General features: G+C 55.6%; 46 protein-coding genes (2 of these 46 only partly in view). 24 read left to right on the forward strand and 22 right to left on the reverse strand.

All coding sequences use genetic code 11. The features are described 5' to 3' along the window. The 3 genes from NIM72_RS02180 to NIM72_RS02190 all read left to right on the forward strand — a co-directional run. A protein-coding gene (locus tag NIM72_RS02180) for a protein-disulfide reductase DsbD (RefSeq protein WP_253418226.1) crosses the window boundary here: on the forward strand, positions 1-893 show its 3' portion. It extends 349 nt beyond the left edge of the window; only the last 893 of its 1,242 coding nucleotides appear in the window; its start codon lies off the left edge, out of view; it ends in the stop codon at positions 891-893. 71 nt (positions 894-964) lie between these two features. Next, positions 965-1,519, forward strand: a complete 555-nt coding sequence (locus NIM72_RS02185; protein WP_253418385.1) for a sigma-70 family RNA polymerase sigma factor — start codon at positions 965-967, stop codon at positions 1,517-1,519. Then, the gene (locus NIM72_RS02190; protein ID WP_253418229.1) at positions 1,506-2,147 is read left to right on the forward strand and encodes a DUF1109 domain-containing protein; all 642 of its coding nucleotides are present in this window, start codon (positions 1,506-1,508) and stop codon (positions 2,145-2,147) included. The genes NIM72_RS02185 and NIM72_RS02190 overlap by 14 nt, the downstream gene beginning before the upstream one ends. 82 nt (positions 2,148-2,229) lie before the next feature. On the opposite strand, the gene NIM72_RS02195 is transcribed toward NIM72_RS02190, so the two are convergent. Beyond that, positions 2,230-3,381 (reverse strand): MFS transporter, encoded by a 1,152-nt coding sequence (locus tag NIM72_RS02195; protein ID WP_253418231.1) that lies wholly within the window; start codon positions 3,379-3,381, stop codon positions 2,230-2,232. A gap of 120 nt (positions 3,382-3,501) precedes the next feature. Here NIM72_RS02195 and NIM72_RS02200 point away from each other — a divergent pair, with 120 nt between their 5' ends. After that, complete coding sequence (locus NIM72_RS02200; protein WP_161734612.1) at positions 3,502-4,272, forward strand: DeoR/GlpR family DNA-binding transcription regulator; 771 nt, start codon at positions 3,502-3,504, stop codon at positions 4,270-4,272. 156 nt (positions 4,273-4,428) lie between these two features. Beyond that, positions 4,429-4,839: a GFA family protein gene (locus NIM72_RS02205; RefSeq protein ID WP_033769017.1), complete on the forward strand. Its 411-nt coding sequence runs from the start codon at positions 4,429-4,431 to the stop codon at positions 4,837-4,839. Between the two features lie 16 nt (positions 4,840-4,855). Here the strand turns inward: NIM72_RS02205 and NIM72_RS02210 are convergent, their stop codons facing one another. Continuing rightward, positions 4,856-5,341 (reverse strand): DUF1641 domain-containing protein, encoded by a 486-nt coding sequence (locus NIM72_RS02210; protein ID WP_253418234.1) that lies wholly within the window; start codon positions 5,339-5,341, stop codon positions 4,856-4,858. Further along, positions 5,341-8,313, reverse strand: coding sequence for a formate dehydrogenase subunit alpha (gene fdhF / locus NIM72_RS02215; RefSeq protein ID WP_253418237.1), 2,973 nt, complete (start codon positions 8,311-8,313; stop codon positions 5,341-5,343). The genes NIM72_RS02210 and fdhF overlap by 1 nt, the downstream gene beginning before the upstream one ends. A 799-nt stretch (positions 8,314-9,112) precedes the next feature. On the opposite strand from fdhF, the gene NIM72_RS02220 reads away from it, so the two are divergent. Beyond that, a complete protein-coding gene (locus tag NIM72_RS02220) occupies positions 9,113-9,733 on the forward strand; it encodes a response regulator transcription factor (RefSeq protein ID WP_161734604.1) in 621 nt (206 codons plus the stop codon). Between the two features lie 28 nt (positions 9,734-9,761). On the opposite strand, the gene NIM72_RS02225 is transcribed toward NIM72_RS02220, so the two are convergent. The 5 genes from NIM72_RS02225 to NIM72_RS02245 all read right to left on the reverse strand — a co-directional run bounded on the left by NIM72_RS02225 (position 9,762) and on the right by NIM72_RS02245 (position 16,962). Continuing rightward, a complete protein-coding gene (locus tag NIM72_RS02225) occupies positions 9,762-15,302 on the reverse strand; it encodes an AAA family ATPase (protein ID WP_253418239.1) in 5,541 nt (1,846 codons plus the stop codon). Beyond that, complete coding sequence (locus NIM72_RS02230; protein WP_161734598.1) at positions 15,302-15,685, reverse strand: response regulator transcription factor; 384 nt, start codon at positions 15,683-15,685, stop codon at positions 15,302-15,304. The genes NIM72_RS02225 and NIM72_RS02230 overlap by 1 nt, the downstream gene beginning before the upstream one ends. Before the next feature lie 43 nt (positions 15,686-15,728). Next, positions 15,729-15,983, reverse strand: a complete 255-nt coding sequence (locus tag NIM72_RS02235; RefSeq protein WP_161734595.1) for a XapX domain-containing protein — start codon at positions 15,981-15,983, stop codon at positions 15,729-15,731. Positions 15,984-15,985: 2 nt separating this feature from the next. Next, complete coding sequence (locus tag NIM72_RS02240; protein WP_253418241.1) at positions 15,986-16,207, reverse strand: DUF1427 family protein; 222 nt, start codon at positions 16,205-16,207, stop codon at positions 15,986-15,988. 62 nt (positions 16,208-16,269) lie between these two features. After that, complete coding sequence (locus tag NIM72_RS02245) at positions 16,270-16,962, reverse strand: hydrolase (RefSeq protein WP_253418244.1); 693 nt, start codon at positions 16,960-16,962, stop codon at positions 16,270-16,272. A 289-nt stretch (positions 16,963-17,251) separates the two neighbouring features. Here NIM72_RS02245 and NIM72_RS02250 point away from each other — a divergent pair, with 289 nt between their 5' ends. From NIM72_RS02250 to NIM72_RS02265, 4 genes are read left to right on the forward strand one after another with little or no spacing between them, the layout of a single operon-like run. Further along, positions 17,252-19,129: an amidohydrolase gene (locus tag NIM72_RS02250; RefSeq protein WP_161734589.1), complete on the forward strand. Its 1,878-nt coding sequence runs from the start codon at positions 17,252-17,254 to the stop codon at positions 19,127-19,129. 2 nt (positions 19,130-19,131) lie between these two features. Beyond that, positions 19,132-19,554 carry a DoxX family protein gene (locus tag NIM72_RS02255; RefSeq protein ID WP_161734587.1) on the forward strand — a complete coding sequence of 141 codons (423 nt, stop codon included), beginning with the start codon at positions 19,132-19,134 and terminating at the stop codon, positions 19,552-19,554. Continuing rightward, entirely contained in the window at positions 19,541-21,169 is a 1,629-nt protein-coding gene (locus tag NIM72_RS02260; protein ID WP_253418247.1) for an MFS transporter, read from the forward strand. Before NIM72_RS02255 ends, NIM72_RS02260 begins: the two co-directional genes overlap by 14 nt. Before the next feature lie 50 nt (positions 21,170-21,219). Next, the gene (locus NIM72_RS02265) at positions 21,220-22,041 is read left to right on the forward strand and encodes an alpha/beta fold hydrolase (protein WP_161734582.1); all 822 of its coding nucleotides are present in this window, start codon (positions 21,220-21,222) and stop codon (positions 22,039-22,041) included. 41 nt (positions 22,042-22,082) lie between these two features. On the opposite strand, the gene NIM72_RS02270 is transcribed toward NIM72_RS02265, so the two are convergent. The 5 genes from NIM72_RS02270 to NIM72_RS02290 all read right to left on the reverse strand — a co-directional run bounded on the left by NIM72_RS02270 (position 22,083) and on the right by NIM72_RS02290 (position 27,394). Further along, positions 22,083-22,808 carry a pirin family protein gene (locus NIM72_RS02270; protein WP_161734580.1) on the reverse strand — a complete coding sequence of 242 codons (726 nt, stop codon included), beginning with the start codon at positions 22,806-22,808 and terminating at the stop codon, positions 22,083-22,085. 163 nt (positions 22,809-22,971) lie between these two features. Continuing rightward, positions 22,972-23,952 (reverse strand): LacI family DNA-binding transcriptional regulator, encoded by a 981-nt coding sequence (locus NIM72_RS02275; RefSeq protein WP_161734578.1) that lies wholly within the window; start codon positions 23,950-23,952, stop codon positions 22,972-22,974. A 68-nt stretch (positions 23,953-24,020) separates the two neighbouring features. Next, positions 24,021-25,082, reverse strand: a complete 1,062-nt coding sequence (locus NIM72_RS02280; protein WP_253418250.1) for a sugar phosphate isomerase/epimerase — start codon at positions 25,080-25,082, stop codon at positions 24,021-24,023. Further along, complete coding sequence (locus tag NIM72_RS02285; RefSeq protein WP_253418252.1) at positions 25,069-26,337, reverse strand: MFS transporter; 1,269 nt, start codon at positions 26,335-26,337, stop codon at positions 25,069-25,071. The genes NIM72_RS02280 and NIM72_RS02285 overlap by 14 nt, the downstream gene beginning before the upstream one ends. A 145-nt stretch (positions 26,338-26,482) precedes the next feature. Further along, a complete protein-coding gene (locus NIM72_RS02290) occupies positions 26,483-27,394 on the reverse strand; it encodes a DMT family transporter (RefSeq protein WP_222925858.1) in 912 nt (303 codons plus the stop codon). A gap of 229 nt (positions 27,395-27,623) precedes the next feature. Here NIM72_RS02290 and NIM72_RS02295 point away from each other — a divergent pair, with 229 nt between their 5' ends. Beyond that, positions 27,624-28,640, forward strand: a complete 1,017-nt coding sequence (locus tag NIM72_RS02295) for a lipoate--protein ligase A (RefSeq protein WP_161734570.1) — start codon at positions 27,624-27,626, stop codon at positions 28,638-28,640. Between the two features lie 182 nt (positions 28,641-28,822). Here NIM72_RS02295 and cspA read toward each other — a convergent pair whose 3' ends face one another. Then, the gene (gene cspA / locus NIM72_RS02300; protein WP_003855207.1) at positions 28,823-29,035 is read right to left on the reverse strand and encodes an RNA chaperone/antiterminator CspA; all 213 of its coding nucleotides are present in this window, start codon (positions 29,033-29,035) and stop codon (positions 28,823-28,825) included. Between the two features lie 423 nt (positions 29,036-29,458). After that, positions 29,459-30,655: an MFS transporter gene (locus NIM72_RS02305; protein WP_161734568.1), complete on the reverse strand. Its 1,197-nt coding sequence runs from the start codon at positions 30,653-30,655 to the stop codon at positions 29,459-29,461. Between the two features lie 304 nt (positions 30,656-30,959). Between NIM72_RS02305 and NIM72_RS02310 the strand changes: the two genes are divergently transcribed. Next, positions 30,960-31,709, forward strand: a complete 750-nt coding sequence (locus NIM72_RS02310) for an NAD(P)-dependent oxidoreductase (RefSeq protein WP_161734566.1) — start codon at positions 30,960-30,962, stop codon at positions 31,707-31,709. 114 nt (positions 31,710-31,823) lie between these two features. Here the strand turns inward: NIM72_RS02310 and NIM72_RS02315 are convergent, their stop codons facing one another. Continuing rightward, positions 31,824-32,717 carry an ABC transporter six-transmembrane domain-containing protein gene (locus NIM72_RS02315; RefSeq protein ID WP_161734564.1) on the reverse strand — a complete coding sequence of 298 codons (894 nt, stop codon included), beginning with the start codon at positions 32,715-32,717 and terminating at the stop codon, positions 31,824-31,826. A gap of 104 nt (positions 32,718-32,821) precedes the next feature. On the opposite strand from NIM72_RS02315, the gene NIM72_RS02320 reads away from it, so the two are divergent. The 3 genes from NIM72_RS02320 to NIM72_RS02330 all read left to right on the forward strand — a co-directional run bounded on the left by NIM72_RS02320 (position 32,822) and on the right by NIM72_RS02330 (position 36,736). Further along, positions 32,822-33,406, forward strand: a complete 585-nt coding sequence (locus NIM72_RS02320) for a TetR/AcrR family transcriptional regulator (RefSeq protein ID WP_253418255.1) — start codon at positions 32,822-32,824, stop codon at positions 33,404-33,406. Positions 33,407-33,869: 463 nt separating this feature from the next. After that, complete coding sequence (locus tag NIM72_RS02325) at positions 33,870-35,255, forward strand: diaminobutyrate--2-oxoglutarate transaminase (protein WP_222925861.1); 1,386 nt, start codon at positions 33,870-33,872, stop codon at positions 35,253-35,255. A gap of 14 nt (positions 35,256-35,269) precedes the next feature. After that, positions 35,270-36,736, forward strand: a complete 1,467-nt coding sequence (locus tag NIM72_RS02330) for an aspartate aminotransferase family protein (RefSeq protein WP_253418258.1) — start codon at positions 35,270-35,272, stop codon at positions 36,734-36,736. Positions 36,737-37,700: 964 nt separating this feature from the next. Here the strand turns inward: NIM72_RS02330 and NIM72_RS02335 are convergent. Then, positions 37,701-39,014 carry an MFS transporter gene (locus NIM72_RS02335; protein WP_253418261.1) on the reverse strand — a complete coding sequence of 438 codons (1,314 nt, stop codon included), beginning with the start codon at positions 39,012-39,014 and terminating at the stop codon, positions 37,701-37,703. A gap of 207 nt (positions 39,015-39,221) precedes the next feature. Here NIM72_RS02335 and NIM72_RS02340 point away from each other — a divergent pair, with 207 nt between their 5' ends. Beyond that, positions 39,222-39,533, forward strand: coding sequence for a VF530 family DNA-binding protein (locus NIM72_RS02340; protein ID WP_222925870.1), 312 nt, complete (start codon positions 39,222-39,224; stop codon positions 39,531-39,533). Between the two features lie 71 nt (positions 39,534-39,604). Here NIM72_RS02340 and mqo read toward each other — a convergent pair whose 3' ends face one another. Beyond that, on the reverse strand, positions 39,605-41,254 hold the full coding sequence (mqo, locus tag NIM72_RS02345; RefSeq protein WP_222925863.1) for a malate dehydrogenase (quinone): 1,650 nt from the start codon (positions 41,252-41,254) through the stop codon (positions 39,605-39,607). A 351-nt stretch (positions 41,255-41,605) separates the two neighbouring features. On the opposite strand from mqo, the gene NIM72_RS02350 reads away from it, so the two are divergent. Together NIM72_RS02350 and dcuR are read left to right on the forward strand one after the other, a co-directional pair. Next, positions 41,606-43,195 (forward strand): sensor histidine kinase, encoded by a 1,590-nt coding sequence (locus NIM72_RS02350; RefSeq protein ID WP_253418264.1) that lies wholly within the window; start codon positions 41,606-41,608, stop codon positions 43,193-43,195. Next, a complete protein-coding gene (dcuR, locus tag NIM72_RS02355) occupies positions 43,192-43,911 on the forward strand; it encodes a two-component system response regulator DcuR (protein WP_033735650.1) in 720 nt (239 codons plus the stop codon). The genes NIM72_RS02350 and dcuR overlap by 4 nt, the downstream gene beginning before the upstream one ends. On the opposite strand, the gene NIM72_RS02360 is transcribed toward dcuR, so the two are convergent. Together NIM72_RS02360 and NIM72_RS02365 are read right to left on the reverse strand one after the other, a co-directional pair. After that, positions 43,905-44,867 carry an FAD:protein FMN transferase gene (locus NIM72_RS02360; protein ID WP_253418267.1) on the reverse strand — a complete coding sequence of 321 codons (963 nt, stop codon included), beginning with the start codon at positions 44,865-44,867 and terminating at the stop codon, positions 43,905-43,907. The genes dcuR and NIM72_RS02360 overlap by 7 nt on opposite strands. A 62-nt stretch (positions 44,868-44,929) precedes the next feature. Next, entirely contained in the window at positions 44,930-47,704 is a 2,775-nt protein-coding gene (locus NIM72_RS02365; RefSeq protein ID WP_253418270.1) for a flavocytochrome c, read from the reverse strand. Between the two features lie 590 nt (positions 47,705-48,294). On the opposite strand from NIM72_RS02365, the gene NIM72_RS02370 reads away from it, so the two are divergent. Both NIM72_RS02370 and fumA read left to right on the forward strand, forming a co-directional pair. Beyond that, complete coding sequence (locus NIM72_RS02370; RefSeq protein ID WP_161736158.1) at positions 48,295-49,803, forward strand: anion permease; 1,509 nt, start codon at positions 48,295-48,297, stop codon at positions 49,801-49,803. Between the two features lie 156 nt (positions 49,804-49,959). After that, positions 49,960-51,606, forward strand: coding sequence for a class I fumarate hydratase FumA (fumA, locus tag NIM72_RS02375; protein WP_222925866.1), 1,647 nt, complete (start codon positions 49,960-49,962; stop codon positions 51,604-51,606). Positions 51,607-51,990: 384 nt separating this feature from the next. Here the strand turns inward: fumA and NIM72_RS02380 are convergent, their stop codons facing one another. Then, positions 51,991-52,647 carry an SDR family oxidoreductase gene (locus NIM72_RS02380; RefSeq protein WP_253418273.1) on the reverse strand — a complete coding sequence of 219 codons (657 nt, stop codon included), beginning with the start codon at positions 52,645-52,647 and terminating at the stop codon, positions 51,991-51,993. 89 nt (positions 52,648-52,736) lie between these two features. After that, complete coding sequence (locus tag NIM72_RS02385; protein WP_222925802.1) at positions 52,737-53,804, reverse strand: SDR family oxidoreductase; 1,068 nt, start codon at positions 53,802-53,804, stop codon at positions 52,737-52,739. Between the two features lie 100 nt (positions 53,805-53,904). On the opposite strand from NIM72_RS02385, the gene NIM72_RS02390 reads away from it, so the two are divergent. The 4 genes from NIM72_RS02390 to NIM72_RS02405 all read left to right on the forward strand — a co-directional run. Next, positions 53,905-54,807 carry a LysR family transcriptional regulator gene (locus NIM72_RS02390; protein WP_253418276.1) on the forward strand — a complete coding sequence of 301 codons (903 nt, stop codon included), beginning with the start codon at positions 53,905-53,907 and terminating at the stop codon, positions 54,805-54,807. Positions 54,808-55,127: 320 nt separating this feature from the next. After that, complete coding sequence (locus tag NIM72_RS02395) at positions 55,128-56,570, forward strand: sugar porter family MFS transporter (RefSeq protein WP_161736163.1); 1,443 nt, start codon at positions 55,128-55,130, stop codon at positions 56,568-56,570. Between the two features lie 98 nt (positions 56,571-56,668). Continuing rightward, entirely contained in the window at positions 56,669-57,496 is an 828-nt protein-coding gene (locus NIM72_RS02400) for a TIM barrel protein (protein ID WP_305884798.1), read from the forward strand. Positions 57,497-57,505: 9 nt separating this feature from the next. Next, a protein-coding gene (locus NIM72_RS02405; protein ID WP_253418279.1) for a Gfo/Idh/MocA family protein crosses the window boundary here: on the forward strand, positions 57,506-57,671 show its beginning. The gene runs 845 nt beyond the window's last position; 166 of the gene's 1,011 nt are visible here — the first part of the coding sequence; the start codon lies at positions 57,506-57,508; the stop codon falls past the right edge of the window.

The raw sequence follows: 57,671 nt of genomic DNA on the forward strand, positions 1-57,671 counted from the left end.
GTGGCGATCGCGGAGGATTAGTGGGTTCAGCACTGACCGGCGCGCTGGCCATCATTGTCGCCACTCCCTGTAGCGCACCTTTCATGGCCAGCGCAGTGGGATATGCCCTGACTCAGCCTCCGCTGGTGAGTGTGGTGATCTTTATATCGCTGGCGCTGGGCTTTGCTGCGCCCTTTACCCTGATCTCATTCTTCCCGGTGCTGGCGAGAATATTGCCAAAACCGGGCGCCTGGATGATCACCTTAAAACAGGGTCTGGCGTTTCCAATGCTGGGTGCGGTGGGCTGGCTGATCTGGGTACTGGAACGTCAGGCGGGATCGGCTGCACTGGCCGCGATTCTGGCCTGCTGCTTACTGTTTAGTTTTGCTGCCTGGCTGTATGGCATGGCGCAGAAACGCCGTATGATGGGACAGCGTCATGTGGTAATGCATGTTGCCACCGCGTTCTTTCTGGCGCTGGTCGTGGTGCCGTTGTTGAATATCAACAGTTTTGCCACGGGACCAGCTGAGACGGAAACCACCTCACCGGCTGCTGCAGCGGTGGCCTGGTCGCCCCAGAATGTTGACGCAATCAAAGGCCAGGGCAAGCCCATCCTGGTGAACTTTACCGCGTCCTGGTGTATTACCTGCCAGGTCAACGATCGCACGTCGTTGTCGACGCAAGCGGTAAAAGCAGCCATGGCGCGTACCAGCACCATTTACATGGTCGCGGACTCGACTAAATACAATCCCGATGTTGAACAGGCGCTTAGCGATTTCGGACGCGGTGGATTACCCCTCTACGTGGTCTACCCGGCTGACGGTGGTAAACCCGTGGTACTCCCGCAGGTGCTGACGCCAGGCATCGTGATTTCAGCGCTGGATCAGGCAACGGAAAAAGGAAAGAAAACCTGAGACGATTGATGAAACGATGTTCTGCTCCGGTATCAGCACACGGCGACAGTGTGCTGACCTGCTGATAAATGATGTCAGACACTGATCAACGCGCACAGCACTGGCCAGCCTTAATGGCCCGGGCGCAGGCGGGCGACAAAGCAGCCTATAACCAGTTACTCAAAGCGATGGTTCCGGCCATCCGGGCACTGGTGCGCAAAAAAATGCGTGACGAGGGGCTGGTTGAGGATGTGATTCAGGAAACGCTGCTGGCAATCCATCGGGTGCGGCATACCTACGATCCGCAGCGCCCGATCTTGCCATGGGTAGCCGCTATCGCCTCTGCCCGAACGATTGATACGCTGCGCCAGCATGGTCGTCGTCAGGAGGTTCAGGATGATGAGGCGCTGCAGCAGCGGCCCGCTGAAAGTGCAGAAGCCTCAGCCGATGCCGATATTCTCTCAGGCTATCTCGATACCCTTCCGCTACGTCAGCGGGAGATCGTCGAATCCGTGCATCTGCGCGAGCAGAACCTGGCGCAGGCAGCCGCTGAAACCCATCAGTCTCTTTCTGCCGTTAAATCCCTGTTGCATCGCGCAATGGTCAACCTTCGTAAATATGGACGGGGTCATCATGAGAAATCATGACCAGTTAATTAATCAGCTCAGCGCCTCCGCGCAGCCGGTGCAGCGCGTCTGGCCCACCGCCTGGCGCGTTGCGGGCTGGATCGCGCTTGCTCTGCCTTTTGGCGCACTGACCAGCTGGGCGTTTCACAGCAGGTTTACTGACTGGAGTCAGCCTGGCGCATGGCTGGCATTTATCGCCGTACTGATCTCTCTTGTCATCGCGGGCAGCACGCTGGCGGCTGCGTTTACGCTGAGTATCGCCGGCAGAAAACCAGTCAGCCTGCGCTGGCCGCTGATGCTGGCAGTGATGTGGCTGGGGCTGAATCTGATCAACATGTCATCTGAAACCACGTCTGCGGGCGCAAGCCGCTTTGGTGAAGGGATACATTGCTATCTGTTTATGCTGTCGGCCAGCGCGCCGATGATGCTGATGTCCGTGATCGCCCTGAAGCGCACCCGTTCACTCTATCCCGCGCGCAGTCTGGCGCTGAGCGGCTGTGGCAGTGCGTTTACCTCATCGATGTTGCTGTCGCTGTGCCATGACACCCATCTGCATATGATCGATTTCTCCATGCATCTGGCAGCAGGCATCACCATTGTGGTGCTGACGGTGCTGGCGGGACGCCGCTGGGTCCGGCTGGGAGAGTAATGGCAGGCCACTTCCGTTCCTCCTGAAGATTAATCCGCGCCCCGTTCAATGAAAGTCTGTCAGGAGCGCGGACTGGGTAATTTTATGCATTCTTCCCCGCGCGGCTACGGCCAAGATCCAGGGTCAGAGAGACCGCACCGACGATCAGCATCAGCGCCATAATCAGTGAAAACGAAAAAGCGAGATGCGTGTAATGCGCCACGTAGCCAATCACGGCTGGCCCGCTCAGTACCCCCAGGTAACCCAGAGTAGTAATGGCAGGCACGGCGACCGCCTGCGGCATCACCGTCTGACGTCCGGCGGCGGTGAACATTACCGGCACGATATTGGCGCAGCCTGCGCCGACAAGGGTGTAGCCCAGCAACGCCAGCGGCCAGGAGGCGATAAAGGTCACCATCGCCATGCCAGCGGCGGCAATCAGTGCGCCACCCAGTACTACAGGCAGACGACCCAGCGACGAAATGATGCGATCGCCGGTCAGACGCGCCACGGTCATCGCAATGGCAAAGCAGGTATAGCCCAGTCCGCCCAGTGATGCCGGCATGGCCCGGACGTCGGTCAGATAGACAGCACTCCAGTCCAGCACGGTGCCTTCGGTCAGGAAGACGGCAAAGCAGATGATGCCGATAATCAGTACGCTGCCGCGCGGAACAGCAAATACCGGGCCTTCAGCGGGGTTCGCGTAGGTCAGTAAACCCGGTGCGCTGACCAGCGTCATGATAATCACCGCCGCTACCGCCAGCAAACAGCCGGTGAGCACGCTAAAACCCATCGCCAGCAGCAGCGTCATAAAGCCCGCCCCGGCAATGCCGCCCACACTGTACATGCCGTGAAAGCCAGACATCACAGGCTTCGCCGCCTGCTTCTCCACCAGGATCGCCTGGATGTTCATGCCGCAGTCGGTCACGCCGATGCCGATGCCAAAAACCAGCAACGCCAGCGCCAGCAATAGCGGGTCGCTGAGCACCGACAGCCATGGCGTACTGATGATGACCAGCGCGACAGCGACCAGAATCACCCGGCGGCAGCCAAAGCGGCTGGTCAGCCAGCCCGTCACCGGCATCGCAATCAACGCGCCGACGCCAAGACAAAGCAGCAAGGTGCCGAGTTGCGCCTCATTAACGCCGGTATTGCCGCGGGCGAAAGGCACAATCACCGCCCAGGTCGCGGTTATAAATCCAGCGATAAAAAAGATAATGCGTGTTGCCAGTGTGGAAGAGACGTTATTAGCCATTGCATTCCTTTGAGGGATGTCGTGAAGAGCTGACAGGACTGAGAGATCGCTATTGACTCCCTGCCCGGCAGTGAACGATTATGCTCACTATAGCTCGATTTTGAATTATTTGAGGTTTATATGCTCGATTATGCAGCTTTCCCGCAGCAGCGACAAGCGCTGATTCGTGAGATATTGAAGGACAAAGGACGTGTGGTCTGCGCTGACCTTGCAAGGCAACTGGCCGTGTCAGAGCACACTATCCGCCGCGATCTCCATGAACTCAGTAAAGAGGGTTTATGTAAAAAGGTCTATGGCGGTGCGGTGTTACAGCTGCAGGAGGCGGGCAGCTTTGTCAGCCGGAAAGCTCACGATCACGCAGCAAAAGCCCTGATTGCGCAGCGCTGTGCCAGCCTGGTGAAAGCCAATAGCTGCATCTTTGTTGATGCCGGTACGACCAATCTGGCGCTGGCACAGGCGCTATCACCAGATTTGAATATCACCGTCGTCACCAATGCGCCCGATATTGCTGCGCTACTGATCAACCATCCTGCTGCGGAGGTAATTATGCTGGGCGGGCAGATACAGAAGAGCACCGGCGGCGCGGTCGGGCAAACCGCGATCAACCAGATCCAGGGGATTCTGTTTGATCAGGCGTTTATTGGCGGCTGCGCCATGAGCCCGGAGGCCGGGCTGACCGGTTTTAACTATGCGGATTGCGAATTCAAGAAAGTCGCCATGGCGCAAAGCAATCAGGTCATTGTCGGGCTGACAGCGGATAAAATCCCCGCAGTAGCGCGATTCAGCGTGGCGAAATGCCGTGAAATCTCAACGCTCGTCGTGGAAGAGAAGCTCGATAAAGAACTGCTTGAGGCGTTTGAAGCGGAAGAGATGATGCTTATTACTGTCTGATACGGCGTGATGAAATAAATCATGTCGCAGGCGAACCCGATAAATGCACACTGCCCTGGCTATACTAATGGTCGACAAATCCGCACCCGATGCTGCCAAATCCCAGGCTTTGGCGTAGGCTGAAAGCTGGTTGGTTTCACTACACAGGAGATCAGGATGCAAAATGAAATGACAGCGCAATGCCACTGTGGCGCGGTGGCGTACCGGGTGACGCTGAAGGATGGATTTAATACGGTGCGCCGCTGCAACTGTTCGTTTTGCCGGATGCGCGGCGCGGTGGTGGTATTTGCGACAAAGGTGGAGCTGACCCGGGGTGAAGCGCAGCTCACCGAATATCGATTCAACAGCAAAGAGGTGGGCCACTACTTCTGTTCGGTTTGCGGCATTTACACCTTTCATCAGAGCCGCTCACAGCCCGATCAGTTCGGGGTGAATGTCGCCTGCCTTGAGGGGGTTTCGCCGTTTGATTTCACCGATGTCCCGGTCTCCGATGGTATCAATCATCCAAAAGATGGCGGCGCGGGCGGTGTAGCCGGTCATCTGATCTACACCCCCACGCAATCCTGAACGAACGCAGGCTGAACTACTCCCGTGTGGGCTTGCCACTGAAGCGGGTAATCGGCTTCTGCTCTTCACGGTCAATCTGCTGTGAGAAGACCTCCAGCGCGGCGAAGATCGGGCGCAGTCCACGCCACAGATCTTCATCATTGAGCAACCGGATGATGCCGCGGATGCCTGGCGCGGCTTTTTCCTGACGGGCCTCATCGCGCGCCGGTTTAACGGCCATCGCGGCATCGCGAACGGCCAACAGCAGATGATTAAAACTTTCTGGCGGCACACTGCCCAGCGTCATCATCAGTAGCGAGAGATTCTGTAGCGCGTTCTGCGTACCCGGCTGATTAAGGCCCGAAACCAGGATTTTCCCCACCTCGCTATTTGATTTAACCAGGTCGTTCGCCAGCCGCAGAAAACCGTGCTGGTGGAGATTTTCAATCAGCTCATCCATCGCTTCGCGTGCGGTTGGCTCAGTACGTGTCGGCGTGACCTGATATTTCATCCGTTCTGCCATTAAAATTTCTCCGGTTTGTCTACGTGTTCAGGCGGTTCACGGTAGCCTGCCTGCTGCCATTTTTGTTCAATCGGCAGGTGATCCAGCGGGGTCCGACTGCCGTAACGGAAGTTGTGTAACGGCAACGGATTGGGCTGCGTCCGCCGTTCGATTCGCTTCATGTTCACGGCAAGCTCTTTATAAGCCGGTGTGTTGACGTCGGGATCGTGATGTTCGCCGGTCAGCGCGTTGACGCCATCCTTACCATGATGAATTGGCATAAACATGACGTTGCCCGCCACGCGTTCGGTGATAACAACCGGCACATCCAGCGAGCCGCGCCTTGAGGTGATGCGCACCCATTCTCCTTCCGTCAGCGCGCGCGAGGCAGCCAGTTCCGGTGAGATCTCAACAAAGGCATTAGGTGACAGCGACATCATGCGGCCACCCTGACCGGTCTGGTTCATCGACTGAAAATGCTCCAGCATCCTGCCGTTATTCAGCAGGAGATTGTACTCTGCATCCTCCTGCTCGGCGGGTGGCTGCCAGCTCAGCGGATAAAGCCGGGCTTTGCCATCCGGGAAATTAAACCGTTCCGTGTAGAGACGCGGCGTGCTTTCACCTGCGGCATTGACCGGCCAGAGTTGCGACTGCCAGCCGACCAGTTGCTCATAGCTTACGCCGGCGAAAATATCTGCAATGCCCGCTGCTTCCGCCATGATCGCGCCCGGATTCGGGTAATGCCACGGGTGACCGAGGCGCGCGGCGAGTTCGGTGAAAATCTGCCAGTCGGGACGACAGTCGCCCAGGGGTTTCATGGCGGGCGAGAAGTGCTGGATGCGCCGCTCGGTGTTCACAAACGTCCCCTCTTTCTCTACGCTGGGCGCGCCGGGTAGCACCACATCGGCAAATTCAGCCGTGCGCGACATGAAAATGTCCTGAACCACCATAAATTCCAGTTTGGTGAAGGCGGCATGCACAGAATCTGAGTCAGCATCCGCAAAGGCGGTCTCTTCGCCGGTGATATACATCGCGCGGATTTTACCTTCACCCGCCTCCTGCACCATTTTGAAGTTATCCGCGCCGGGCTGGTCGGAGAGTGCCTCAGGCGCGACGCCCCATGCTCGCGCCCATTTCTCCCGCACCGCCGCGTCAGTGACTTTTTCATAGCCGGGATAGAGATTGCTCAGGCAGCCGAAGTCGCTGGCGCCCTGTACATTGTTGTGTCCGCGCATCGGGTATCCGCCGGTGCCAGACCGGCCATAGTTGCCGGTGACCAGCAGCAGGTTCGACAGCGCCGTGCTGGTGTCGGCACCGTGGCTGTGCTGGGTAATCCCCATCGCCCACAATATACAGGCGCTGCTCGCCTGGCCAATCATCTCCGCCGCCTCTGTAAGTTCGGCTTCGCTCAGGCCACAGATCTTGCTGGCATAGTCGAGCGTAAAGGCATCGAGCGAGGCGCGGTACTCTTCGACCTGATTAACCCGCTGTGACAGAAACGCGTCATCGGCATAACCGTGATCGAACATATATTTCGCCATCGCTGAGGCCCAGACGAGATCGCTACCTGGCCGGATGCGCAGATAGCAGTCAGCCCGTTCCGCCATTTCGTGACGACGCGGATCGACAACCAGCAGTTTCTGACCGCGATGTTTATGGCTCTGTTTGATGTGAGAAGCGATAACCGGATGGTTCTCGGAAAGGTTACTGCCGACCAGCACAATCAGATCGGTTTCCTGCAGATCTTTTATTGTTCCGGCATCGCCACCGTAGCCCACAGTCCGAAATAACCCTTCTGTGGCCGGGTTCTGACAATAGCGTGAAGAGTTATCGACATTGTTGGTGCCGAAGATTAAACGGGCGATTTTCTGGGTGAGATAGGCTTCTTCGTTACTCGCTTTACTGGAGCCAATAAAGCCTATTGCGTCACCGCCATAGTTCTGCGCAACACCACGTAATCCATCGGCAACCCGCTGTAATGCTTCATCCCAGCTGGCAGGCCGGAAGCGGCCATTCTCGCGAATCAGCGGCGTTGTCAGGCGTTCCGCGCTGTTGACGAAATCCCAGCCAAACTTGCCTTTAACACAGGTGGAAATACCATTGGCTGGCGCTTCGGCGACCGGCTGAATTTTCAGGATGTGACGATCGCGGGTCCAGATTTCGAAGCTGCAGCCCACGCCACAATATGTGCAGACTGTTTTGGTGCGTTTGATTTCTGACTGGCGCAGCGCCACGTCAATTTTTGACACACCGGTAATTGGCTCCATGCCGATACTGTTTTCCAGCGTTTTCACAAAGTCGATAAGCGGACGCTTCAGCCCTTCATCCATCGCGGTGAACGGGCCCGCATCGGGCTGCATCGTTTTTTCCAGCAGTGCATTGCACGGGCAGACCGTAACGCAGTGCCCACAGCTGACGCAACTGGAGCCGGCGATTTCCGTGCCGCCATCCCACAACACGCGTGGGTGCGCCTGGGTATAGTCAATCGAGAGCGTCTCGTTGACCTCTACATTCTGGCACGCCTCGACACAGCGACCACATAAGATGCACTGGTCAGGGTCGTAGGTGTAAAACGGATTGGAGTGATCTTTCGCGTAAGGCTTGGGCTGATGAGGATAGTACTGAATCGGAATGTGCATATCGGCTACTGCGTTATGCAGCGTACAGTCGCCGGTGTTGTGTTCGCAGACGGTGCAGTAAAGCTCATGACGATTAAGCAGCCTATCCATACCCTCCTGCTGCGCGGCTTTCAGCACACTGCCCTCACTCCGGACCGACAAACCCTCTTCAGTACGAAGCGTACAACCGCGAACACGCTCGCCATTAGCATCGACCCAGCAGACATCACAGCTTTGTAGCGGCGTTAACGCCGGGTGATAACAGACATGAGGCAGTTTTTTCCCGTGAGCATCCAGAAAATCGATAAGCGGTTGATCAGCAAATCCTTCTAATCGTTCACCATTGAAAAGAATGGTGCAGTAATTTTCACTCATATGAGCCTCATGACGACATGGCGGATAGCGCTGGGCTGGAAAATGTCCCCAAATTTAAAGGGTTACTTCACAAGCTTAGTGAGGATTATCAGCCGTGCCATGAATACCGCTACGCTTATTGAGGTTAATCGCTGACAGGTAAGGATTTTTTAAAATGTAATGACTTCTTACCGGATGAAATCAGGGGTTTTTTATGACAAAACCTTCGTGATAATGACAAAGGGAATCTGAATGCTGCTTAGCAATGATCACTCTGTTGCCTGACCCCTGATACATTTATCCGCCAAATGTATGTTGTAACTATAAACTGACTTTTTGTTGTGTATCGCGTGAATTGCGGCGCTGTTCAGTCTGAAGTGAGTTAACCACTGATTGTCAGTTACCGTGCCGCTTATTCCAGAGATGAATTACACACTGGCACGAACTTATTACGGCATTGAAAAAAGCGAGGCAGATTTAATCCGGTGAGCAATTTTATGGACTATTTCAGCGTATGGCGATCACTATTCTGCTGGTCGCAAGTGAGCGCTCTGTTGATTACACAAATATGGCGCTCAGCTTATAGTCCAATACCCAGCAGACCGGAATGACGGCACACAGCCCACAGTATAACGCTCACGTTTTAATCATATCTATCAGTAATTTATCTGATTCTTAACTTGCTGTTAATTATAAGATGATAATGATAACTGTTATGGTAATATCCTGTTAACCCTGCCGGAGGCTCACTGTTCAGGGCCTCTTTACGCGTCATGTTTAATTTAATTATCAGTAAAACTCTGGCTGGAATGAGGTCCCTATGAATCCCATCGTATATATTGTTGACGACGACGCTGCTGTGACTTCAGCATTACGTAATCTGCTCACCGCCGACGATTACACAGTTATCACGTTTTCATCGGCAGATGATTTTCTGGCTCATGCATTCACTCCCCTTCCCTGTTGCCTGATTCTGGATATTAATCTTCCCGGCGCAGATGGATTCGATGTCGCACAGGCTTTGCTCGATCGCGGTTACACGATCCCCACCATCTTTTTAACCGGTTTCGGGACCATTCCGGTCACAGTGCGGGCGATGAAAACCGGCGCTTATGAGTTTCTGACTAAACCGGTTGATCCCGATCATATGTTGCAGGCAGTAGCGGAAGCGTTGCGCATCGCTGAACAAAATATGGCCGCCTCTGAGGAGCGGCGAGAAATATTCCAGCGGCACCAGACCCTGACGCCGCGTGAAAGCGAGGTGATGCTGCTGGCGATTAGTGGCCTGCTCAATAAGCAGATTGCTGCCGAAATGGGCGTCAGTGAAATTACGGCTAAAGTCCACAAGCGGCGAGTGATGGAGAAGATGCATGCGCGCTCGCTGACCGATCTGGTGCGTGCGGCTGAGCGGCTCAATATTGATCATACCCGCCGTCGCTAAAGCCACGATGTAAAGCTGGCCCGCACGCTTATTCCAGTGGCAGTGTAAACCAGAAACGGCTGCCGCCTTCTGGCCGGTTCTCTGCGCCTAACTCTCCGCAGTGCTTTTTGATGATCCCTTTACTGATGGTTAATCCCATGCCCATGCCGCTTTTCTTGGTGGTGTAGAACGACTCAAAGATCCGGTCACGCACGCCATCAGGCAATCCGCAACCGCTATCCAGCACCTCAAATCGCAGCGTTTCAGCCGTGGGATTCTCTGAGGTGAGGCGCAGCAGGGCCGCGCGCGGTAAATCATCGGACATGGCATCGATAGCATTAATGACCAGATTGAGCAGCACCTGCTGAATCTGAACGCGGTCGCAGAAAATATCTGCCCTGGCCGCCTTGAGTTTCAGTTCCAGTGAAATGCCCCGCCGTTCCAGCTCGATCCGGGAGAGCGCCAGAATATCACGGGCAATCAGATGCAGGTTTTCTGGCGCAAAGCTCGGTTCATGATTGCGGGTCAGCGCCTGCAGACCGCGAATAATCTCTCCGGCACGTTTACCCTCTTTAATGATCTCGTTCAGACTGCTGCTGGCATTTTCCAGCATCAAGGGTTCACGCTTTAACCAGCGCAGGCTGGCACCCGCGTTAGCCACGATTGACATCAGAGGCTGGTTAATCTCATGGGCGATGGAAGCAGTAAGCTGCCCGACGGTGGTGGCGCGGCTAACCCGAGCCAGGTCCGCCTGCGCCATACGCGCGCTATCTTCTGCCTGACGCTGTAAAGTGATATCCGAAATGGTGCCGAAATACTCTTTCACCTCCGGGAAATTGTCCACCGGTTCTCCGATGCCTTTAATATAGCGGCATTCCCCGTCCGGCCTGAGTATACGGAACTCAGCCTGCATACTGCGCCCCTGGCTGACGCTAAGCGTGACCAGTTCACTGATGCACGCATGATCATCGGGATGAACGCGGGTGAGAAAGTCAGCCATCGACAGCCCTTTTTGTTCAGCTGGCAGGCCAAGAATGCGACCATATTCTTCAGAGACCATCATCATGTCCTCTGTCAATTCCCAGCGCCAGGTGCCGGTATGGCTGATCTTCTCGCCGAGCATCAGCGAGGTTTTACTGGCTCGCAACTGCTTCTCAACCCGCCGCCGATGAGTGTTCTCCTCCAGCAGCTCTGCGTAGAGCCGTGCGTTTTCCAGCGAAACGGCCGCCTGCGCACTCAGGGTTTTTACTATATGGGAGTGCTCAGCAGTAAACGCGTCGGGCATCAGGCGGTTCTCCAGATAGAGCACCCCGACCATGTTGGCCTGCCTGAACATCGGGACACACAACACCGCTGCGCCTGAAGCCACCAGATAGGGATCCTGGCTGAAGGGACTGAACGCCTCCGGTTTGCCGGTGCGTATCTCCTGGCCTGTTCGGATCACCGCTGACAGCACGGATAAAGGCAGGTCGGACGCGAGAGGTCGTTCTTTAACAATCTGCACACGCACCCCCTCTGCCATGCTCTCTGCCCAGGCCTGCGTCTCCGGCAGATTGCCATCCAGAATCCGGATGAGCCGACAGCGCTGAGCACCGGCCCGCTCCAGCAGCATGCGCATCAGGGTATGTATCAACCGATCAAGGTTGATCTCCTCCGTCAGGGCGCGCACGGCGGTCAGCACGCTCTCCATGTCATAGAATGCGGCATCCTGGGTAAACGGAATTGTCGCCAGTGCGCTGTTTTGCAGCGGCGCGGACAGATGCGGATAGCGCTGCTCCAGCTGGCGCACCATTGCCTGCGCGCCCCAGTTTTCCCAGCTTGCCATTGCCGCTTTAATCCAGGCATCTGCGGCGGTGTCCAGCTGTAAGGCTTTGCAGCAGCGACCCGCCAGCTGATTCGCCAGCGCATGGATGTGCAGATAGCCCGCCTGTCTGGAGAGACGAATGGCCTGTTCATACTGCTTCAGAGCGTCGCCCGTGTTGCCCGCCAGACGCGCGCACTCTGCCCTGAGCAGAGCATATTTGTCTGCAAACAGACCAGGATTGAGGTCAGCCCAGTCAGCAAACTTGTCGAGATGGCCACGCAGCACATTGCTGTCAGCCGCTTCAGGCTGGTGACTCAGTGATAATGCGCTGTAGAAATGAAAATCCATCAGATAGATATAAGCGGGCACTGCGCTAATCAGCGGACGAATATCCTCAAAACAGCGCAGCGCCTCCCGGTATTCAGCCGCAAAGAAATGCGCCATTCCCCGATAGAGACCGTCCCAGAACCGCACCATCGCTTTAGGGCCGGATATCGACCCCGGCTCACTGCCCGCTACCAGCGGCAAAGAGGCGACGCGATCCTCTGCCCTGAATCCATTGCTATTACGCAGTTGCATCACCAGTTGCTTCTGCATAACGAGCACGTTCTCGACGTCGGGATAATACGATTTGCGGGTAAACGCCAGTCCACGCTCAATGGAGGTCAGCACCGACTCAAGGTGGTCGCCGCGTGTCAGCGTGTTCATGATCTGATGACGCAGCGAGAGGCAGGCAAAAGAGCGGTCGCCATGCATTACCGCCACGCGAAAGCTTTCGCGGGCACACTCCACGGCGACATCCAGCGGCTGTGTCCAGATCCCTACCTGATCCAGTGGCAGCAGCGTGCGTGCTTTGTAGCGGATAAAGTTATGCTCTTCCACCAGCGCACGCGCCACCCGGCCACAGTCATAGCTAAACTGCCAGGCCTGATAGCGGTCGCCAGTCAGCACGCTGAACCAGGCAAGGCCAAACGCAGAAGCCCCTGTCATGCCCTGGTCCAGCGTCATCTTCAGCATCCGGCAGACCAGCATCAGATGCAGCTGCGGGCAGTCGTAGGCGGAAACAAAAATTGTGCTGGCCATCAGGTTCAGCACCGACTCCGTTTCGGCATTGTTGTTCAGCGGCAGCCGTGAAAAAGCGGTCTGCGGGGAGTCGCCAATCCGCGTTCTGAGCGACAGCCATTCGGCGTCGATCTCCGCGTCATTCGGATTACGGTTGAAATGCTCACCAAAAACCGCCAGCCAGGCGAGTGCGGTTTCCAGTGCCAGATGATTGTCAGACTGGCGCATATGAATTTCAGCAGAGAGACAGGCAGCCCTGGATTTTTCACTGAGCGTTCCCGGCTCACGCAGCAGTCGGGTGCAGAGCGATTGTGCGTTGCTGAGATTACCGTGCAGAAACTCGCACTCCGCCTCATCAAGACCCAGCATAAAGTCATTGCCGGTCACCATCCGCTGGCTAAGTCGCTGGGCGGTGCGCAGATAGCGCAGCGCCGAGAGATAGTCCCCCGCACGTTTCGCTCCCTGTGCAGCGCGCAGACAGAGCGGATAATACCGCTCACGCTCTGCGACACTCAGCGGCAGTTCAGCAATCATGCCAATGTGATAAACCGCGCGGAACAGTGTTTCACCGTTATCCGCCGTCACCACCGCGTCTGACAGCCATGCCGCCGCCTGCTGGTGAAGATGCTGTTGCTGCCGGCGGTCGGGCAGCGAAAATGCCGCGTTGTGAACCCGATCGTGGGTAAAGGCGTAGTTACCGCCCGTCAGGGTGATAAAACGACCACTGACTGCCGGTTCAAGCTGCTGCTGAAGCCGTTTAACAGGGGTTCTGCTGATATGACTTATCAGGGAGAGTTCGCCGCTGGCGCCCAGGCAGGCCAGATCGCCCAGCAGCTGCCGCGTTATCTCCGGCATCCGTACCAGCTGATTCAGCACCAGCGTTGCCACATTGTCGGTGTACTGACGCGTACTCAGTGTCTGGCTGTCGTAATGCCATTTCAGCGGGTTCTGACGAAAGTAAATGACCCCATCGTCCACCGCCTGACGAAAGAACTCCTGCACAGAGAGTGGATTGCCGCCGGTTTTGTCGAAAATAATCTGTGCCAGTTCGCGATGGCCGCCGGGACGGGTATGCAGCCTCCCCGCCAGCCAGCGACCGATGCTTTTCACGCTGAGCGGCTGTGGCGTCAGCGCCACGGCCCGCGCCGCGGATTCTCTGATCCGCTGTAGAAAACCGGCAATCATCGGACAGGGCATTGATTCACCCTCCCGGAAAGCGAGCACCAGCATAAAAGGCAGATGTTCACTACGAATAATCAGCGTTTCCAGCAGTTGCAGCGTGGCATTATCTGCCCAGTGAACATCATCAATCAGCATCACCAGCGGGCGACCCGGCGTGGCAAAAGCCTCAATCAGCGCACACGCCATCTGGTTAAACTGCTCGCGGGCGTCCGGAGCATGGCGCACCACGGGCGACAGTGTCCGGATATTCAGCAGCTGTTTTAATTCGGGTACCAGTTCAATGGCTAAATCGGTATACCCGCCCAGTAACCGTAACAGTCGCCCCCGCCATTTGCTGACTTCCGGGGCGGACAAACCCAGCAGATAGAGCGTGACCGTGCGAAAGGCGGAGGCGATTGAGGCATAGGGGGCGACTGGCGAATGCTGATCGGCCTTGCTGGCGGCCAGCAGAATCTGTCGGTGCTGCAGGTTTTTTAGTGCGGAGGCGATAATGGCAGACTTCCCGGAGCCGGGCGCACCGCTCAGCATCACCAGGCTCTGCGTGCCGCTGCGGTTGACCGCCTCAAGCGTGGTCAGTAACAGGCGCGCCTGCGGATGCTGCGTGAACAGCGTTTCGGGCCGGAAACTGCTGCTGAACCGCTCCTGCAAACCGGGCGTAAACGGCGCAATGGTGTTTTCCGCTGAGAGGGTTGCCTGACAACGGCGCAGATCGGCCATCAGTCCCTGCACGGTCTGATACCCCTCTGCGGGCGACTTTGCCAGCAGGCGCAACAGAATCACCGAGAGCATCGGCGGCACATCCTCTCTGACCTGTTCGGCGGGACGGGGGGCGGTAGCAATGTGATGATGAATCCACTCTGCTTCACCCGCTTCTGCTGATCCAAACGGCAGTCTGCCGGTCAGGTACTCATACAGCACCACACCCAGGCTGTAGAGATCGCTGAGGCTGCTGACGGGATGCGGTGTGCGACCGGTATGCTCAGGAGACATATAGGCCAGCGTACCGCCTGAGGCGCGCAGGCTGGTTTTGTCCGCCGACTGCGCTGCCAGCGAGGCCAGTCCAAATCCGCCCAGGCGGAAGCGCCCATCGTCAGTGACAAAAAAGTGACCCGGCTTGATATCCCCATGCACGATACCCTGATGATGCGCCTGACCGAGCGTGTGGCAGAGCTGCAATGCCACCTGCAGGAAGTCGGCGATGTTTTCAGGTGGAGTGGCGAGATTGTGAGCCAGAGTACGAAACGGAAAGCAAGGATAAATCAGGGCATACCGATTGTGATAACGGGTGGTGCCGGTGGCGGTGATTGCCCAGCGCGGTGAAAGATAGCCCGCCAGCGCACGCTCATTTTTAAGTCGCTGCGTCGCCTGAAAGGTGACCTCGTCACTTTGACCCGTAGCGACAATCAGGGATTCACCAGAGTGGCAGCGCGCCAGTATCCAGAGCAGGCAGCCATCCTGCGCCAGCGGTGTCAGCGTGTCGAAGTGGTCAATCGCGATCCCTGCGTCGTCACCTTCCTGGACATTAACCGAAAGCATGCTCATCAGCGGGCTTCTCCCCTGGATAACTCGCAACGGATCAGTGTCAGCAGCGTATCAACATCAATGGGCTTTCGCAAAAACGTGACCGCCCCCAGGGCGATGGCATACCACAGTGTTGTTTCTTCCAGATCTGCTGAGATAAAGATGACCGGGGGCAGCTCTGTCTGCTGTTTCAGGAGGACAAATAGCTCAAAACCGGACATGCCCTTGAGTCCGACATCAATAATCAGCAAGCCCGCCTCTGAAAGGGCATTGTCATCGCTCAGGAGCGCCTCACCGGACTCATATAAGCGCGTCGGGTAGCCGTCTGAGTGCAACAGATTGCTCAGTCCACTGCGGACCGCGCGTTCATCATCAACAATGATAATACGCTGTGACAGCGCCATGCAGTTATTCTCCGAAACGCCTCACTGTGCGGTACGCGAGGATTTAAGGGGTGTTATCGCCATCGGGTGGCGGTGTCCCACTGATTTTTGGCACACACTCATGGCGAAACCACTTCAGCGTCACCGGCTGACGGCGAAGCAGACGCTTAGCCAGCGGAATGATCTGTTCCCCCACCAGCATGCCGAACAGCCCCACCAGTGCAATAATCGGCGGAGCCGGAGAGTTGACGTTAATCAGCGCATAGATTACCCCGGCAAGCAGGCCCACCGCGAGAGAAATGATGTAGGATTTCAACATGTTCAGCTTGTCCGCAACAGGTATGTTTCAGGCTGAGCGCTGAGCGGCTGAAGGACGGTCGCATGCGCTGCTGGAATAACCGCCTGCATCAGCGCCCCGCCCAGTAACATTCCCAGCAGGCCCACCAGCGCAATCGCGGGCGGAGCGGGTGAACGTACTTTAAGCAGGCCATAAAACAGGCCAATCAACACCCCTGCTGCCAGGGAAAGAAGTAAAGGATTCATGACCGGACTCCTGTGCTGCCCGTCTGCTGACCGGCAGCGCGTGCCGATCAGCAGAGCGACCCTTAGCGGACCGGCGCGTGAACCGGTGCCAGAGTACGGTGTTCGCTTATCTGACGTGATGGCGCTTTATGCACCATGGTGTAGGCGTAATCCACACCAATGCCATAGGCACCTGAATGCTCTTTGGCAATATTCATCACCGCATCGTAAGTGTCACGGTTGGCCCAGTCACGCTGCCACTCCAGCATCACCTGTTGCCAGGTCACCGGCACGACACCCGCCTGAATCATGCGCTGCATTGCGTAGTCGTGCGCTTCTTTGGTGGTGCCGCCTGACGCGTCGGCCACCATATAGATTTCGTAGTCGCCTTCCAGCATCGCGCACAGGGCAAAGCTGTTGTTGCACACTTCCGTCCAGAGACCGGACACCACCACTTTTTTCTTGCCGTTCGCTGCCAGCGCATCACGCACTTTCTGGTCATCCCAGGAGTTCATTGAGCTGCGCTCCAGAATGTCCTGACCAGGAAAGACATCCAGCAGTTCCGGATAAGTGTGACCCGAGAAGCTTTCGGTTTCGACCGTGGTGATGATGGTCGGGATGTTGAAGACTTTTGCCGCCTTCGCCAGCGCAACGGTGTTGTTTTTCAGCACCTGGCGGTCAATCGACTGCACGCCAAAGGCCATCTGCGGCTGCTGGTCGATGAAGATAATCTGGCTGTTATGTGGCGTGAGGACTTCAAGCTTTGCGTTGGACATGCGTTCACCCATAGAGGTTAAGTAACGGAATTTCCGCCAACTGGCGCGGAGCAAAAAGACGGTCAGGACAGGTTTATTAATCCTGCTGCTGACTTGTCTGGTCGCAGTGTAGGGCGAGGTGACACGGCAAACTATTATCTCTGCGTATAACTATACGAAGGTATAGGTATCCCTCTGTATAACTAGACGACCCATCAGCCCGCTCACCATAATCCGGCTTATTCGTGCCCTGCTTATTGCGGCACTTCCTGTCCCGCGCTGAGTCGGACAACCCCGTTGAGGAGGATCTATGGTTACGCTGGGTAAAGCAGAACTGATACTGACCCATGGCAAATTTCATACTGTTGACCGCAGCAATCCGGTCGCAGAAGCCGTGGCAATTCGTGATGGCAAATTTGTTGCGGTAGGTACGCTGGCAGAGGCGATGGAGTATCACTGTGACGGCACCAAAGTGATCGATCTGAAAGGTCACACCGCCGTGCCGGGCCTGAACGATTCACACCTGCACCTGATTCGTGGTGGTCTGAACTACAACCTTGAACTGCGATGGGAAGGCGTTCCGTCGGTTGCCGATGCGCTGCGGATGCTGAAAGAGCAGGCGCTGCGCACGCCGTCACCGCAGTGGGTGCGTGTGGTAGGCGGCTGGACCGAGTTCCAGTTTGCCGAGCGCCGGATGCCGACGCTGGATGAGATCAACGAGGCTGCCCCCGATACGCCAGTCTTCGTGCTGCATCTTTATGACCGCGCCCTGCTCAACCGCGCCGCACTGAAAGTCGTCGGCTATACCAAAGAGACGCCGAACCCGCCGGGTGGTGAAATCCAGCGAGACAGTAACGGTAATCCCACCGGTCTGCTGATCGCCCGTCCCAATGCGATGATCCTCTACGCCACGCTGGCGAAAGGCCCGAAACTGCCGCTGGAACAGCAGATCAACTCGACCCGCCAGTTTATGCGCGAGCTGAATCGACTGGGCCTGACCAGCGCCATTGATGCGGGCGGTGGCTTCCAGAACTATCCCGAAGATTACGAAGTGATCGCTGAACTGCATCAGAAAAAGCAGATGACGCTGCGTATCGCCTACAACCTCTTCACGCAGCGTCCGGGTCATGAACTGGAAGATTTTGAGAAGTGGACGGACATGCTGACGCCAGGCCAGGGCAGCGACTATTTCCGTCACAACGGCGCAGGCGAAATGCTGGTGTTCTCGGCCGCCGACTTCGAAGATTTTCTGGAGCCACGTCCGGACTTAGCGCCTGGCATGGAGGATGAACTGGAGCGCGTGGTGCGTCATCTGGTGGAACATCGCTGGCCTTTCCGTCTGCATGCAACTTATGACGAGTCGATCAGCCGGATGCTGGATGTCTTTGAGAAGGTCAACCGCGATATCCCGTTTAATGGTCTGCACTGGTTCTTTGACCACGCGGAAACGGTCACTCAGCGCAATATCGATCGTATCAAAGCGCTGGGCGGTGGCATTGCGGTGCAGCATCGCATGGCATTCCAGGGCGAATACTTTGCTGAACGCTACGGCATTGAAGCCACCCGCCACACCCCGCCGGTACAGAAAATGCTGGAAACCGGCGTCCCGGTCGGACTCGGCACCGACGCAACCCGCGTCGCCAGCTACAACCCCTGGACCGCGCTCTACTGGCTGGTTTCTGGTCGCACCGTGGGCGGCATGCAGATGTATGACGTCAATGCCCGCCTTGACCGTGAAACGGCGCTGATGCTCTGGACACAGGGCAGCGCCTGGTTCTCCAGCGAACAAAATAAAAAAGGTCGGATTCAGGTAGGTCTTCTGGCGGATCTGGCCGTGCTGAGCAAAGATTTCTTCAGCGTGCCGGAAGAGGAAATTAAAGGCATTGAGTCGGTGCTGACGGTGGTGGATGGCAATATTGTCTATGCCGCCGGTTCGTTCAGCGCGGATGCACCGCCCGCGATTCCGGTCCTGCCTGAGTGGTCGCCAGTGGTAAACGTGCCGGGTCACTATCGCAGCGCCCCGCCAGTTGTGCAGAGCCGTGCAGGCATGATGCCCGCCGTCCACCACTGCAGCGGCCCGTGCGGGGTTCATCAACACTCGCATGAGATCGCCCGGGGTTCCAGTGTACCGGTCGCCGAAGATAACGCCTTCTGGGGCGCGCTCGGCTGCAGCTGCTTCGCGTTTTAATCATGAATAACGCTAGGGATCTGTCGCCCCGTATCAATGCGGGGCTGTTCTTCCTGCGCCTGACCGGCAGCCTGCTGCTGTTGCAGGTGCATGGGCTGCCGAAAATTCTGCATTTCAGCGAAGAACTGACGCGTATAGAAGACCCGTTTGGTCTGGGACCGATGATGAGCCTGCTGCCAGCGATAGTGGCAGAAGTCATCTGCCCGATCTTTATTATTCTCGGCTGGGGTAGCCGGATTGCCTGCCTGCCGATCATCGCGGTGCTACTGGTCGCGATGCTGGTGGTACACCCTGGCTGGTCACTGGCGGAAGGCCAGTTCGGCTGGCTGCTGCTCATTATCTTTACCACGCTGGCGCTGACCGGGCCTGGCGGCTGGCGAATCGGCGCGGTGAAACATCAGGGGGTTCGTCATGGCACAGGTTAATGATATCCACCAGCTCGAGCAGGAACAGCCTGCGGCAACGCCCACGGGTGAGGTTTCACCGCTACAGCCGCTGCGTCAGCCGGTGTTCCGCATGCTGTGGATCGCCACCGTCGTCTCCAATATCGGTCCATGGATGAACGATGTGGGTGTGAACTGGAGCATGCTGACGCTGAGTGCCGACCCGCTGGCCGTGGCGCTGGTGCAGGCGGCCAGCAGCCTGCCGATGTTTCTGTTCGCGCTGCCCTCAGGCGTAATGGCGGATATCGTTGACCGCCGCAAATATCTGCTGTTTTCCCAGCTCTGGACCTTTATCGCCGCGGCCGGGCTGACGGTGCTGGCCTGGACCGGCCATGTAACCCCTGAAGTACTGCTGGGCGCTGCCTTTTTGCTGAGCGCGGGTGCCGCCATGAGTTCGCCGCCCTTCCAGGCGATCGTGCCGGATCTGGTGACTAAACAGGAACTGGGTCCAGCCATTGCCCTTAACTCGCTCGGCATTAATATCAGTCGCGCCATCGGTCCGGCGCTGGGCGGCCTGATCCTCTCATTCACCGGGCCCTGGATGGTTTTCCTGCTCAATGCGTTGTCCGTGCTGGGCGTGACCTGGGTGCTCTGGCGCTGGAAAGCAGAACCCAGCGTGCAGCGCCTCCCGCCCGAGCACTTCTTCCCGGCGGTGCGTGCCGGTCTGCGCTATGTGCATGCGGCACCAGTGTTGCGTAACGTGCTTGTGCGGACCTTCGCGTTCTTCCTGTTTGGCAGCGCAGGCTGGGCTTTGCTGCCATTGGTGGCGCGTCGTGAACTCGGCCTCGGCCCTGGCGGCTACGGCATTATGCTGGCCTGCATCGGTGTCGGCGCGATAACCGGCGCCGTCCTGCTGCCGCGTCTGCGTCGTCGCCTGAGTTCCGATCGCCTGATGGTGCTTGCCAGTCTGATCTTTGCCCTGACTATGCTGGCGCTGGCCTTTGTGCGGCACTTCTGGCTGCTGAATGCGTTTGAGTTCTTCACCGGCTTTGCCTGGATCGCGGTGCTGTCGACGCTGAATCTTGGCGCACAGCGCAGCGCCGCGAAGTGGGTGAAAGCGCGTGCGCTGGCGGTTTATCTGACGGTGTTCTTTGGTTCGATGACCGCAGGCAGCGCCCTCTGGGGACAGCTCGCCTCGCACTTCGGCATTCCGCTGTCGCTCTGCATCGCCGCGCTGGGCATGGTACTGGCCAGCAGTACCGTCTGGCGCTGGCGGCTCGATCAGGATCCCGATCTCAATCTCGATATGATTGGTGACGGCGTCAATGCGCCTGCGCTGGATATTCGTCACGAACGCGGGCCGGTTATGGTGAATTACGAATACCGGATTACTATTGATGATGTACATGCTTTTACAGTCTGCATGCAGGATATGCGGCGGGTCAGACGCCGCGGTGGCGCCATCAACTGGTCACTGTATGAAGATATTCTGCAGCCCGGCATTTTCGTTGAAACGTTTGTGGTCGGTTCCTGGGTCGAACATCTGCGTCAGAAAGAGCGCTACACCATCAACGACAAAAAAATAGAGCGGCGGGTTTTCGCTTTTCATCAGGGCGAGCGCTCACCCGAGGTACGCTATCTGGTGGCGCCAGTGTAACTGGCGCAGTACCAACTTCTCATCTATCACGTCATACAGAGGGCAATACTATGAGCACTTTTAAAACGACCGACGGCACACAGATTTACTTCAAGGACTGGGGAACCGGTAAGCCTGTATTATTCAGCCACGGCTGGCCGCTGGATGCCGACATGTGGGACAGCCAGATGAAATTCCTGGCCGATAACGGCTATCGGGTGATTGCGTTTGACCGTCGTGGCTTTGGCCGCTCTGACCAGCCCTGGACCGGCAATAACTACGATACCTTTGCTTCAGATATTAACGATTTGATCACCCATCTTGACCTGCAGAACGTGACGCTGGTGGGCTTCTCCATGGGTGGCGGCGACGTTACGCGCTACATCGGCAGCTACGGCAGCGATCGCGTCGCGGCGCTGGTGCTGCTCGGTGCCGTTACGCCTATCTTTGGCAAAACGGCAGACTACCCGCAGGGTGTCGATATGTCGGTATTCGAGGGGATTCGTGATGGCCTGCTCAAAGATCGCGCGCAGTTTATCAAAGAGTTCGCTACGCCGTTCTACGGCACCAACGCCGGGCAGACTGTTTCAGATGGCGTGATGACGCAGACGCTGAATATCGCGTTGCTGGCTTCGCTAAAAAGTACCGTGGACTGCGTTACCGCGTTTGCGGAAACCGATTTCCGTGCCGACGTAGCGAAAGTCAATGTGCCAACGCTGGTGATCCATGGCAGCAACGACCAGATCGTGCCGTTTGAATCCACCGGCAAAGTGGCGGCGGAGATGATTGAGGGTGCTGAACTCAAGGTTTATGACAATGCGCCGCATGGTTTCGCGGTGACGCATCAGGATCAACTGAACCAGGATCTGCTGGCGTTTCTTAACGCGCAGTGATGCAAAAAAAACTGCGCGGTGAAAGCCGCGCAGTTTTCATTTTAACGGGTTGGATGATTCACTTCGTTGGGACGCAGATCGAATAACAACACCTCCGCTCCTTCACCGTGACTGAACGACAGCGTTTTCTCATTGCGAACCCGCGCACCGTCTCCGGCATTAAATTGCAGGCCATTTACCCTGACACTGCCGCGCGCCACATGAATATACGCATAGCGGTCGTCCGGCAGCGTGATCGTCTGCTGCTCATCGCCCTGGAACAGTCCCGCATAGATGCGAATATCCTGGCGTACCCGTAATGCCCCGTTTTCACCTTCCGGCGAAATAATCAGTCGCAAATTACCGCGTTTATCCGCTTCGGTGACGGAGATCTGCTGGTAGCCTGGCGGCGTGTTCTTCTCAGCAGGAACTACCCAAATCTGCAGGAAATGCACGCCCTCAGTACCAGAGTGGTTAAACTCACTGTGGGTCACACCACTGCCCGCACTCATCAACTGCACGTCGCCGGGAACAATCACCGAGCCGGTGCCCATTGAGTCTTTGTGCTCCAGCGCGCCTTCCAGCACATAAGAGATAATCTCCATGTTGCTGTGCGGATGAGCACCAAAACCACGCCCTTTAGCGACGCGATCATCGTTGATCACCAGCAGATCAGAGAAGCCCGCCTGTTTTGGGTCCCAGTAGTTTGCAAAAGAGAAGGTGTGACGTGAATTCAGCCAGCCGTGATCGCCCACACCGCGTTGCTCTGACAATCTTTGCTCAATCATATTCTGCCCCTTCGTTGATTCGGGAAGTGCGAATGCCCTTCGATGGAAACAGCATATAAGTAAACAAGAGAGTCACACAATGGTGTGAACGGGCAATCACTGTCGCTTTTTAGTGGACAATAGAGGCGTCGTTAAATTGGGAAAAGGCTGGCGGGTCATGCTTTCAGCTGCTGCACCGCACCACCAGCTCACCCTGCATGATCACACATTGTGAAGGCGCATCGGGCCGGGTGATTTTCTGCAACACCAGTTCACAGGCCCGGCGACCTATTTCCTTTGAGGGTTGCGCCAGGGTGGTCAGTGGCGGCGATACCATTTCAGCCAGTTCGCTGCCGTCAAACCCTACTACGCCGATATCGTCAGGTATCCGCAACCCCGCCTGCTGAATTGCCGTCATGGCGCCAGCGGCAAGCGTATCAGACACGGCAAACACCGCATCAGGAATGGTTTTGTCCGCCAGCAACTGCTCCATCGCCGCTTTTCCGGCGCTGAAGCTTAACTCGCTGGCGTAGGCAATCGCCTCCCAGGTCAGGTGCTGTTCTTTGATCTGGCGGGTATAACCCTGCTGACGCAGTCGGGCATATCGATAGCGGAGGTCGTGATTAATTAACGCGATGCGCTGCCGTCCCCGTGCCGCAAGGAACTGCACCACTGACTGCGCAGCGACGTCATCATCAATACCGACGCAGGAGACCTGCCCGGTGTCATCATGTTCGGCACACTGAACCCAGGGGGCCGCGCCTATCAGCTGGCTCAGCTCCGGCAGCTTGCTGAAGGCATCCATCGTAATGATGCCATCCACCATTTTGCCGGAAAGTAGTTGCAGACTGGATCGCGAACGTTCTATCTCCGCGCCCGAGTTGCACAGCAGGATGCGATAGCCATTTTTCTCGGCGTGCGCCTCTATGCCTTTAACCACTTCGGCGCAGAACGGGTTGGAGATATCTGAAACCAGCACCAGAATCATCGCGCTGCGCGCCGTGCGTAGCTGGCGTGCCAGCAGGTTAGGCTGATAATGGCTTTCTTCGATGGCCGCCAGGACTTTCTGGCGATTAGCTGGTTTTACGCTGTCGCTGTTATTCAACACCCGGGAAACCGTAGCAACTGAAACACCCGCCATCCGGGCGATTTTCTGAACAGACATAACGATCCTTCTGTTTTAATGCGTGTAAAGCCGACTCACCGCTCATCCGCTGAATCCACATGGCCACCTCAGACGTCGCGCTCCAGCCCCAGCTGGTGGCGTATCGATGGGGCGTTCTCTGCTAAAGCAAAATCATCAAACGCGCGGTCAGCCACGGGAATAATATGGCGACGGATAAACTCTGCACCTTCACGCGCCCCGGTTTCGCCCTCTTTCAGGCAGCACTCCCACTCCAGCACCGCCCAGCCATCATAGTCATACTGTGCCAGCTTGCTGAAAATACGACCAAAGTCGATCTGGCCATCGCCCGGCGAGCGAAAGCGTCCGGTCCGTGCCAGCCAGGGCTGATAACCGCCATAGACGCCGCTGCGTCCGTTAAGCTGATATTCAGCATCCTTAACGTGAAAGGCTTTGATACGCGGATGGTAGAGGTCGATAAACTGCAGATAGTCGATGTGTTGCAACAGCAGATGGCTGGGGTCGAACAGAATATTGCAGCGCGGATGGTGATTCACCTCCGCCAGAAAACGCTCAAACGTAACACCGTCATGCAGGTCTTCGCCGGGATGAATCTCATAGCAGAGGTCAATGCCATGCTGGTCAAATACATCCATCACCGGTAGCCAGCGCCTTGCCAGCTCAGCAAACGCCTCATCAAACAGCGCTTCATGATGCGGCGGCCAGGGATAGAACCAGGGCCAGGCGAGTGAGCCGGAAAAGGTGGCGTGGGCGCGCAAACCTAACTTCTCAGAGGCCGCGGCCGCCTTTTTCAGGGTGGCGATAGCCCAGTCAGTGCGCCGGACGGGATCGCCGCGCAATGCCGCTGGGGCAAAATTATCAAAAGCCATGTCATAGGCCGGGTTAACGGCAACCAGTTGCCCTTCGAGATGGGTAGACAGCTCGCTGATCTCCAGCCCAAAACCGGCCAGCAATCCCCGTACCTCATCGCAATAGGTCTGGCTGACCGCTGCCTGCTCAAGGTCGAAAATAGCGGGCTGGTGACAGGGGATCTGCAGCGCCCGGTATCCCAGCGCGGCGGCCCACTCCGCCAGACCCGCCAGGGAATTAAATGGCGGCTGCGAGGTGATGAACTGCGACAGGAAGATGCCCGGTCCCTTAACTGTTTTCATTAGTAACTCCTGTTTTTGCTACCGCCTCATCACGATATTTAAACGAGAAGAAGAAAATAATCGCGATCAGCGCGGCGGCAACGGCGGGGATCCACCAGAAGAGTGCCCAGCTCTGCGCGCTGACGTTACCTGCAACCAGATGGTTGTAGAGCGCGCCAGAGATTTGCGATCCCAGCAGCATGCCGATGCCGTAGGTGAACATCACCACCATGCTCTGCGCCTGCCCTTTTACCTTTTCACCGGCAATCCGATCGGTATAGATGAAGCCCACCACGAAGAAGAAGTCATAGCAGATGCCATGTAGCAGAATGCCGAGGTAGATCAGCGTGCGCGTCTCATCACTCATGCCCAGCGCAAACAGGGCATAGCGGACAAACCACGCCGTCATCCCAATCAGCAGCATGTACTTCACACCCAGGCGACGAAATAGCAGCGGGATGATCAGCATGAAGGCAATTTCAGACATCTGCCCCAGTGACATTAGCGTGCTGACTTCGCGGATACCGGCATCCGCCAGCCAGGAAGCAGTAAACGCGTAGTAGGTGCCAAGTGGAATGGAGATCAGGGTGGCACACAGTGCAAAGACCATGAAATGCCGCAGCCGCAGCAAGGCGAAGGCGTCGGCGCAGAAGAGATCGCGGACTTTTAACGGTAAACCTTTAGCCGGTGCCGGTGTGTGAGGCAACGTCAGGCTATAAATGGCCAGCAGGACTGAACAGAGTGCCGCCAGCTGGAACACCGCCACGCTGTCTGCAATGCCGGTCACGCCGATAAAGATCCCCGCCACGATCCAGCCGATAGTGCCGAAGACCCTGACGATGGGGAAACTCTTCTCACTGCTGGCGAGACTGTGAAAGGCGATGTTATTCGAGAGCGCCAGCGTCGGCATAAAGCAGAGCGTATAGCCAAATAACAGGGCGATCAGCAACGCGCCGTTCTCTGCGATCAGTGCCTGCGGCACGAACCAGAGAATCGCTGCGCCCGCCAGATTCATGACGGCCATCACTTTCTGCGAGGGAAAGAAGCGATCCACCAGCATACCGAGCACAAACGGTGAGAGAATCGACGCGATAGGCCCGGCCGAAAACGCATCCCCAATCAGCAACGGCATATTGTGACGGGTCATCACCAGCCCCAGCGTTACCGACCAGCTGCCCCAGATAAAGAACTGCATAAACATCATCAGTGAAAGACGCGGCACCAGCAGCTTATGCTGCACCCGCTGACCTTCACTCTCCTGCACCGTTGCAATCATGAGAACCTCACGAATAAGTAATCGATTACTTTATGCCGGATTTAAAAGTAATCGATTACAACCGTTCATTCTTTCGCCGCGCTCACAAATTGTTAACTGTACGTTATTATCCTTTTGTTATTCAGCATTCTGATGCGTGCTCTGCTCACGTCGTAATATCCGCTACCCGCGCTTTACGAAAGCGGTAGCGTTCATACAGCACTGAATAGAGGCCGCCGCACACCACCAGAACCGCACCGATGACCGTGGTGGTAGTCGGCAGGTTACCCAGCAACAGATACCCCACCGCGACGGACCAGAGCAGCGTGGTGTAGTCGAACGGAGCCAGCAGGGAGGCTTCTGCGTACCGCAGGCTCAGGGTCATCAGAATCTGCGTGATTCCGCCCAGCAGCCCGCATCCTATCAGTAGCGCTACCTGATTACCGTGCGGCACTTTCCAGCCGCCCGGCAGCGTGACCAGCGACGTTATCGCTGTGGTGACGGCGAACCAGAAGGCGATGGCGCCCGGTTTCTCTTTGCCGTTAAGAAACCGAATCTGGACCAGTGCACAGGCGGTACAGAAGGCTGCCATCAGCGCCAGCAGAATGCCCGCCGACGCGGAGAGCGAGAATGCTGCCGACTGCGTCAGCGAAAGATGCCCGGAAAACATCACCAGAATGCCGCTGAAACCGGTAAAGACCGCCACCCAGCGATGGTGGCGCACTTTTTCACGCAGCAGCAATGCCGCCAGCAGCACGGTAAATAGCGGTGCGGCATAGTTAATCGCGGTAGCGTCGGTCAGGGAAATATAGAGCAGCGACAGGTAGCTGAAATAGAGACCACCGGTTCCGGCCAGCCCGCGCACAAAATGCCCGCGAATATTACGGGTGCGGATGCCCTCCAGCACGCTGCCCTGAACGCGTAGCCAGATGAGCAGTGGAACCAGTGCCAGCAGCGAGCGGAAAAATATCACTTCGCCGACCGGTATTGCGCCATCCAGCCCTTTTACACAGGCCAGCATCAGCGTTGAGCTCAACGCAGCTGTGATTTTCATCGCGATGCCAGCGGACGCGTTCATAAGTTTTTTAATCTCATCGGGGAAAATAAGCAGTAAAATCAGCAGACTCAGACAATATACTGGCACAATGTTCTACAGCAATCTGCCGTGATTGCGCCGCAGACGGCATTTTATCTTTTTTTGCCGCAGCATCACGGCATGAAGAGGCATGTGAGTCCGCGTCCGTGCTGGTAGACTCTGCGTTCTGCCTGCTTTACGGGCCGCTTCTCATAAGGATCGGGAGTTACTGATGTCCACGCTGCGTTTACTGTTATCTGAATCCAATGATCCCTGGTTTAATCTGGCGGTCGAAGAGTGCATTTTCCGGCAGATGCCTGCCACCCAGCGGGTGCTGTTCCTGTGGCGGAATGCGGAAACGGTGGTGATTGGACGGGCGCAGAACCCGTGGAAAGAGTGCAATACCCGGCGCATGACGGAAGATGGCATCCGTCTGGCGCGTCGCAGCAGCGGCGGTGGCGCGGTGTTTCACGACCTCGGTAACTGCTGTTTTACCTTTATGGCCGGCAAGCCGGAGTACGATAAAAGCGTTTCAACTGCCATTATCCTGCACGCACTGAACGCGCTGGGTGTTCCGGCGGAAGCGTCCGGCCGTAACGATTTAGTGGTGAACACCGCTGACGGACTGCGCAAAATCTCCGGGTCTGCGTATCGTGAAACGCCGGATCGTGGTTTTCATCACGGCACTATTCTGATGGATGCCGATCTTTCCCGGCTGGCAGATTACCTTAATCCTGATGTGAAGAAACTGCAGGCTAAAGGGATTACGTCAGTGCGCGCCAGGGTTGCTAATCTGACGGAGTTAACGCCCGGTATCAGCTATCAGGCTATCTGCTCAGCCGTGACAGACGCCTTTTTTGCACATTTCGGCGAGCAGTGTGAGCCGGAGATGATCTCTCCCGATGCCCTGCCCGACCTGCCTGGATTCACTGAGCAGTTCGCAAAGCAGAGTAGCTGGGCATGGAATTTCGGTCAGGCACCTGCCTTCTCGCATCTGCTGGACCAGCGTTTTATCTGGGGCGGTGTGGAGATTCACTTCGATGTCGAACGCGGCGTGATCAGCCGCTGTCAGATTTTCAGCGACAGCCTCAATCCCGCGCCGCTCGAAGCGCTGGCTCAGCGGATGCAGAACGTCACATACCGGCCCGATGCACTGGACCAGGTCCTGAATCTGCTGATAGCCGATTTCCCGGCACAACAGGCGGAGCTGACAGAATTGCGGCAATGGCTGATCGCAAGCTTAAGGTGAACAGGCTCAGTCTGATACTGGCCCGCGCGAAACGCTGTTGTGGGCAAAAACTTCGCGAAAGTTTTCAGCCAGACATAAACGCAAAAAACCCGCACAAGGCGGGTTTTTTTATTATCAATTCAGGCTTATCTGCTCGGGCTATTGCCGTCATCGCGATTGTAAGCGTTATTGATAACAGAGGCTTACATAGGGACTACGTTTGCCGCTGAAGGACCTTTAGCGCCGTTTTCAATAGTGAATTCGACCTGCTGGCCTTCGTCCAGAGTTTTATAGTCGTTGCTCTGGATTGCAGAGAAATGTACGAATACATCTTTGCTGCCGTCCTGAGGAGAGATAAAACCGAAACCTTTACCCGCGTCAAACCATTTTACTAAACCAGTCATTTTATTAGACATCGATAATTCCTTAATTTATGAGCCACTAAGTGGCGAAGATGGCCTGTCTTTCAGAAGGTAACTTACCAGGCTTTTAGGAGGAGACTCATGAATAAGGGTATCTTGTGATATCGCTTGCACTGAGGACTGCTTTACTAAAACTGCTTTGATAAGGTCTGTGTTCCAAACCGAGGTCGCCATTAAGCCATCCCTTAACGACTTTAGCAAACATTATTTTAATTTAATTTTAACATCCAGACGTCCGGAACGCCATTATTGATTTTTCAAGCCTTTTTAAATTCCCGCGCTTTCAGAATGATAATTTTCATTAAACGGTCAGCCAGTAAAAAGCCTTGCGGTCAATCACTGCGGAAAAGTTATACGTCGGCGCTGTACACATTAAGCGCAGCGATAATCGGTATCGCTGCGCCCTCTTCTTTTATATCAGGCCAGTTGCGTCTGCTGACGCGCAGCATGGCGCGCCGTCATTACAAACACCATCAGACCGGCCACGCCCAGCGCAACACCCACCCACGCGGTGGAGATCCAGCCATAGCCCAGCGACACCGTCAGGCCACCCAGATACGCGCCCATCGCATTGGCGATGTTCAGCGCCGAGTGATTCATCGCAGCCGCCAGGGTTTGCGACTCATTGGCGACATCCATCAGGCGAATCTGCAGTGACGGCAGCAGCACCGAGCAGGTGCCAATCAGGAAGGTCGCCAGCAGTCCGGTGGCCACATGCTGAACCAGCACCGGGAAGGCCAGCATCACCAGCACGTTCCATAACAGCGTCCAGCCAATAATATTCAGCACCGGGCCATCAGCCAGACGGCCCCCCACCAGATTACCGATGATCATTCCCAGCCCAAACGCCACCATCGCCCAGGGGATCAGCGAAGGAGAGATGCCAGCGATATTAATCAGCGTTGGCGCGATATAACTGAAGATCGCGAACATGCCGCCAAAGCCTACCGCGCCCACCAGCAGGGTCAGCAGCACCTGTGTGTTTTTCAGCGCACCCAGTTCACGCAGCGGATGTGCATCCGCATCGCCTGGCGTGTAAGGCACGTAGCGACCAATCAGCAGGCAGGTCAGGAGACCAACCGCGCCCACAAAGGTGAACACCACGTGCCAGCTGAATAGCTGCCCAATCCATGAGCCTAGCGGTACGCCAATCAGGGTCGCCACCGTCAGTCCCAGCATCAGTGACGCCAGCGCACGACCGCGCCGTTCAAGCGGGACCAGTGAAGCTGCCACCAGTGAGGCAACACCAAAGTAAGCCCCGTGCGGCAGGCCGGTCAGAAAGCGCGCCACCAGCAGGCCGTGATAGCTGTCGGCCATCGCACTGGCGACATTGCCGACGCTGAACAGCGCCATCAGGATCAGCAGCAGCGATTTACGTGCCATCCGCGCTGCCAGTACTGCAATAAACGGTGCGCCCACCACCACACCCAGCGCGTAACTGGCGATAGCGTTGCCCGCCTGCGGTTCGGTGATCGTCAGAGAGCGTGAAACATCGGGCAGCAGGCCCATCATGATGAACTCACCGGTTCCGATACCAAAGCCGCCCAGTGCCAGAGCGAGTAATGCCCAGCGGACAAAACCGGCATCGTCGGTTTTATGATTTTTTCTTAACAAAATGGATTCCCAATGACCTGAACTGAAAAGCTGACGTGAGTCGGCGGGAGAAAGCAGAACGTTATCCCGTCCGGATGAAGCGGCTTGACTATAGAAAGTGAGGCCGCGCTAAGCAACCCATTTTGTGATCTGACGCACAGTTAAGGCTGTTCCAGGATTACGCTTCCCCTGTGCGGGTCTGGCGCGATTCGCGCTAAGCCAGCTCACAATCCGGAGAGGTCAGGCAGGCTTAGATCGGGGATGTCTGCTTTACTGACCGATTAACGCGTCTTTATTTAACAGGTTACTGAACAGGAATCAGCAGATGACGACCAGAGTGATCCTTCTTACCGGCGCCAGCGGACGCATCGGCCGGACCTTCTTCGCAGCCAGCCAGGATCGTTACCGCTTTATCCTGACGGATGTGCGGCAGCCCGACTACGCGATCCCCGCCCCGCATCGGTTTATCGCGGCGGATTTATCGCAACCGGATGCGGCAGAGAACTTACTGTCAGATGAACCTGTCGATACCGTTATCCACCTCGCCGGTATCCCTGATGCACAGGCCAGCTTCGACGATCTACTGCCCGCAAACATTCTCTCCACCACCTGGTTACTGAAGGCAGCCGCAGATCATCGCTGTCGTCGTCTGGTGTTTGCCAGCAGTGCGCAGACTATCGAGGGTTATCCGACAGATATTCAGGTACATCCCGGCATGGCTGTCTGTCCTGCGAATCTGTATGGCGTCACCAAATGTTATGGGGAAGCACTTTGCGCTTTCTACGCCAGCCAGCACGATCTGAGCTGCGTGGCGCTGAGAATCGGGGCGTTTGAACCGGCACTGGATAATAGCCAGCACACTGCACGGGATTACAGCGCCTGGCTGAGCCCGGATGATGCCGTCAGACTGCTGACCGGCGCTGTCGAAGCGGAGAAGATCACTTTCTTTATTGGTTACGGCATTTCCGATAACCGCTTTAAACGGTTTGATCTGACGCAGACGCGTGAGGTGCTGGGCTATACGCCGTCCGATAACGCATTCAGGGCATTTACGCCGGGCGAACTGGATTATTAATCCTGCACCAAAGAGGTCAACGCGGTCGTAGTTTTGCCGGGTTGTGGCGCTTTATCTCAACAGCCGCCGGAAAGTCCGGCGGTTGCTTCAGGAATGTGGCAGAGATCGTCAAAATCAGTGCGTACCGGTATTCACCCGCCGGCCAATGTCTTTGAGCTGTGAATATTTCTCCAGCAACTGAGGACCATCATCCAGGCTCATGGCAAACATCCACATATAGGTCATTACCGAATAGATATGACCCGCATTGGTGCCGCCACGGCCCGACATTAGCGCGATAGTGACCGCAAACAGCAGTGCCGCCACGCTACCGATGGCCAGATAACCGCACGCTTCCCGATCCGAGAGGCGGATCCGCAGACTGGCCAGCACGCCATAGTGGCGGCCCAGTGACGCGGCGTTCGCGTTGCTGACAAAGCTCACTTCTTTCTCCAGCCGGTTGTTAAGACGGCCAAACAGCGCATCGTTCTTGCGGGTAAATCCCGGCAGGAAACAGGCGAAGAACAGCAGGATCGCCAGACAGCCTGCGCCGGTCCAGAACTCGATAGCCAGCAGCATCACTGCCGCACCGGTCATCGACGCCAGCGAAGTAATCAGCACCGGCAGATGCTTCTCGAAAAAGTCGACAAACTCGCGAGACAACGCCACCCGCGCAGCAATCGTCGACGCACTCTGTTTTTCGCTGCGCTGTGCCACAATCACCGGCACGGCCAGCTCAGCATAGATGCGGGCAAAAGTCCGGGTATCGACACTGCGCCGCGCTGCGCCGATAGCCCACATGGTAAAGACCATCGCCGCATAGAGCACCGCATGCCAGGTCCTGCCGGAGAGTATGGCGTTGATAGCGAAGCCCGCCAGCAGCGGATAAAGCAGATACATGACGTTTTCCGCCACCACCAGCAGCAGCGTGAGGAATAGCTTGCGGCTATGGCGGCGGCCAAGCATTTTTAATGTCAGAATAGCGCTGCGGGGAGCCGCAACGGGCAGGATCGTTTTTGAGGAAGACATAGTTTCTTTTTCTGATAGCGTCACTCTTGAGCGGTTGCTCAAGTACAAAAAGCAGTCTATTTGAGCGGTTGCTCAAAGTCAACGTGGCAATGATAGAGAGAATAATGAAAGAGTCGGCTGAGGTATTGAGAACCAAAATCCTGGATGCAGCGATAGTGCTGTTTATTGAGAAAGGGATCGAAAAAGTGACCACCCGTGAACTCACCGAGTCGGTAGGTATTTCACGCAGTCATATTTACCACTACTTCAGCAACTGGCAGACACTCTGCCTGGCAGCGCTGGAACGCTTTATGCGGGTCGATGTTGAAAATTTTGCCGACACACTGGCCGTGCTCACACCGCGTCAGCGGCTGCATACCCTGTTTGAAAGCCATCTGCCGAGTGCGCCGGATGCCACCTGGCAGCTCTATGCCTCTTTCTGGCAGATGGCTGCGCACAATGATGCATATGCTGCACTGGCTGAAGAGATGACTGAAGTGTGGCAGGCACTAATGGAGGGGATTATCCGTGACGGCGTCACCGACGGCACACTACGGTGTGATGATGTTCCCCGCACCGCCAGGCAAATCAGCGCCATGCTGAACGGCTATGCGGATTTGCTGACGATCAATCCTTCAGAATCTAAAGCTCGCGAAGCTATGGCAGACCTCGACCAGTTTGTTGAATTTGCCCTGGGGCCATGCCGTTAATCCCGGTTAATACGGTTTACCTTTCGCCATATATTAATTAAATGTTAAATAAAGGTTTATTATTTTAATTAGCCTGCAGTTTTAAGCGTCTATAAATGCGTATTCGTCAGTTGAGCGGACTTATGCTTTTTACGTCTGAAAAGCTGCCTTTTTGATAGCGTTTTTTACCGGAAACAGCTGTTTACACAGATTATTATCATTGACTTAGCGCCTTGTGAACCGGGTAAGCTGGTGTTTTTACGCCATTTATTAGCAAGCCGTTAGCGTAGCGGCAATAATGCATGCGGTCATAAACCCACCAACTGATTGATTCCTATAACAAAGAATCCGTTATCTGACGATAAAATTAATCATTGAGTCGGACCTGAAAAACACCTATATTGGCCGCGCTTTACACATAGCCACCCATTTTAATTCATTTATTCAACTGTGACGCTACGCCCGTCCCGGTTGTAGGAGAGATATGATGACGGATAAAGTCCGTATTGATAGTTTGAATGCACAGAACTTAAACGCAACCAACGAAACCTATTTAGTCCGTCAGGCTGAATTTGAATCAAACGTTCGAAGTTATCCTCGCAAATTGCCGTTCGCGATTGCGAAAGCTCAGGGTGTCTGGATCACCGACGTCGAGAATAATCAGTATCTCGACTGTCTTGCCGGTGCCGGAACGCTGGCGTTGGGTCATAACCATCCAGACGTTCTGCAGAGCATTCAACATGTCATTACCAGCGGCTTGCCGTTACATACTCTCGATTTAACTACGCCGTTAAAGGATGAGTTCTCTGAGTACCTGCTCTCGTTATTACCGGGTCAGGGCAAAGAGTACTGCCTGCAGTTTACCGGCCCGTCCGGCGCAGATGCCGTTGAAGCGGCGCTGAAACTGGCGAAAAAGCACACCGGTCGTTCCGGGATCATCAGCTTCTCGGGTGCGTATCACGGTATGACCCACGGCGCGCTGTCGGTCACCGGCAACCTGTCACCGAAAGAAGCCGTAGATGGCATGATGCCGGAAGTGCAGTTCATGCCTTATCCGCACCTTTATCGCTGCCCGCTGGGCATTGGCGGTGAAGCAGGCGTGAAAGCACTGACTTACTACTTTGAAAACCTGATCAATGACGTTGAAAGCGGCGTTCGCAAACCTGCGGCGGTGATTCTTGAAGCAGTTCAGGGTGAAGGCGGGGTTAACCCGGCTCCGGCTGAGTGGCTGCAGCGCATCCGCAAAGTGACCAAAGAGCACGGCATTCTGCTGATCATCGACGAAGTCCAGGCGGGTATTGCCCGTACCGGTAAATTCTTCGCCTTTGAGCACGCGGGTATCGAACCAGACATCATCGTAATGTCCAAAGCGGTCGGCGGCGGTCTGCCACTGGCGGTACTGGGCATTAAGAAAGAGTTCGACGCCTGGTCTCCGGGTCACCACACCGGCACCTTCCGTGGCAACCAGCTGGCGATGGCGACCGGCCTGACCACGCTAAAGCTGCTGAAAGATAACAACATCGCTGACAAAGTCGCGGCACAGGGTGAATGGCTGAAAGGCAAACTGGGCGAGCTGCAGCAGCGCTACCCGGTAATCGGCAACGTGCGTGGTCTGGGTCTGATGATCGGCATTGAGCTGGTGAAACCCGACGAACCTGCTGACCATATGGGCAGCTTCCCGGCTGACGGCGAACTGTCTGCACTGGTACAGAAAAAATGTTTTGAGAACGGCCTGATTCTGGAGCGTGGCGGACGTCACGGCAGCGTATTACGTCTGCTGCCTTCCCTGCTGATCACAGATGCAGAACTGGACGTATTCATGGATAAATTTGAAAACGCCCTGCTGTCCGCTGGCGTGAAAGCAGTTTAAGTGGAGTGAATGCAATGTCCCGGTTAAACCCGATTCTGGCGGCCTCAGCACAGAGTACCGAGGCCTACCAGCAGGCGATTGCCCAGAGTAGCGCGGCCGTCGTTAAGTGGCTGGAACAACCTGAGATGTATCAGGGAAAAACCGTCGCAGAGCTGCGCGAGCGCATTACGCTGGACTTCAATCCTCAGGGCCTGGGTAACCAGGCCGCGATTGAACGCGCCATTGAGTACTTCCTCAAAGACAGCCTGTCGGTGCATCACCCGCAATGTGTGGCGCACCTGCACTGTCCAAGCCTGGTCATCAGCCAGGCGGCGGAAGTGCTGATCAACGCCACCAACCAGAGCATGGATTCATGGGATCAGGCACCGTCTGCCACCCTGATTGAGATGAAGCTGATTGAGTGGCTGCGCACCCAGGTCGGTTATCAGCCTGGCGACGCGGGCGTCTTCACCAGCGGCGGCACCCAGAGCAACCTGATGGGTCTGATGCTGGCGCGTGACGCCTGGTTTGCGCGTCAGGGTCATTCTGTTCAGCAGGATGGCTTAACCGGCGATCTGAAGAAGATTAAAGTCTTCTGCTCAGAGAACGCGCACTTCTCCGTACAGAAGAATATGGCGCTGCTGGGTCTGGGCTATCAGTCCGTCACGCAGGTGAAATGTGACCAGTTTGCCCGCATGGATATGGATGATCTGCGTCAGAAGCTGGCCGCATCCAAAGCTAACGGCGAAAACATTCTGGCGATCGTTGCCACGGCGGGAACTACCGATGCCGGTGCAATCGATCCCCTGCGTGAAATCGCGGCGCTGGCGGCGGAAGAGAACATCTGGGTACACGTCGATGCGGCCTGGGGCGGCGCGCTGCTGCTGTCAGAGAAGTATCGTGACTATCTGGATGGCATTGAGCTGGTCGACTCCATTACGCTGGACTTCCACAAGCAGTTCTTCCAGACCATTAGCTGTGGTGCCTTCCTGCTGAAGGAAGCGCGTCACTATGAGCTGATGCGCTACCAGGCGGCCTATCTGAACTCGGAGTTTGATGAAGCACAGGGCGTGCCGAATCTGGTCTCCAAATCGCTGCAGACCACCCGTCGTTTTGATGCACTGAAACTGTGGATGGGTCTGGAAGCGCTGGGTCAGAAGCAGTATGCCGAAATCATCGATCACGGTGTGACGCTGGCACAGCAGGTGGCACAGTACGTTGAAGAGCAGCCTGCTCTGGAGCTGGTGATGAAACCGCAACTGGCCAGCGTGCTGTTCCGCTATCGTCCGGCGCATCTGGCGCACCTCAGCAGTACGGATATCGCCCTGCTGAACCAGCGCATCGGGGATGCCCTGCTGGAGTCAGGCCGCGCCAACGTCGGTGTGACCGAGCATGATGGCGTTACCTGCCTTAAGATGACCCTTCTGAACCCAACAGTAACGCTGGAAGATATCAAAGTGTTGCTGACGCTGGTGGAAAAAACGGCACAGCAGCTGGTGTAATTCATCACATCGGTTCACACCACAGAGGCGCCTTCGGGCGCCTTTTTATTTTTCTGCCGCTCTCTTTGCGTTGATGACCTGTTCATCCCTGCCCCCTCCGATCCGTAACCTGGCCTCTTCATCTCAGGTCTTGTACTGGCTGCTTCATTCGGTGCAAAAATCGAGGTACACGAGCGTAGTGGCCTGAATGTCTGGCATAATGCCGTGCCCTAATCACGCATCGACGCGCTGGAGCGCATGCTGGATAACATTCAAAAAACGAAGCGGCTGATATGCTAATTGATGAGCAGGTTGAGATGGGTTTAATTATTGCGCTTATCGATCCCGGAATAGTCAACGTTAAAGCAGCACCGCATTAAACTCATTTGTAGAAAATTGCCTGCACCGGAATCAGCTCGTCGCCGCCGGCCAGCCAGATTCCGGTCTCCGGCATCTCTTTTTTAGCAATGCCCTCACGGCGTACGCCTGTATGTTCAATTCTTATTGACCAAACGCACGGAAGCGTAACCGGCGAATTTAATGAGCCTGTTTAGCCCGTGTTTAATATTCAACCCGCATAACGTTTTTATTTTATCTGATATTGATAAACCGCATCGCGATCAAAAAATAAAGCTTATCTTTCAGCCATAATAGATCAATATTCAAATTAACTCTCTGATTAACCAAAAATAATGACTGTTCGTCTGGGTTAGGTAATTCAACAGGAGTAATGACTTATGCTGCTGCGTAAATTAATCATCATTATTATGGGCCTGATTATGGCGGCTGTGATTATCATTGCCGATAACCACGCTGATAAAGTCCGTTCGCGTGATCAGGTTTTCAGTTTATCGTCATCGCATGATCGCTAATCTGTTCTGAATAACCAACGCCTGCCCCCTTACGGGCGTTCATGCTAACGGGCTGCCTGATGCACAGGCAGCCTGCCGGATTATCCTTTACCGCTCAAACCACCATCCAGATCTTAGCGCGACGGCGGCTCATCCAGCCGTCGCAGATGATCATCTTTATTCAGCGTCATCAGCGCCACAATACTCACCAGCGCCGTCGCCATCACATACCAGGCGGGAATATCGGGATTACCGGTCTCTTTAATCAGCCCGGTGATGATTAGTCCCGCGCAGCCGGAAAAGACTGCATTGGAAAGTGAATAGGCCAGCCCCAGCCCGGTGTAGCGTACCCGCGTCGGAAACATCTCGGCGAGCATCGCGGGGCCGGGTCCTGCCAGCAAACCGACCACGCCACCTGCGATAAAGACCACCAGCGCTTTCAACAGCAGTCCGGTACTCTCTGCCTGCAAAACGTTTAACAGCGGCAGAGAGAGCACCAGCAGCAGCACCGCAGCTGAGACCATCACGGCGCGGCGGCCAATCCTGTCGCTCAGCATCCCGGCCGGGATGATGGTGGCGGCAAAACCGAGGTTCGATATCACCGCAATCAGCAGTGCCTGGTTAAAGCCGGTGTGCAGCGATGCCTGCAGATAAGTCGGCATAATCACCAGCCAGGTGTAACCGGCCGCTGACCACACCATCAGCCGGCAGATACCGAGCAGAATCGTTTTCAGCGTGTCGCCCAGGCTGGCGTTCACTTTTGCATGGGGCTGTGCCTGCTGCTGAACAAATGCGGGCGTCTCTTCCATCTGCACCCGCAGCCAGAGTGCCAGCCCCCCCAGCGGCAGTGCGATAAAGAATGGGATGCGCCAGCCCCAGCTCAGCATCTGCTCTGGCGTCAGCAACACTGAGAGCAATGCCACTATGCCTGCGCCCGCCAGTAATCCCAGCGCCACGGTAAAGGATTGCCACGCGCCATACAGACCGCGCTTTCTGCGTGGTGCAAACTCGGTCATCAGCGACACCGCCCCACCATATTCGCCTCCTGCGAACAGGCCCTGCAGGATACGCAGGCCGGTCACGATCAGCGGCGCCAGGATACCCAGTTGGGCATAAGTCGGAACCAGACCGATGGCAGCTGTCGCCAGCGTCATCATAATCAATACAAAAATCAGTGTGGGTTTTCGCCCGATGCGATCGCCCATCCGGCCAAAAACAATCGCACCCAGTGGACGGAAGAAAAAAGCGATGGCGAACGACGCGTAGGTCAGCAGCAGTCCGGTCAGCGCAGACTCGCCTTCCAGCCGGAAAAAGTTCTGCGCAATCACCGTGGCCAGAAAGCCATAGACCGCGAACTCATACCATTCAATGAAATTACCGACCGAACCGGCAAGCAGAGCACGTTTTCGGCTGGCGGAGGAGAGCAGATTATCAGCAGGGGCAGACATGACAGGCGATCCTTTTTAAAGCATCATCAGTCGTTTATGATTAGCACAATCGCTGCTCATCTGCGCAAACTTCTGCCCGTCGCGTTAGCGCAGACACATAAATCTACAGGTACACCCCCCCACACGCTCTTTTTCACCTTCGGTCCTTGCACAACCGCTTTACGGTTGTCAGGATGTGCGGCATTGAATGAATCAGGCGGATAGATGATGAACGCACACACCTCAAAAGATCCTCTTCACGGCATCACACTGGAGATGCAGATAAACAGTCTGGTCGCGCAGTATGGCTGGGCTGAAATGGCAAAACGGATCAACATTAACTGCTTTAAAAGCGATCCCAGCGTTAAATCGAGCCTGAAATTTTTACGCCGTACGCCGTGGGCGCGGGCTGAAGTCGAAGCGCTTTATCTGGCCTCGTTAAACGCGCAACCGGCAGCACGCGACGAACCGGCTGAAGAAGCCGATCAGGCACCCGCTGAAGATCCGTGGGGCAAGTGGCGCGGTAACACGCCGGAGTAACACTGACAACGAAGCAATAAAAAAGCCCGCGCAGGTAAACCTGGGCGGGCTTTTTTCACGTCAGGCTGCTGTTACAGCGCCATGTCGTGTTTCGCTGACGGCGCAGCCTGCTGAGGCTGTGCTGCCGGCGCGTCTGCGGTTTTGCCTTCCATGTTGATCACGGGCGGCGTGGTCAGTTGCAGGGTCGCTGCGGTCTCATTCCAGACCTGCTGCAGCAACGGCACGTTGTCATTCAGTTTCTGACCGTAGCCTGGGATCATTTTGTGGATCTTCGCCTGCCATTCCGGTGATTTGAACTCTTCCGGGAACAGTTTCTGCATCACGCTCAGAGAGATTGGCGCTGCGGTTGATGCACCAGGAGAAGCACCCAGCAGAGCCGCCACGGTTTTCTGCTGATCGGTCACAATTTCTGTACCCAGTTTCAGCACGCCACCTTTATCAGCATCTTTCTTGATAATCTGCACACGCTGACCGGCCTGAATCAGTTTCCAGTCCTCTTTCTTCGCGTCCGGGTAGTACTCTTTCAGCGACTCAAAGCGATCTTCATCACTCAGCATCACCTGTCCAATCAGGTATTTTACCAGGTCGAAGTTATCCATACCCACATCGGTCATTGGCACGATGTTATGGGTAGTGGTGGTGCTCAGCAGATCAAACAGCGAACCGTTTTTCAGGAACTTGGTTGAGAAGGTCGCAAACGGTCCAAACAGCACGACGCGTTTGCCATCCAGATAACGGGTATCCAGATGCGGAACGGACATCGGCGGTGCACCGGTTGAAGCCTGGCCGTAAACTTTCGCCAGATGGCGATCGGCAATGGCACTGTTTTCGGTGACCAGGAATGAACCACCGACCGGGAAGCCTGCATAGTTATCGGCTTCCGGGATGCCGGTCTTCTGCAGTAATTTCAGCGCGCCGCCGCCTGCACCGATAAAGACATATTTTGCGTCAACCGCACGTTCGTTGCCGTTTTTGGCATCTTTAATCGTGACGTGCCAGGAGTTGTCGCCGTTACGTTTGAAATCGGTAACTTCAGAAGAGGTTTCCAGACGGAAGTTGTCATTCTTCTTCAGGCTGCCGATCAACTGACGGGTAATTTCACCATAGTTAACGTCGGTGCCGACTGGCGTCCAGGTGGCGGCCACTTTCTGCTGTGGATCACGGCCTTCCATCACCAGCGGTGCCCACTGCGCGATCTGTTTGTGATCGGTAGAGAACTTCATCCCCTGGAACAGCGCCGTTTTCTGCAGTGCCGCATAGCGTTTGGTCAGGAAGTCAACATTGTCGCCCCAGACAAAGCTCATGTGTGGCGTTGAGTTGATGAAAGAGCGCGGGTCGTGCATGACGCCCTCTTTAATCTGTGAACTCCAGAACTGGCGAGAGACCATGAAGGCTTCGTTGATTTCCAGCGCTTTGGACACGTCAATCGAGCCGTCTTTACGCTCAGGCGTATAGTTCAGCTCCATGTTGGCAGAGTGACCGGTACCGGCATTATTCCAGCCGTTAGAGGATTCCAGCGCCACGCCATCCAGCTTCTCGACCATGATCTGTTTCCAGCCAGGCTGCAGCTCTTCCAGCATGGTGCCCATAGAGGCGCTCATAATGCCGCCGCCAATTAACAGGACGTCGGTTTTCTCTGGTGAGGTTTCAGCATGGAGGGCTGAAGAAACTAACAAGGCCGCGAGGGAAAGGGTGGGGATTACTTTCTTTGAATTCATCATTTTAATCGACAGCTCGGACGGTACTGGTTAAAAAAAGTCCTTAAAGTTTAAAATAATGTTATTTGTGAGTTAATGTGAAAATAGTTATAAAATTAAAAATAGCAATTTAGCCTTAATTTAATTACAAAAGGCTTACTGAATTGCTCACATATTTTAACCACACATTAAGGGTGTCTTTTGAATTATACAATCCCCTAACCCAAATATTGTTATTGCTCTGTCGCCCGCACGCAGACCGCTAAAACTGTACTGATGCGGTGAGTTAGCGTATGTTTCAAGCCGATCCCCTACCCGTGCTGAACATCGATGACAAGCCAACCACAGAACCGACATGCCGTGACTAAACGACCCATGAAACTCAGTACCCTGACCACCCTGATGATGACTGCGGTGATCGTTACCGTGCTGCTCGCTGTCCATCTGCTCTATTTCATTCAGATTGATAACTTTGCGCAGTCGCATCTTAAAGATAAAGCGATGGCGGTGGCGCGAACGCTGGCAGACAGCCCGGAAGTGCAGCGCGGGTTACTGTTGCCAGACGGCAGCAGCCAGATTCAGCCGCTGGCGGAAGCCGCGCGCAAACGCAACGGCCTGCTGTTTGTGGTGGTGACGGATATGCACGGCATCCGCTTTTCACATCCGAATGCCGCAGTGATCGGAAAACATTTTGTCGGCAATGACATCTATCCCACGCTCGGCGGCCGGGAAAATGTCGCGGTCAATCATGGGGTGCTGGTGGAGGCACTGCGGGTCTTTACGCCGGTTTATAACGCCCAGCATCAGCAGATTGGCGTGGTGGCAATCGGCATTGCACTAAATGATGTGGCGGCTCAGATTGCGAAGAGCCGCTGGAATATCGTCTGGACCGTCCTGTTTGGCGGTGTGGTTGGCCTGCTGGGTATTCTCATTCTGGTCAGGCGACTCAAGAACATACTGCTGGGGCTGGAGCCGCACGAAATCTCCAGCCTGTTTGAACAGCGCCAGGCGATCCTGAATTCCATTAAAGAAGGGGTGATTGCGGTCGATGATCAGTCACGCGTCAGCCTGATTAACCATGCGGCTCAGCAGCTACTGCATGAGACCACCCGCAGGATGCCGTTAAGCGGTGATCTGATTGCTGAGGAGAGCGTCATGCATCGTCATCAGCAGGATGCGCTGCATGCGGGCAAAGCCTGGCACGATCAGGAGCTGACGCTGGGTAATCGCATCCTGATCAGCAACACCGTTCCGGTGCGCAGTCGTGACCGCATTATCGGCGCGGTAACCACCTTCAGGGATAAGACCGAAATCAGCCAGCTGATGCAGCGTCTGGACGGCATGGTAAACTATGTAGATGCGTTACGTGAGCGGTCTCATGAGTTCATGAACAAGCTGCATGTGATTCTGGGCCTGCTGCATATGAAAAATTATGCACAGATGGAAGAGTACATCCTGAAAACCGCTAATGCCTATCAGACGGAGATCGGTTCGCTGCTGCAAAAGATCAAATCGCCGATCATTGCCGGTTTCCTGCTCAGCAAAATCAACCGGGTAACCGATGAAGGTCATCAGCTGATTATCGATGAGGCGAGTTTTCTGCCTGACTGCGGCAGCGAGGAGCAGAGCGCGGTTCTGATTACCGTGCTGGGCAATTTAATTGAAAATGCCCTGGAGGCGCTGGACCCGGAAACCGAAGGGGAAATTCACCTCATGCTGCATTATCAGAATGGCTGGCTGGCCTGTGAAGTGAGTGATGACGGCCCAGGTATCGACAGCTCGCAGCTCAGCGCCATTTTTGAGCGCGGCGTCTCGTCAAAAGGTGACGATCGCGGTGTCGGACTGTTTCTGGTTAAGCAGCAGACCGAAAGCCTGGGCGGCAACGTTAGTGTCGAGTCGGAACCCGGTGTATTTACCCAATTTTTAGTGCAACTTCCGTGGGAGAGAGGAATGATTACCCAATGATCAATGTGTTAGTTGTCGATGATGACGCCATGGTAGCCGAGCTGAATCGCTGTTATATCGGGCAGATCCCTGGCTTCACCTGCTGCGGCACGGCCTCAACCTTACAGCAGGCCAAAGAGCGGCTGGCCGAGGCTGAACCACAGGTTGATCTGATCCTGCTTGATATCTATATGCAGCAGGAAAACGGTCTCGATCTGCTGCCAGAACTGCGCAGCGCAGGGCGGCCAGTTGACGTGATTATTATCTCATCAGCGGCGGATGCCGCCACCATCAAGACTTCGCTCAACTATGGCGTGGTGGATTATCTGATTAAGCCTTTCCAGTTTGCCCGCTTTGAAGAGGCGCTGACCGGCTGGCGTCAGAAAAAATCGCTCATGGATAATCATCAGTTCTATCAGCAGTCAGACGTTGATCAGCTGTTGCATGGTAATCCGCCTGGTGCCAGCGAACAGAAACGCCTGCCGAAAGGGTTAACGCCGCAGACGCTACGTACGCTGTGCCTGTGGATCGACGCCCATCCCGGCACGGAATTTTCTACCGACGAACTGGCGACGGAAGTCAATATCTCGCGCGTCTCGTGCCGTAAATACCTGATCTGGCTGGCGCAGATTAATATTCTGTTCACCAGCATTCATTATGGGGTTACGGGCCGTCCGGTTTACCGCTATCGCCTGCAGCCGGAGTATCACACCTTACTCAAACAATACTGTCAGTGAACCAGCCGGTAGTCCGTGTCGAGTAACTGAAACGAAAAGTGACGTTGTGACGAGCAGATTATCTGCCTGTCACGGGTCACAAAGATAGCTTCAATGCCCGGTTTGTCAGTCAGGCAGGCGATGCCTTTTTCAACGCCCAGTCCGTACAGCAGCGTCGTATAGATGTCGCCATCCAGCGAGCGATCGGAAATAACGGTTACACTCAACAGCTCGTTATCCAGCGGATAACCGGTCTGTGGATTCAGGATGTGGTGATAACAGACCTCATCCAGCTCGAAGTAGCGCTCATAGATACCGGACGTCACGACCGAGCGGTTGTTCACACCGATGACACCGATCAGCGCATCGGCCTCACCAAACGGCTTTTTCAGACCGATTGCCCAGCCCGCGGATTCTGGTGGCGCGCCCACCGTCTGAACGTTGCCGCCCAGATTGATCAGCGCACTGCTGACCTGCTGCTGACGCAAAAAAGCCTGGACTACGTCGGCGATATAGCCCTTGGCCATGGCACCCAGGTCAATCTCCATTCCTGGCCGTGCCAGCATCACGCTGCGGGTGGCAGCATCAAGGATAACGTCCTGTGGATTGATCAGCGTCATGCGCGCCTGAAGATCGGCTTCTGACGGAACGCTGTGGCCCTGAAAGCCAATTTTCCAGCACTTCACCAGCGGACCGATGGCCAGATTAAACAGGCTGTCGGGCAACAGGCTCACCGCATGCGCACAGGCGATCACATCAAACACGGGCTGACTGACGACCACCGCATGCTCTCCTGCCGCGTGGTTAATCGCCATGACTTCCGACGCCGCGCGATTTACCGTGAAGAGATTCTCCTGCTGTTTGATCAGGCGAAAAACCTGCCTGGCCAGCGTCTGGTTGTCTTCGAAGAGTTTGAGCAGGATGGGCGAACCCATTAATACAGCGGAATAAGCATAGACACGCGCATCAGTTAACATAGGCGACTCTGCTTTAAAGGGGAAAACCGGCACCCGCAGGATGCGGATGCCGGAGACTGCCGTTAACGTCGGGCGTAGGCGGCGGCGTTACCGCCAGCCAGGATACCGAAGATAATGATATCTGCAACGGCGTTACCGCCAATACGGTTCGCGCCATGAATGCCGCCAACCACCTCGCCACATGCCCAGGCACCGTTAATCACCTGTTTCTGGCTGTCCAGCACCGCGGTGGTGGTATCAATGGTGACACCGCCCATGGTGTGGTGCACGCCTGGTGCAACACGAATCGCATAGAATGGCGCTTCGCTCAGCGGATGACGCAGCGCGGTCTGGCGACCAAAGTCTTCGTCTTTCTGCATTATTACGAAGTTATTGTAACGTGCCAGCGTCGCTTCCAGCGTGTGATGCTCACTCATGTTGAGTTTCACCGCCAGTTCCGCCACGGTTGGCGCGCTGACCACAAAGCCCTTGGCGATGTACTCGTCAGCCGCTTTGTTATTCATGCGCACCTGCTCGTCAAACACAATCCAGGCACTCTTCTCTGGCAGGGCAATAATCTGCGCTGAGACTTTGTCGCGGGTCTCCATCTCGTTGTAGAAACGCTTGCCGGCCTGACTGACCAGGATAGCGCCGCCGCCGCGAATCGATTCAGAGACTAGATAAGACGTGGTCTGCTCAACAGTCGGGTGAATCTGAATTTCCCCCATATCCACCGTTCCGGCACCAATTTTCTCCAGCATCGCAATACCGCTACCGGTCGCACCTTTGTGGTTGGTGGTGACAAAGCCATCAAGTTCAGGGCGATATTTCACCACCAGCTCACGGTTCGCACTGAATCCGCCGGTCGCTACAATGACGCTTCTGGCGTTAAGGATACGGCTGTCGTTGTATTCATCGACCACTTTCACACCCGTTACAGCACCGTTCTCATAAAGAATTTCTGCAACAGAGGTTTCCAGCAGCACTTCGATGTTGCGGCTGTTGATATTTTTCACCAGGCCGCTGATCAGGAAGCCACCTACCGCTGAACGGTCAGCCGGACGGTGAGTACGGTCGATGCTCATCCCACCGGTAATAGTGATGTCATTCAGTTCAATGCCGTGATTCGCCAGCCACTCAATCGCCTCAGGCGCCAGGTCCACAAACTCGCGCAGCAATACCGGGTTGTTTTTGAACTGGCCGCCTTTGAGCGTCTCCTCGTAGAACAGCTCTTTGCTGTCTTCGATGCCTTTGAGTTTCTGGAAACGGGTTTCGGCGGCGTTCATACCCACAGACGCTTTGATGGTATTGCCGCCAATGGTCGGCATCTTCTCGATGATAACCACACGTGCGCCTTCATCGTGCGCCTGAATCGCCGCCGCCAGACCGGCACCGCCGCTGCCCACAATCACCACATCGTAATTCTGTGGGGCATTAGGGTTACCGCCCTCTTCAATCACATGCTCTTTGCTGGAGGTGGTCAGCGCACGGGAAACCGCTTTTTTCAGCGCTTCACTCTGGGTGGTCGCGCCGGTAATCGCATCAACGTGTGGGCTGTTCGCCACCAGAATACGGTTACGCAGGCTTTCAAAGGTGGTGGTGAAGTCCACATCCAGCGTATCGTCCGGCACCAGCGAGATGTCGGTAATACGGTCGGTATCCAGTGTGACGTTGATTTTCAGCTTCAGCGCTTCGGCTTCCACTTTCTCCTGATAAACACCCGCTTTGTATTTACGGCCCGATTCGCTCATGTCGCGGATCATCGCGTCGACCAGCGAGAAGCGCCACAGCGGTTCCGGGATCTGCAGCTCTTCGCGTTTATTGCTGTCGATGTAGAGTTCGAGATGTTCGTTATTGATGATGCGGTCAGCCCAGTTCGGATAGGCGATACAGGCTTTACCAATGGCCACCAGGTCATAGCCTTTTTCCAGCGCCAGTTCGGCGTCGGCTTTATTCACCACGCCGCCGACACCAATCACCGGCACTTTTGCCAGCACTGGCGAGCGCATCGCAACGAATTTCTCGATCAGCGGCGTCGGGTCCTGCGTATCGACAATGGACGGGCGCAGCAGCTGGCCGACAGAGAAGTGAACATAATCGAGTCCGCGCGCGGCCAGTTTTTCCAGCAGATAGAGGGTGTCGTCAAAGCGGATGCCGGGCACTTCGATCTCTTCTGGCGAGAAGCGATAGCCGATGATGAACGAGTTATGGGCGAAGCGCTCCGCCATTTTGTGAGTGATTTCCAGCACTTCCAGCGGGAAGCGCGCGCGGTTATCGCGGCTGCCGCCCCACTTGTCATCGCGCTGGTTAGAATTCGGAGAATAGAACTGCTGAATCAGATAGGTGTTCGCACCATGAATTTCGACGCCGTCGAAACCGGCCTTAATAGCACGGTTCACCGCATCACCAAATTTGGTGATCATGGTTTCGACTTCTTCAGCGCTCAGCGCCAGCGGTTGAGTGGCACCTTCGCGTGGTGCGGCAATGGCGCTCGGCGCAACCGGTGTTTTCCCGCCGATGAGTTCGACCATGCGGCCACCGTGATAGATCTGCAGAATGGCCGTGGAGCCTTCCGATTTAATCGCGTCCGCGATGCGTTTCAGACCAGGAATTTTGTTGTCACTGTCGATAGCAATGGCACCCGGAAACGCCGGGCCGCGGTTATCAATAAAGCAGCACTCAACGATCACAGTTCCGATGCTGCCTGCACGTGCGCGGTAATACTCGACCAGTTCGCTGGTGACCGTTCCGTCATAAAAACCGGTACAGGTGGTCATGGGGGCCATCACCAGTCGGTTTTTTAACACAGCGCCGCCAGGCAGGGTAAGTGGATTAAGGATGGGGGTGAGAGATTTCATTGCGATAAACTCCAAGATTTAAAAGTCTGGAAATTTTTTAGCGGACGCAAATTATCGCTTTATTAAGTGGTCCGATGTCATGCGTCTAATATACCCTTATCTTTGCTTTCATAAGTGATAAATTTACTTTTTTAACTTTTAAACGATTCAGAGTTTTTATTTGCTGAATTCAGGAAGTGTAGTTATATTAATTGTTAACCATGGGTAACTAAAAATCAACCATTGATTTACATAAATAATTTAACCTTTATGATCATAGTGTTAAGATGAATGCGTCGACCGGGGCCTTCCCATGATTTGTCGATCAGCTTCACAAAACTGTCAGAATGTCGATGTCAAAAATATAAATAAAAAATAAATGTTAAAAACGGGGGAATAATGAATAAATTTCTTTGATCTGGATCAAAATCTATATTTGCAAAAATCGCATCATATTTACATGGATTTAAAAATGCTGCTCAATAGTCCAGCAGCAGATTGATAAAATCATTGCATCGCGGTTTATTCACATTATTAAGAATAAATAAGAAAGTCATCAGTGAAGGTCCGGGGCGCAAATCGCATTCTTCTCAACGTGCAGATAAAATACTATGAAACCACTCTCAGCTGTAACTGAACCCCCTAAAGCTGCCCCTGCGGCGGCGGGTAAAAAGAAAGCTATCATGCTGGCTCTGCCAGTCATCGTTGCTGTGTTGCTGTTGCTGGTGCCAACACCGGCCGGTCTCGAACCCTATGCCTGGCACTTCTTCGCCATCTTTGTCGGCGTGATTGTCGGATTGATCTTTGAGCCGCTGCCCGGTGCCGTTATCGGCCTGACCGGCGTCGTGGCCATCGCGCTGTTCAGTCAGTTTGTCCTCTTCAGCCCGGAGGAACTGGCTAACCCGAAATTCAAAGTCGCCAGTGAGTCCTTTAAGTGGGCGGTCAGCGGTTTCGGTAACTCCACGGTCTGGCTCATCTTCGGTGCCTTTATGTTCGCCGCCGGGTATGACAAGACGCAGTTTGGTCGTCGTCTGGCCCTGATTCTGGTGAAATATCTGGGTCGCCGCAGCCTGACGCTGGGCTATGCCATTACCTTCGCTGACCTGCTTCTGGCACCGTTTACCCCCTCAAACACCGCGCGCAGTGGCGGTACTATCTATCCGATTATCGCTAACCTGCCTCCGCTTTACGGCTCTAAACCCAACGACCCGAGCGCCCGTAAGATCGGTTCGTATCTGATGTGGGTCGCGATCACCGCAGCCTGTATCACCAGTTCGATGTTCCTCTCAGCGCTGGCACCTAACCTGCTGGCACTGGCGCTGGTGAAAAGCATCATCGGTTTTGATATCTCATGGGGTATGTGGTTCCTGGCCTTCCTGCCGCTGGGCGTGCTGCTGATTCTGACCATGCCGCTGCTGGCTTACTGGTTCTATCCGCCAGAAGTCAAAATCAATGATGAAGTGCCGAAATGGGCTATCGCTGAACTGGAGAAACTGGGCCGCCTGACACGCAATGAAATCCTGCTGCTGGTGTTTGTAGTCTGTGCCCTGCTGATGTGGATCTTCGCCACCTCGTGGATTGAACCTGCGATGGCTGCGCTGCTGGTGGTGGTACTGATGCTGTGGACCGGCGTCCTGAACTGGAACGACATTACCAGCAACAAGCCGGCCTGGAATACATTCGCCTGGTTCGCAACGCTGGTGGCGCTGGCTGATGGCCTGGCCCGCGTCGGCTTCATCGCCTGGCTAGGTAAAGAGGGAGGCATGCTGCTGCAGGGCTATGACCCACAGATTTCAGCCGTGGTGCTATTAATCGCCTTCTTCCTGCTCCACTACCTGTTTGCCAGTACCACGGCACATACTACTGCCCTGTTACCGGCCATGCTGACCATTGCAGCGTCAATCCCGGGCATCAATATGCCAGTCTTCTGCCTGATGCTGTGTACCTCTCTGGGTGTGATGGGCATCATCACGCCCTACGGTACTGGCCCAAGCCCGATTTATTACGGCAGCGGTTATCTGCCGACAAAAGATTACTGGCGTCTGGGTACCATCTTCGGTGCCATCTTCCTGGTCTCTATGATGGTGATTGCTTATCCGTGGATGGTGTGGATGTTCTGACGGATACAACATGCAGATCAACGCGTTATAAGATACCATTCCTTCACTTCCCCGCTGCACCCGCAGCGGGGAAGCATAATAAACAATGAATTCGCCTATGATGTTGCGCCCCGCAGCCTGCCCGCGGAGGTTCAGCCGGTCATTAAGTGAGAAAAAATGTCGAACAAACCTTTTGTCTATCAGAACCCTTTTCCGCTGTCCCACGAAGATACTGAATACTACTTGCTGACTCGGGAGCATGTCTCGGTCGCCGAGTTTGAGGGTCAGGAGATCCTTAAAGTCGACCCGCAGGCGCTGACCTTGCTGAGCCAGCAGGCGTTCCACGATGCCTCTTTCATGCTGCGTCCGGCCCACCAGCAGCAGGTGGCTTCTATCCTTAATGACCCGGAAGCCAGCGACAATGACAAATATGTCGCCCTGCAGTTTTTAAGAAACTCTGAAATTGCCGCCAAAGGCGTGCTGCCGACCTGTCAGGATACCGGCACCGCGATCATCATGGGCAAAAAGGGCCAGCGCGTCTGGACCGGCGGTGGCGACGAGGCCGCGCTGTCACAGGGTATCTACAACACCTACATCGAAGATAACCTGCGCTATTCACAGAATGCCGCGCTGGATATGTACAAAGAGGTGAACACCGGCACTAACCTGCCGGCGCAGATCGACCTCTACAGCGTCGATGGCGATGAGTATAAATTCCTCTGTATCGCCAAAGGTGGCGGCTCCGCTAACAAAACCTATCTCTATCAGGAAACCAAAGCGCTGCTGAGCCCCGGCAAGCTGAAAAATTACCTGGTGGATAAGATGCGTACCCTCGGCACCGCAGCCTGCCCGCCTTACCATATTGCGTTTGTTATCGGCGGCACCTCGGCTGAAAGCACCCTGAAAACCGTTAAGCTCGCCTCGACGCACTATTACGACGGCTTACCGACTGAAGGCAACGAGCACGGTCAGGCTTTCCGTGACGTTCAGCTTGAGCAGGAGCTGCTGGAAGCGGCGCAGCAGCTCGGCCTTGGCGCGCAGTTTGGCGGCAAATATTTCGCGCACGACATCCGCGTGGTGCGTCTGCCGCGTCACGGCGCGTCATGCCCGATCGGCATGGGCGTCTCCTGCTCGGCTGACCGTAATATTAAAGCGAAGATTAACCGCGAAGGTATCTGGATTGAAAAGCTGGAAGCCAACCCAGGTCGCCTGATCCCGGAAGCGCTGCGTCAGCAGGGTGAAGGTGAGGTGTTGCAGGTTGATCTTAACCGTCCAATGGAGCAGATTCTGGCGCAGCTTTCTGCGTATCCGGTCTCTACCCGCCTGTCACTGACCGGCACCATTATCGTGGCGCGTGACATTGCTCATGCCAAACTCAAAGAGCGCATCGATAACGGCGAAGGATTACCGCAGTATATTAAGGATCATCCGGTCTATTACGCCGGTCCGGCCAAAACGCCCGAAGGTTATGCGTCTGGTTCACTCGGCCCGACCACCGCAGGCCGCATGGACTCCTACGTCGATCTACTGCAGGCTCACGGCGGCAGCAAAATCATGCTGGCAAAAGGCAACCGCAGCCAGCAGGTGACGGATGCCTGTCATAAACATGGCGGCTTCTATCTGGGCAGCATCGGTGGCCCGGCCGCGGTGCTGGCGCAGCAGAGCATCAAAAGTCTGGAATGCGTGGAGTATCCGGAGCTGGGAATGGAAGCGATCTGGAAAATCGAGGTGGAGAACTTCCCTGCCTTTATCCTGGTCGATGACAAAGGTAACGACTTCTTCCAGCACATTGAGCGCGCGCACTGCGCGAAATGCGTGAAGTAAAAGCTGCGTCAGATAAGAAAAAAGCCCCGGTCTCGGGGCTTTTTTGTGATGCGGACTGACAGATTTAAGGAGCGGATGGCTGTAAGAGTAAGCATGCGCAGGGAACGGAATCCCGACTCAATATAAATCCAGCAGCAACTTTTTAGCCCGGCGCATAGCGACAATGAAAGCAGCATAAATCTGACAGCAACACCTTAGCTTAACGCGCAGGAAACACGGTCAGAGGAGGAAAGCGTCCCGCGCCAGGACGGCGCGGGCCGAGCGTGCCATGGATGGCGGCTTTTGCGTCTTTCCGATCTGACCGCGTTTCCTGAGCAGCCTCGATCAAAGCGCTAACCCAGCCCTACCTTCCCAGGTAAACTAAAGCGCCGCTATCGGACCCTGTTAACCGCGCTGCAACCGCTGCAAGGCCACATCAATCTGCTCATCACCTTTGGTAAGTTCGATAATCTGATACTTAATTGCCGGATTCTCAATCAGACTGACCAGCGTCGCCGCCACATCTTCGCGCGAAATCTCACCATAGGGGATCGCCAGATCTGCATGCACCCGACCCGTACCAGCCTCATCGGTCAGCGTGCCAGGCCGCAGGATCACCCACTCCAGCTTGCTCGCCACCAGTTCCACATCCGCCAGGCGTTTCACCCGCATATAGTTCTCAAATCCCTCAGACGGCGTTTTACCGCGGCCCGCATCCGGAAAAGCGGATACCAGCATAAAGCGCGACACGCCAGCCTGCTCTGCGGCGGCGACTGCCAGCTTCAGCCCTTCACCGTCAATGGCATTGGTCAGCGCGATACCGGCACCGCCCGCACCCGCTGTAAAGACCGCCACGTCGTGACCGGCCATCAGCTTTGCCAGCGCCGTCACGCTCAGCTGCTGAATATCGCCCGCGACAGGCTTAGCGCCTGCGGCCTGCAGGGACTCAGCCTGTTCCGGCTTGCGGTGCATTGCCGTGACAGTGTGGCCTTTGTTGCTCAGCTGACGGGTCAGCTTTTGGCCAACCTTACCTGCCGCCCCGATAATGAAACATGTCGCCATAGGATTCACTCCTCCATTCACTGATTAGGTGTCAGAGTATAGCTATCTGCCAGAAACGAAACAGGCGCCTGATGCGGCGCCTGCTGGGTTTATTTCGGGATGACTTTTTCCGCTTTCAGCTTATCAAACAGCTGTGTAAAGGAGTCCAGCGTACTGCGATAGCCGGTAAAGCCCGCTTTGCGGCTCTTACTCATGTCGGTAAAGGCTTCCATCGGACGACCCAGGTCGGCATCGGTATGCCACCACGAGGCCAGCTTAGTCACATCGGCCTCACGCAGCTGATGCTGCTCTGCTATTGCCCGCCATGCGCTCTCAGCTTCCTGCATGCGATCTTCCAGCGGCATCATCTTCGCCGGGTAGTCTGCAGCTTCGATACCGAAATAGTCAGCCAGTTTTGGCCACATCCAGTTCCAGCGGAACACATCGCCATTTACCGCGTTGAAATCCTGATTAGCGGCGTTTGGTGACGTTGCCGCCCAATGCAATTGCTCGGCCAGCAGACCCGCATCGGTCATATCAGCGACACCATTCCACTGCTCTGGCGAACCCGGGAAGATAAACGGCCAGCCCTTCTCTTTGCACAGCGTCGCATAAACCGCCAGCGTCTGTCCCATGTTCATCGCATTGCCTACGGCATAGCCGATGATGGTATGCGGACGGTGCACGCTCCAGCGATAGTCATACTTATCTGCGCCCGCGAACACTTCATCTTCCTGCGCATAATAAAAGTTATCGACCGGCTGACGCCCCTGCTCTTCACGGAACGGCGTAACCGGCACGGCACCTTTACCGTAGGCTTCAAACGGACCCAGATAGTGCTTCAGTCCGGTCACCAGCGCGACGTGCGAACCTTTGAGGCGTTCACCGAGTGCTTCAATCACATTGCGAACCATGCCGCCGTTGACGCGGATATTCTCTTTCTCATTTTCCTGACGCGCCCAGACGCTGAAAAACAGCGCATCCGGTTTTACCTCTTTCAGTGCTTCACGGACAGCCTCTGCATCGGTCAGATCGGCTGTCAGGCTGGTTGCGCCTTCAGGTACGGCACCACGTCCGCGTGACAGGCCACTGACCTGCCAGCCTTCCTGCTGTAATTTATCTGCCAGTGCGCGACCAATAACGCCGCTGATGCCCACAATTAAAGCGTGCTTTTTCATTTGATTTCTCCTCGTTTTGCGTAATGCTAAGCCTAATAGAGAATTCAGTTCTTATCTCTGGCATTTATTCACAGCATTCTCAACCTGAGTTCACTAATCGATGCACGATCATCGCCTTAAAGATATTCTCCCGTTTGTCGCCAGCGTGGAGTGTGGCAGCTTTACCGCCGCGGCTGAACGTCTGCACGTGACCGGCTCGGCGGTCAGCAAGAGCATCAGCCGACTGGAAGCGCGCTTAGGCTCGCGGCTGCTGGAGCGCACCACGCGTAGCCTGAATCTGACCGACGCGGGCAGCGCCTATTATCAGACCTGTCTGCGGGTGCTGGAGGATCTGGCCGAAGCCGAGGCGGTACTGGCGGCTCAGCGCACCATTCCTTCCGGCCGGCTGCGTCTGGCGGTGCCCACCACCTATGGCCGCCTCAACGTCATGCCGCTGCTGATGCCCTTCTGCCAGCAAAATCCAGAGCTGGCACTGAGCCTGAGTTTGTCCGATCGCTTTGTTGACCTGTTTGAGGAAGGCGTGGATGTGGCGGTGCGGATCGGCGGTGCACCCGACCTTCCCGCGTCGCTGGGCTGGCGTAACATGGGTCGCGAGAAGATGCAGTTCTGTGCCTCTCCCGCTTATCTGGCCCGGGAAGGCCGTCCTGAAAATGAAGCAGCGCTGCTGAACCATCCCGCCATTCTTTATGAGCGTGTGGATGGCACAACCAAACCCTGGCTATTTACCACCGAAGATGGACAGCCCCACTGGCGCGACGTGCCCTACCGGCTGGCGCTGGGCGACGTCGATGCACAGCTTCAGGCAGTCATTGCCGGGCTGGGTGTCGCGCAGATGCCCTCATGGTTGATTCAGCGCGCCGTGGCCGCCAGTGAACTGGAAATTATTATGCCGCAGTTACAGCCCGACGGGCTGACGCTGAGCGTGGTGTGGCCACGCCGCAAACAGTTCCTGCCAAAAGTGGACGCGCTATTATCAGCGCTAAACGCCCTGGTCATTCGCTGACACCGGCCTGTTTTTTTGACTGCGGTTGGGATGTTTCATCCTGACCCTTTTTATTTTCTTTTTGCCGCCGTGCATTCCTGACTGTTCTGCCCCGTCTGAAATACCCCCAATCTGTTATTCCCCCAAATAATCCCTTTAACTTCAAAGGGCTTATTTGGGATTTGATGGAATCCCATCAAAATAAAAAACGCGAAAGGCTTGAGCTCACATAATGAAAACTAAGTTTCAAATATAATTTAACCCGAAATAAAAATATCAGTAGGGTGATGGCTTCTTCATGTTCTGACGTTTTGTCTTTGTTGTTATTGCCAGGAGTATTCATGGAAAAAGAACTTTATATCTCGTCGAACCCGGCCTCCGGTCCAAATAGCGCCACCCGCACCGAGCCTTTTGTGAAGATTATTGCGCTGGTTGCTACCCTGGGTGGATTGCTGTTTGGTTATGACACCGGCGTGGTTTCGGGCGCGTTACTGTTTATGCGCGGCGATTTGCATCTTACCCCGTTTACCACCGGGCTGGTCACCAGCTCCCTGCTGTTTGGTGCCGCCTTCGGCGCGCTGGCAGCCGGTCATCTGGCGGATGGTCTGGGCAGACGCCGCATCATCATTGCGCTGGCGCTGATCTTCGCCTTTGGCGCTGTCGGCTCTGCGCTGGCGCCTGATGTCACCTGGATGATCGCTTCTCGCCTGTTCCTGGGCTTTGCCGTGGGGGGGGCTGCCGCGACCGTGCCGGTCTACATCGCAGAAATCGCCCCCGCCAATAAACGTGGCCAGCTGGTCACCCTGCAGGAACTGATGATCGTCAGCGGTCAGCTGCTGGCGTATATCTCCAATGCCACCTTTAACGATATCTGGGGCGGCGAAAATACCTGGCGCTGGATGCTGGCGCTGTCGATTGTTCCCGCCGCTCTGCTCTGGATCGGCATGATATTTATGCCTGAAACCCCGCGCTGGCACGTAATGAAAGGTCGCAGTCAGGCAGCGCGTGAGGTGCTGGAAAAAACCCGCGCCGCTGAAGATGTGGAGTGGGAACTGGAAGAGATTGAAGAAACCATCGAAGAGAACCGGCAGCGAGGTAAAGGCCGCCTGCGCGATCTCGCGACGCCATGGCTGATGAAAATCTTCCTGCTGGGCGTGGGCATCGCTGCGATTCAGCAGCTGACTGGCGTCAATACCATTATGTATTACGCACCTACTATGCTGACCGCAGCCGGACTCAGCAACGATGCCGCGCTGTTTGCCACCATTGCGAATGGTGTGATTTCGGTAGTGATGACACTGGTGGGTATCTGGTTAATCGGCAAAACGGGACGTCGCCCGCTGGTATTAATCGGTCAGATGGGCTGCACCTGCTGCCTGTTCTTTATCGGGCTGGTCTGCTGGCTGATGCCGGAATACCTCAACGGCACGGTCAACCTGCTGCGGGCTTATCTGGTGCTGGCGGGCATGTTGATGTTTCTCTGCTTCCAGCAGGGCGCATTGTCACCGGTCACCTGGCTGTTGCTGTCGGAAATCTTCCCCGCCCGGATGCGTGGCATCTGTATGGGTGGCGCGGTCTTCTCACTGTGGATCGCCAATTTCGCCATCTCCATGGCCTTCCCGCTGTTATTAGCCGCGTTTGGTCTGGCGGGTGCCTTCTTTATATTCGCCCTGATTGGCATCGGCGGCTCTGTATTTGTTGTGAAGTTTATTCCCGAGACCCGGGGAAGAAGTCTTGAGCAGGTCGAGCACTATTTCTATGCGCTTTATAACGGCAAAAAATAACCTTTGCATGCTCTGTGTTAAATAAATAACGGCCCGTGTCATGAGGCATGACGACCCGACCGCCCTTAGCACCTCACCAATAATTTAAGGAAATCGTTATGAGCCTGAATATTCCCAATGCGCGCTTTTGCGTTAATCGTAAAATAGCGCCCAGCCTGAGTATCCCGCAGTTTTTTAAACTGGTCAGCCAGCTCGGTATTCATAATGTCGAACTGCGCAATGATATGCCCAGCGGACGCGTTACCGACGATCTCAGCGGCGATGAGGTAAAAGCGCTGGCGCATGAGTCAGGCATCCGGATTGTTACCATCAATGCGCTCTACCCGTTCAACCAGCTGAATGAAGAGGTGCTGCAACGCGCCCGCCAGCTGTTAAGCGATGCGCAGGCCGTCGGCGCCGAATCGCTGGTGCTCTGCCCGCTCAACGACGGCACGCCCATCAGCGCTGCCGACACCGTAAGCGCGCTGAAAACCCTGGCCCCGCTGTTCGCTGAGGCAGGCATTCAGGGGCTGGTGGAACCGCTGGGTTTCCCGCAAAGCTCGCTGCGTTCGGCGACTCAGGCGCAGACGCTGATCCGCGAGGCGGCCGTGCCTTTCCGCTTGCTGATCGACACCTTTCATCATCATCTGTTTGAAGAGGCCGAACAGACTTTTGAGCAGGGAATCGACATTCAGCAAATCGGTCTGGTGCACCTCTCCGGCGTCACCGACCCGCGCCCGGTCAGCGAACTCACCGACGAAGAGCGCATCATGCTCAGCGCAGATGACAGATTGCGCAGTAAACAGCAGGTCGAACGCCTGGAGAAGATGGGCTACACCGGCCTTTACGCCTTTGAGCCGTTCTCCTCCGTGATGAATAGCTGGCAGGAAGCGGACATCACCCGCGAAATTCGCAACAGCATCCAGCTGTTAAACCACTCAGCGTAAGGAATCATTATGACCATTAATATTGGTGTTATCGGCACCGGCGCAATCGGCCGCGAACATATCCGCCGTTGCAGTACCGTTTTACAGAATGCGCGCGTGGTGGCACTCAACGATATCAACCGTGACAACTGCCAGCAGATTATTGACGAACTGACGCCGGAAGCGCGCATTTATG

The organism is Pantoea sp. B550 (genome assembly GCF_024158165.1).
GTDB classification, from domain to species: domain Bacteria; phylum Pseudomonadota; class Gammaproteobacteria; order Enterobacterales; family Enterobacteriaceae; genus Pantoea; species Pantoea alfalfae.

Bases quoted from the DNA above. Each gene is read 5' to 3' on its own strand.
- NIM72_RS02185 (WP_253418385.1), top strand. From the start codon at position 965: ATGTCAGACACTGATCAACGCGCACAGCACTGGCCAGCCTTAATGGCC.
- NIM72_RS02190 (WP_253418229.1), top strand. From the start codon at position 1,506: ATGAGAAATCATGACCAGTTAATTAATCAGCTCAGCGCCTCCGCGCAG.
- NIM72_RS02195 (WP_253418231.1), bottom strand. From the start codon at position 3,381: ATGGCTAATAACGTCTCTTCCACACTGGCAACACGCATTATCTTTTTT.
- NIM72_RS02200 (WP_161734612.1), top strand. From the start codon at position 3,502: ATGCTCGATTATGCAGCTTTCCCGCAGCAGCGACAAGCGCTGATTCGT.
- NIM72_RS02205 (WP_033769017.1), top strand. From the start codon at position 4,429: ATGCAAAATGAAATGACAGCGCAATGCCACTGTGGCGCGGTGGCGTAC.
- NIM72_RS02210 (WP_253418234.1), bottom strand. From the start codon at position 5,341: ATGGCAGAACGGATGAAATATCAGGTCACGCCGACACGTACTGAGCCA.
- fdhF (WP_253418237.1), bottom strand. From the start codon at position 8,313: ATGAGTGAAAATTACTGCACCATTCTTTTCAATGGTGAACGATTAGAA.
- NIM72_RS02220 (WP_161734604.1), top strand. From the start codon at position 9,113: ATGAATCCCATCGTATATATTGTTGACGACGACGCTGCTGTGACTTCA.
- NIM72_RS02225 (WP_253418239.1), bottom strand. From the start codon at position 15,302: ATGAGCATGCTTTCGGTTAATGTCCAGGAAGGTGACGACGCAGGGATC.
- NIM72_RS02230 (WP_161734598.1), bottom strand. From the start codon at position 15,685: ATGGCGCTGTCACAGCGTATTATCATTGTTGATGATGAACGCGCGGTC.
- NIM72_RS02235 (WP_161734595.1), bottom strand. From the start codon at position 15,983: ATGTTGAAATCCTACATCATTTCTCTCGCGGTGGGCCTGCTTGCCGGG.
- NIM72_RS02240 (WP_253418241.1), bottom strand. From the start codon at position 16,207: ATGAATCCTTTACTTCTTTCCCTGGCAGCAGGGGTGTTGATTGGCCTG.
- NIM72_RS02245 (WP_253418244.1), bottom strand. From the start codon at position 16,962: ATGTCCAACGCAAAGCTTGAAGTCCTCACGCCACATAACAGCCAGATT.
- NIM72_RS02250 (WP_161734589.1), top strand. From the start codon at position 17,252: ATGGTTACGCTGGGTAAAGCAGAACTGATACTGACCCATGGCAAATTT.
- NIM72_RS02255 (WP_161734587.1), top strand. From the start codon at position 19,132: ATGAATAACGCTAGGGATCTGTCGCCCCGTATCAATGCGGGGCTGTTC.
- NIM72_RS02260 (WP_253418247.1), top strand. From the start codon at position 19,541: ATGGCACAGGTTAATGATATCCACCAGCTCGAGCAGGAACAGCCTGCG.
- NIM72_RS02265 (WP_161734582.1), top strand. From the start codon at position 21,220: ATGAGCACTTTTAAAACGACCGACGGCACACAGATTTACTTCAAGGAC.
- NIM72_RS02270 (WP_161734580.1), bottom strand. From the start codon at position 22,808: ATGATTGAGCAAAGATTGTCAGAGCAACGCGGTGTGGGCGATCACGGC.
- NIM72_RS02275 (WP_161734578.1), bottom strand. From the start codon at position 23,952: ATGTCTGTTCAGAAAATCGCCCGGATGGCGGGTGTTTCAGTTGCTACG.
- NIM72_RS02280 (WP_253418250.1), bottom strand. From the start codon at position 25,082: ATGAAAACAGTTAAGGGACCGGGCATCTTCCTGTCGCAGTTCATCACC.
- NIM72_RS02285 (WP_253418252.1), bottom strand. From the start codon at position 26,337: ATGATTGCAACGGTGCAGGAGAGTGAAGGTCAGCGGGTGCAGCATAAG.
- NIM72_RS02290 (WP_222925858.1), bottom strand. From the start codon at position 27,394: ATGAACGCGTCCGCTGGCATCGCGATGAAAATCACAGCTGCGTTGAGC.
- NIM72_RS02295 (WP_161734570.1), top strand. From the start codon at position 27,624: ATGTCCACGCTGCGTTTACTGTTATCTGAATCCAATGATCCCTGGTTT.
- cspA (WP_003855207.1), bottom strand. From the start codon at position 29,035: ATGTCTAATAAAATGACTGGTTTAGTAAAATGGTTTGACGCGGGTAAA.
- NIM72_RS02310 (WP_161734566.1), top strand. From the start codon at position 30,960: ATGACGACCAGAGTGATCCTTCTTACCGGCGCCAGCGGACGCATCGGC.
- NIM72_RS02315 (WP_161734564.1), bottom strand. From the start codon at position 32,717: ATGTCTTCCTCAAAAACGATCCTGCCCGTTGCGGCTCCCCGCAGCGCT.
- NIM72_RS02320 (WP_253418255.1), top strand. From the start codon at position 32,822: ATGAAAGAGTCGGCTGAGGTATTGAGAACCAAAATCCTGGATGCAGCG.
- NIM72_RS02325 (WP_222925861.1), top strand. From the start codon at position 33,870: ATGATGACGGATAAAGTCCGTATTGATAGTTTGAATGCACAGAACTTA.
- NIM72_RS02330 (WP_253418258.1), top strand. From the start codon at position 35,270: ATGTCCCGGTTAAACCCGATTCTGGCGGCCTCAGCACAGAGTACCGAG.
- NIM72_RS02335 (WP_253418261.1), bottom strand. From the start codon at position 39,014: ATGTCTGCCCCTGCTGATAATCTGCTCTCCTCCGCCAGCCGAAAACGT.
- NIM72_RS02340 (WP_222925870.1), top strand. From the start codon at position 39,222: ATGAACGCACACACCTCAAAAGATCCTCTTCACGGCATCACACTGGAG.
- mqo (WP_222925863.1), bottom strand. From the start codon at position 41,254: ATGATGAATTCAAAGAAAGTAATCCCCACCCTTTCCCTCGCGGCCTTG.
- NIM72_RS02350 (WP_253418264.1), top strand. From the start codon at position 41,606: ATGAAACTCAGTACCCTGACCACCCTGATGATGACTGCGGTGATCGTT.
- dcuR (WP_033735650.1), top strand. From the start codon at position 43,192: ATGATCAATGTGTTAGTTGTCGATGATGACGCCATGGTAGCCGAGCTG.
- NIM72_RS02360 (WP_253418267.1), bottom strand. From the start codon at position 44,867: ATGTTAACTGATGCGCGTGTCTATGCTTATTCCGCTGTATTAATGGGT.
- NIM72_RS02365 (WP_253418270.1), bottom strand. From the start codon at position 47,704: ATGAAATCTCTCACCCCCATCCTTAATCCACTTACCCTGCCTGGCGGC.
- NIM72_RS02370 (WP_161736158.1), top strand. From the start codon at position 48,295: ATGAAACCACTCTCAGCTGTAACTGAACCCCCTAAAGCTGCCCCTGCG.
- fumA (WP_222925866.1), top strand. From the start codon at position 49,960: ATGTCGAACAAACCTTTTGTCTATCAGAACCCTTTTCCGCTGTCCCAC.
- NIM72_RS02380 (WP_253418273.1), bottom strand. From the start codon at position 52,647: ATGGCGACATGTTTCATTATCGGGGCGGCAGGTAAGGTTGGCCAAAAG.
- NIM72_RS02385 (WP_222925802.1), bottom strand. From the start codon at position 53,804: ATGAAAAAGCACGCTTTAATTGTGGGCATCAGCGGCGTTATTGGTCGC.
- NIM72_RS02390 (WP_253418276.1), top strand. From the start codon at position 53,905: ATGCACGATCATCGCCTTAAAGATATTCTCCCGTTTGTCGCCAGCGTG.
- NIM72_RS02395 (WP_161736163.1), top strand. From the start codon at position 55,128: ATGGAAAAAGAACTTTATATCTCGTCGAACCCGGCCTCCGGTCCAAAT.
- NIM72_RS02400 (WP_305884798.1), top strand. From the start codon at position 56,669: ATGAGCCTGAATATTCCCAATGCGCGCTTTTGCGTTAATCGTAAAATA.